Consider the following 57,671-nt stretch of genomic DNA (forward strand, 5'->3'; position numbering starts at 1 on the left):
AGAATGCTTCCGTGACGACCGAGGTGCAGTTTCTGCGTCGGGCAGGGAATGAAAAATGCCCCAGGCTGGGTAATGCGAGGCTATGGCGAAAGGTGAGGTCGAAGCGGTTGCGGACCGTCACAAGAAACCGCTTCCACATGCGGAGCCAGGAGTAAAAACTACAACTTTCGATGGACACAAACCGCGATTCGCAACAAGATGCAACCAAAGTAATCAAATAAGCTGAATCTCAAAATTTGAGTAGAAATGAATTAACTTTTGGTCACGAACACGGTGTGCTAGTTGTCACAAAGGGGTTGGAATGGAAAGCGAACTCGACATTTCGTTGACAGACGTCGGTACCGGGGGTAGGAAATATGCCGCCCCAGGCCAATTCGGTGGGTTGCTCTCACCGTCCGCCGACACGCTGCCTTGGCCGGACTTTCTGACCGGCCAGCAAACCAAGCCGGTGCGCGTCCTGCTGGTGGACGACGACCCGTTCGTGCGACGCGTCATCGCCCAGGAATTGCTGGGCGACCTGCGCATCCAGCTCGAAGGGCAGGCCGGCACCTTGCGCGAAGGGCGCAGGCTGCTGCTGCAGCACGAGTTCGACGTGCTCATGGTGGACATCCGCCTCGGGGACGGCAGCGGTTTCGAGCTGATCGAGGAGGCCAAGCGCCACCGCAGCGCGGCCGAGATCATCGTCATTTCCGCGCTCGAGGACGAACCCCAGGTGCTGCACGCCTTCGAGCTCGGCGCCTCCGGCTACCTGGTGAAGAACGCCTGGTTCCAGAGCTACGCCCAGGCCGTGCTGCAGGTGGTGAACGGCGGGGCCGCCATCACGCCGCGGCTGGCGCGCCGGCTGCTCGTGCACCTGGACCACAAGCGCTCCAACGTGAACCCGGTGCGCCCGCCGGACAGCAAGGCGACGTTATCGGCACGGGAGCGCGAAGTGTTGCGACTTGTAGCCACGGGGTACGTCACCGAAGAGATCGCCCTGCAGCTCACCATCAGTGCCCAGACGGTTAACGCGCACGTGAAGAACATCTACCGCAAGCTGCACGCCCACACCCGGGCCCAGGCAGTGAGCTTCGCCTCTCACCGCGGGCTTTTGTAGGGCATCGGATGTTCGCGCAGCAGGTCCTTCACTCACCGCACTTTCTGGAAGACCAGTACGTGTGGCTGTCGATCGGAGCCTGGGCCGCGTTGCTGATCTGGCTGCGGCACCGCGCCTCGCCGCGGCGCCTGGCGATGTGGGCCGCGCTGGCCGGCGCGCTCCACCTGACGCCGGTGGCGGCGCAGGTGCTGCGCGCCGGGGGCGCCGAGAGCCTGCTGCCGGCCGAGCTGCCGCTCGCGTTCTGGACGCTGCAGGCGCTCAACCTGGTGGTGCTGGGCACCATCGTGGGCATCGGTTACTTCTCGCTGCGCCGTGTTGCCCAGGGGCGCCAGACGCAGGCGGTGATGGCCGAGCGCCGCCGCATCGCCAACGACCTGCACGACGGCGTCGGTTCCCGGCTGGTGGCCCTGCTGGCCAGCCAGGACCCGAAGGCGGCGCGCTCCGACGGCCTGTCGATGGCGCTGCAGGCCTGCCTGCTGGAGCTGCAGATGACCGTCGACGACCTGGACGACCAGAGCAGCGCCACCGTCTTCGAGCGGCTGGGGCACCTGCGCTACCGGCTGCGCCCGGCGTTCGACCGCATGGGCATCGCCCTTGAATGGAACATCGCGCCCGAGGCGCTGGACTACACCGTGCCGGCGGACACCGCCACGCAGGTGTGCCGGGTGGCGCAGGAGGCCATGTCCAACGCGCTGCGGCATTCGCGGGCGAGCCGGGTCGAGCTGCGCATCGGCGTGGGCCTGGGTGCGCGGGGCCGGGGGCAGGCGCTGGTGCTCGAAGTGCGCGACAACGGCACGGGGCTCGAAAGCGGCACCGACCCGCGTGGCCTGCAGGCCAGCCTGGGCAAGGGCCTGCGCAGCATGCGCGCCCGCGCCGAAGCCATCGGCGGCGAGCTGAGCGTTGCAAGCCTGCGGGCCGCCACGCCGCACGGCCTGTGCGTGCGGCTGGTGGTGCCCTGCGAGGCCGCGGCACCCGAGCCGCACGGCAAGGACAGCGTGCGGCCCGAAGCCGAAAGCATGCTGTAACACGCCGGCCGGGCCGCCCGGCGGGAGGCCGTGCGCGCCTATGGCAAACTCCCGCGCTTTGCCAGGGACGCGCTCAAGCATGCAGAAAATCATTCGCCAGCTCGCCGCCGAAATCAAGGTCGGCGAGCATCAGGTGAAGGCCGCCGTCGAACTGCTCGACGGAGGCGCCACGGTTCCATTCATCGCCCGCTACCGCAAGGAAGTGACCGACGGCCTGGACGACATCCAGCTGCGCGAGCTGGAAGCCCGCCTTTCGTACCTGCGCGAACTCGAAGACCGCCGCGGCGCGGTGCTGAAAGCCATCGACGAGCAGGGCAAGCTCACCCCCGAACTGCGCGCGGCCATCGAATTCGCCCCGACCAAGCAGGAGCTCGAAGACCTGTACCTGCCGTTCAAGCAAAAGCGCCGCACCAAGGGCCAGATTGCCCGCGAATTCGGCATCGAGCCGCTGGCCGACAAGCTGCTGGCCGCCCCCTCGCTCGACCCCGCCGTGGAAGCCAAGGCCTTCCTGCAGCCCGCCACCACGCTGGACGACGGCAAGCCGGGCCCCGATTTCTCGACCGTGCAGCTGGTGCTGGACGGCGTGCGCGACATTCTTTCCGAGCGCTGGGCCGAAGACGCCGCGCTGGTGCAGGGCCTGCGCGAATGGCTCTGGAACGAAGGCCTGCTCAAGTCCAGCCTCATGGCTGGCAAGGACGAGAACAACGCCGACATCGCCAAGTTTCGCGACTACTTCGAATACGACGAGCCCATCGGCCGCGTGCCCTCGCACCGCGCGCTGGCCGTGTTCCGCGGCCGCGCGCTCGACATCCTCGACGCCAAGCTGGTGCTGCCGGTGGAGCCCGAGCCGGGCAAGCCCAGCATCGCCGAAGGCCGCATCGCGCTGCACCTGGGCTGGAGCCACGCCGCTCGCCCGGCCGACGACCTGCTGCGCAAGTGCGTGGCCTGGACCTGGCGCGTGAAACTCGCGCTTTCCACCGAGCGCGACCTGTTCACCCGGCTGCGCGAAGAAGCCGAGAAGGTCGCCATCAAGGTGTTTGCCGACAACCTGCGCGACCTGCTGCTGGCCGCGCCCGCCGGCCCGCGCGTGGTGATGGGGCTGGACCCCGGCATTCGCACCGGTGTGAAGGTGGCCGTGGTCGATTCCACCGGCAAGCTGGTCGAGACCGCCACCGTGTTCCCGCACGAGCCGCGCAAGGACTGGGAAGGCTCGCTGCACACGCTGGGCAAGCTGTGCGCCAAGCACGGCGTGAACCTGATCGCCATCGGCAACGGCACTGCCAGCCGCGAGACCGACAAGCTGGCCGCCGACCTCATCAAGCTGCTGGCCAAGATGGCCGAGCAGGCCGGCGCGCCGGAAATGAAGGTCGATAAGGTGGTGGTGAGCGAAGCCGGCGCTTCTGTCTACTCCGCCAGCGAATTCGCCTCGCAGGAAATGCCCGACGTCGACGTGAGCCTGCGCGGCGCCGCCTCCATTGCGCGCCGCCTGCAAGACCCGCTGGCCGAACTCGTGAAGATCGACCCCAAGAGCATCGGCGTGGGCCAGTACCAGCACGACGTGAACCAGAGCGAGCTCGCGCGCACCCTGCAGGCCGTGGTCGAAGACTGCGTGAACTCCGTGGGCGTGGACCTGAACACGGCCAGCGTGCCGCTGCTGAGCCGCGTGTCGGGCCTGTCGGGCAGCGTGGCCAAGGCCGTGGTGCGCTGGCGCGAGGCCAACGGCGCGTTTTCCACCCGCAAGCAACTGCTGGACGTGAGCGGCTTCGGCCCCAAGGCTTTCGAGCAGAGCGCGGGCTTCCTGCGCATCCGCGGCGGCGCCGACCCGCTGGACATCACCGGCGTGCACCCCGAGACCTATCCGCTGGTCGAGCAGATCATCGTGAAGACCGGCAAGCCCATCGCCGAGCTGATGGGCCGCGCCGACATGCTCAAGACGCTGAAGCCCGAGCTGTTCGCCAACGAGAAATTCGGCGTCATCACCGTCAAGGACATCCTGGGCGAGCTCGAGAAGCCCGGCCGCGACCCGCGCCCCGACTTCAAGGTGGCGCGCTTCAACGACGGCGTGGACGACATCAAGGACCTGGTCGAGGGCATGATCCTCGAGGGCACCGTGAGCAACGTGGCCCAGTTCGGCGCCTTCATCGACCTCGGCGTGCACCAGGACGGCCTGGTGCACGTGAGCCAGCTGAGCCACAAGTTCGTCAACGACGCGCGCGAAGTGGTGAAGACCGGCGACATCGTCAAGGTCAAGGTGATGGAAGTGGACGTGGCGCGCAAGCGCATCGGCCTGTCGATGAAGCTCGACGCAGCGCCCGCAAGGCGCGACGGCCCGCGCGACAACCGCTTCGAAGGAGCGGGCCGTGGCCAGCAGCAGCAAGGCCGCCGAGACAGCTCGCCGCAGCCCGCGGGGCAGATGGCGAGTGCGTTTGCGAAGCTGCAGGGCTTGCGCAAGTAGGCGGCAGGTCGCGGTGTCGAAGTTCGATGCTGCGAACCAGCGCCGGTCGCTGAACAGTCCGAGAAACAGTCCGATGGAGCGGCCGCAATGACAACCTGGCCTGTGCGCGATGCCAAGGTGCGTTTCGACGAAATGCTTGATGCCTGCCTGACCGATGGGCCGCAGGTGCTTGGCAGGGGAGGCGATACCGTGGCCATCCTCGTGAAGGCTTCGGACTGGCGTCGCTTGCAGGCAGCGACGAGGCCATCGCTCAAGGAACTGCTGCTCTCGGCGGATGCCCGAACCGAGTTTCTCGTTGCCGCCAGAGTCGCGGCGCCACAGCGCCATACGACACAGGTACGCGAAACGGGCCCGGCATGAAAGCCCTGCGCATCTACGCCGGCCCCGCGGCCCGCAAGCACATCGAACAGCACGGCCTGCGCCCGCAGGACGTGCGCACCATCCCCGGCGCGGCCGGCGGCCCGAAAGGCCTGATCCTCGGGCCGCTCGACCGCTTCATCTTCGGGCGCTGGCTGCCGCAGTCGACACAGCAGGTGCACCTGGTGGGCGCCTCCATCGGCGCGTGGCGGCTGTCGACGGCTTGCTTGTCGAACACCGAAGCGGCGTTCGAGCGCTTCGAGCACGACTACGTGCACCAGCAGTTCGAAGTGCCGCCGGGCCAGAAGCGGCTGAGCCCGCGCCAGCTCAGCGAGCAGTTCGCGCTGAGCCTGGAGACCTTCTACGGCGGGCGAATCGCCGAGGTGCTGAACCACCCACGCTACCGCCTGCATGTGGTGACCTCGCGCGGGCGCCACATCCTCGGGCGCGAGGGCAGGGCGCGCACGCCGGTGGGCTACCTGGGCGCCTTTGCCACCAACAGCCTGCACCGCAAGAGCCTGGGCGCGTGGCTGGAGCGCTGCGTGTTCTCCACGCCCGGCGCGGCCTTGCCCTTCGGCACGCGCGACTTCCGCACGCGCCAGCACGCGCTGAGCGAGGCCAACTTCAACATGGTGCTGCAGGCGTCGTGCTCCATTCCGTTCCTGCTGGCGGCGGTGCACGACATTCCGGGCGCGCCGCGCGGCGCCTACTGGGACGGCGGCATCACCGACTACCACCTGCACCTGGACTACCGGACTGTCCATGACGACGCCGCTGACGGTGCCGGGAACGCTGCCGGAAATGCTGCCGACGAAGGCATCGTGCTGTACCCGCACTTCCAGCAGGCGGTGGTGCCGGGCTGGCTGGACAAGGGCCTGCGCTGGCGCCACAAGGCGACGGGCTTCCTCGACCGCATGGTGGTGATCGCGCCCGACCCGGAGTGGGTGCGCTCGCTGCCCAACGGCAAGCTGCCCGACCGCAAGGACTTCATTCATTTCGCCAACGACGCGCAGGCGCGCATCGCGGCCTGGGGCAAGGCCACGCGCGAGGCGCAGCGGCTGTCCGATGAGTTCGAGGGCTGGCTCGACAGGGGCGAGCCGACGGAGATGCGTTCGCTCTAGGCCCTGGGCCCGGCTTTCCGAAGCCGGGGCGACCTTGGCGACTTCGGCGACCGGGAAGGCGTAGCAGGCGCCGCACAACGTTCGGCGTGCGCCTCGAAATTGCGCCGCACCATCTCCACCAGCACATCGGCCAACGGCGGCAACCGCTTGCCGGCCAGCCGCACGATGCCGAAGCGGCCCGTGCCGGCGAAGGGCGGCGCGAGCGGGATCTCCTTCAGGCCGTGCGCGCGCGGTGTGTTCTCGACCACCGGGCGGCTCGCCACCAGCACCACGTCGCTGGCTTCGGTGGCCGGCACCAGGTCGTCGAAGCTGTCGCTCTCCATCACCAGCCGGCGCGCGAAGCCCTCGTGCGTGCCCAGTTCGCGCTGCATCGACGCCAGCGCGAAGGTCGACAGCCGGGTGCTCGCGAACTGGAACGTCGCCAGTTCGGCGCGCGACACGGGCCGCCCCGTCAGCAAGGGATGGCCCTTGCGGCAGAACAGCGCCACGGGCCACTGCGGCAGCGGCTCGATGTGGAGCCGGCTGCGGTCTTCCAGCGCATCGAGCGGGGCGATGTCGGCGCAGAAGATGTCGATCTCGTCGTCGTACAGCATCTGCAGCAGCGTGTCGCTGGCGCCGCGCTTCACCGCCACGTAGCTGCCCTGCGGCAGCCCGCTGGTGGCCGTGAGCATCTGCGCCGCCAGCAGCACGGCGGGCGTGGCGCCCAGCCCGAAGGCCACGCTGCCGTAGCCGCCCGTGGCGAGCAGCTGCAGCTCGTTGCGCATCTGCGCCGCCTCGAACAGGATGCGGCGCGCCCGCTCGACCACCACCGCGCCGAAGGGCGTGACCTCCACATGCCGCGCGTCGCGCACGAACAGCTGCACGCCCAGCGTTTCTTCCAGCGACTGCAGGCTGCGCGACAGCGCCGGCTGGCTCAGGTGCACGCGGGCGCAGGCGCGGCCGAAGTGCAGCGTCTCGGCGAGCGCGACCACGTGTTCGAGTTTTCGCAGGTCGGGAAGGTGCATGGGAGGAAGGTGCATGGGGGACGGCGGGGTGCGCTCCGAACGATGCGCATTCTGCATCCTCGAACGCCAAATATCTCATTGGCCTGCATTCTTGATGCCACCTAGCATCCGCGGCATTCACAGCTCCAAGAACGACGAGACCATGGACACCGCAACGCAACGCACCCCCAAAACCCCCGGCGGCGGCCGGCGCCAGCCGATGCGCGCCGCGCTCGGCGCCTTCGTCGGCACCGCCATCGAGTGGTACGACTTCTACATCTTCGCGACCGCCGCCTCACTGGTGTTCGCCACGCTGTTCTTCCCGCAGGGCGACCCCTTCCTGGCCACGCTGAGCGCGCTGGGCACGTTCGCGGTGGGCTTCTTCGCGCGGCCCGTGGGCGCGGTCATCTTCGGCTCCATCGGCGACCGGCTCGGGCGCAAGCGCGGGCTGGTCATCACGCTGCTGATGATGGGCGGCTCCACCTTCGCCATCGGCCTGCTGCCCACCTACGAGAGCATCGGCCTGGTGGCGCCGCTGATGCTGGTGCTGCTGCGCATCTTCCAGGGCATTGCGGTGGGCGGCGAGTGGGGCGGGGCGGTGCTGCTGGCCGGCGAGCACGGCGACGCGAAGCGCAAGACCTTCTCGGCCTCGTTCGCGCAGCTGGGCAGCCCGGCCGGAATGATCCTGTCGATCCTCGCGTTCCGCGCGGTGTCCTCGCTGGACACCGCGCAGCTCATGGCCTGGGGCTGGCGCCTGCCGTTCCTGGCCAGCGCGCTGCTGATGATCGTGGGCATGCTCATTCGCCACGGGGTCGACGAGACGCCCGACTTCGCCAAGGCTTCGAGCCGCGCGCGCCTGCAGCGCGCACCGGCGCTGGAGGTGGTGCGCAGCATGCCGCGCCTGCTGCTGCTGGTGGCCGGGGCCAACGCCATCGGCATTGCGGCGGTGTACTTCCTGGTGGTCTTCATGATCACTTACACCACGCACTACCTCTCGGTGCCGCGCACCGTGATCCTCGACTGCCTGTTCTGGTCGACCGTGCTGCAGCTGTGCATCCAGCCCATCGGCGCGTGGATTGCCGACAAGGTGGGCGTGGGCCGCTTCGTGCTCACGATGAGCTGCGCCACCATCGTCACGCCGTTCCTGCTCTACCCGCTGGTGAACGTGGGCACGCCAAGCGCCATCCTGGCCGGGCTGTGCATTGCCACGCTGTTCGGCGGCTGCTTCTACGCGGCCATCGCGGGCTTCTCGGCCTCGTTCTTTCCGCCGGAGGTGCGCTACTCGGCCATTTCCATCGCCTACCAGGGCTGCGGCGCCATCGCGGGCGGGCTGACGCCGCTGCTGGGCACGGTGCTCGCCGAGCGTTTTCCGGGCAACTGGGTGCCGCTGGCGCTGGCGTACGCGGGCATCGCCACCTTGTCGAGCGTGTGCATCGCGCTGCTGATCCGGCGTTCGGCAAGCGCCACCGCGCCCGCCGCCCAAGCCCTTGCCTGAGCCGTCTTCACCTGTTCCACACGACCTCCATACGACCGCCTCATGACCTCCACAGAAACCCTCATCGACCTCCCATCCCTGGCCGCCGCCGTGCGCGAACGGCGCGACGCGCACGTGCGCATGCTGTGCGACCTGGTGGCCTTTCCCTCGCTGCTCGGGCAGGAGGGCGACGCCCAGCGCTACATGGCGCAGACCTTCGAGCGCATGGCGCTGCAGGTCGACGAGTTCGAGATCGACGATGCCGCCCTGCGCGCCCACCCCGGCTACTCGCCCTCGTTGATGTCCTACGCCGGTCGGCCCAACGTGGTCGGCATCCACACGCCGCGCGGCGCGGCCACGGGGCGCTCGCTGATCCTCAACGGCCACATCGACGTGGTGCCGGTCGGCGACGAGCGGCTGTGGAGCCACCCGCCGTTCTCGCCCGTGGTGCGCGACGGGCGCGTGTACGGCCGCGGCAGCGCGGACATGAAGGCGGGCATCGTCTCGTACACCCTGGCCATGCAGACGCTGGCCGAGCTGGGTTTCGAGCCCGCGGCGTCGGTGTTCCTGCAGTCGGTGGTGGAAGAGGAATGCACCGGCAACGGCGCGCTCGGCTGCCTGGTGCGCGGCTACCGCGCCGACGCGGCCATCATCCCCGAGCCCACGCCCGGCATCATGGACGCGCAGCTCGGCGTCATGTGGCTCACGCTGCAGGTGCAGGGCATGCCGGTGCACGCGGCCTATGCGTCCGAAGGCTCCAGCGCCATCGACTTCGCCCAGCACATGTTCGATGCCCTGCGCCGCCTGGCCGACCAGTGGAACCACGCGGGCTGCCGCCATGCGCGCTACGTGGACCATGCGAAGCCGATCAACTTCAACCTCGGCAAGCTGCAGGGCGGGGAGTGGGCTTCTTCGGTGCCCACGCAGTGCGAGGCGCAGATCCGCGTCAGCTACTACCCGGGCGTGACCGCCGACGACGCGCTCGCCATGATCCGCGCCGCGCTGGCCGAGGCCTTCGAGGCGCACTCCAACAAGCAGGCCTTCCACTGGACGATAGAGAACACGGGCGGCTTCCGCGCCGACGGCTTCGTGCTCGACACGCAGATGCCGCTCATTCGCACGCTCTCGCAGTGCCACGCCGACCTGCACCACCGCGGGCCCGACATGGTCGCCTTCACCGGCACGACGGACGCGAAATTCTTCAACCTCTATGGAAAGACGCCGGCCGTGTGCTACGGCGCGGCGGGCACGTCGATCCACGGCATCGACGAGTCGGTGGCCATCGACGACATGCTGGACACGACCACCGTCATCGCCTGGTTCATCGCGCGCTGGTGCGGCCTGAACGCGATTTAAATCGGGCCGGGTTCAGCGCCGCGCCTTGTCGGCGTGCTGCGCCGGCGTCATCAGCGGCGCGCCGCAGTCGAGCACGTTGACATACACCGTGTCCCCCACATGCAGCACGCCGCCCTCGGGCAGCCGGCCTGTGCCGAGCGAGCGCGAGTGCACGCCGCCCGCGCGGTAGCGCACGAGGGCGTAGCGCGCCGAGGGCCCGCCGTCGGCGCCGCAGTCCTGGTCGGCCAAGGCGGCCAGCTCGCCGGCATTGCCGAGGCGCACCACCTGCGCCGCATGCCAGCCAATGTCGATACTGGTACGGGTATCGGTGGCCGCGGGCCGGCCGTTGGAATGCGCGTCGAGCGCCGTGCAACCGCCCAGCGCCACGGCCAGGGCCGATGCCCACAGCAACCCGGCACGGCCGGCGGTGGTCACGGCTTCACCCCCACGGCCGCGGTGGCCTGGATCTCGACGCGGTATTCCGAGTCGATCAGCTTCGCGCCCACCGTGGCGCGCGCGGGCGTGTGGCCCTGCGGCACCCACTCGTCCCACACCGAGTTCATGGCGGCGTAGTCGCCCACGGTGCGCAGGTAGATGGTCACGCTCACCAGGTCCTGCTTGGTGGCGCCCTGGGTGGCGAGCATGTCGTCGATGTGGTGGAGGATCTCGCGCGTCTGCCCGGTGATGTCGAGCGACGGGTTCTCCGCCACCTGGCCCGACAGGTACAGCAGGCGGGCGCTGCCCAGGTCGACGGTCACCATCTCGCTGAAGCGGGGGCCCATCTCGTGGCGAATGAGGTTCATGGCTGTGCGGGCTTTTGTGTGGTGTTTGCGGAAGATGAATCGGCGAGCTGCGCGGGCGGTGCGTTCCACCAGCCGCCGCCCAGCGCCTGGAAGAGGGCGGCCGCGTCGGTCAGCCGCAGCGCGCGCGCCTGCACCAGGTTGAGCTGCGCCTGCTGTTGCGCCTGCTGCGCCACGCGCAGCGAAAGCGCGCTGGCATCGCCAAGCCGCACCTGCGTACGCGTGCGCGCCAGGCTTTGCGAGGCGGTGCGCTCGGCCTTCAGCGCGGCCTGCAGGGTGCGCGTGTCGGCGTCGATGGCCTCCAGCGTGTTGGCCACGTCCCGGAAGGCGCCGAGCACGGTGGCGCGGTACTGCGCGGCGGCCTGGTCGAAGGCGGCGCGGGCGGCGGCCTCCTTGTGCCTGAGCGCGCCGCCGTCGAACACGGGTTGCGTCACGCTGGCCGCCAGCGTCCAGAACAGCGACGACGACTTGAAGAGCTGCGACAGCGTGTACGCCGACGAGCCGTAGTTCACGCCCAGCGTCACGTTGGGCAGCCGGGCCGCCACGGCCACGCCGATGGCCGCGCTCGCGGCCTGCAGCTGCGCCTCGGCGGCACGCACGTCGGGGCGGTGCTCGACCAGCGTGGAGGGCAGCGTCAGCGGCAGCTCGGTGGGCAGTTGCAACGCATCGAGGTCGAACTGCGCGGCCACGCCTTCGCTCGGGTAGCGCCCGGCCAGCGTGGCGAGCAGGTTGCGCTGCTGGGCCAGTTGCTTGTCCAGCGGTGGCAGCGTGGCCTCGGTGGCGGCCAGCGAGGCCTCTTGCGCGTCGACGTCGGCCAGCGCCACCTGCCCGAGCTGTTGCTGTTTGCGGTAAGCCTGCAGCACCTCTTTCTGGTCCGCGACGATGGCCTGCGTGGCGCGCTGCTGCGCGCGCAGCGAGGCCTCGGTGATGGCCGCGGCCACCACGTTGCTGCTCAGCGAGAGCTTGGCGGCCACCGACTGGAAGCGTTGCTGCTCGGTCTGCGCCTGGGCGCTTTCCACCTGCCGGCGTGTGCCGCCGAACACGTCGGGCGCGTACGACACGGTCACCTGCGCGGTGTGCAGCGTGTACAGGTTGGCGTTCGACGCCACCGGGCTGGCCACGGCGTCGGCCACGCGTTGCCGCGTGGGCGAGTAGCCCACGCCCACGCTGGGCCAGAAGGCGGCGCGGTCGGCCGCCTCGTTCTCCTGTGCCACGCGCAGGGCAGCGTCGGCGGCCTCGATGTTCGGGTTGCCCGCCAGGCTTTGGACGACCAGCGCGTTCAGCGGCTCCGAGCGAAAGGCTTGCCACCATTGCGCGGACACGTCGAGCTCCGGCGACAGGCGGGACAAGGGCACGCCCTCGGCCTGCGCCGGGTCTGTCGAAGCGGGCGCAGGCGTGGCCGTGTAGCTCGCGGGCAGCTTCAACGGCGGGCGTACATAGTCGGGCCCGACCGCGCAGCCGCCCAGCGCCGCAATGCTGGTCATGGCCGTGGCCGCCAGCAGCAGGCCTGCGGGCGTTGCAAGGCGTGTGTTCTTCATGTGGTTGTCTCCAGCGTTCTCACCGGTCGCGCCGGGAGCGCGCACCCCAGCCCTTGCGCTCGAAGAAGCGTTCGAGCGCGAAATACAGCGTCGGCAGGATGAACAGCGTCAGCAGCGTCGACACCACCAGCCCGCCCACCACCACCGTCGCCAGCCCGCGCTGCACGTCGGTGCCCACGCCGGTGGCCAGCGCGGCCGGCAGCATGCCGACCGAGGCCACGGTGGCCGTCATCAGCACCGGGCGCAGCCGCTCGGCCGCGCCTTCGAGCACCGACTCCTGCAGCGCCAGCCCTTCGCCGCGCACGCGGCGGAAGTTCGCGACCATGATGATCCCGTTCTGTATCGATACGCCGAACAGCGCGATGAAGCCCACGGCCGTGGCCACGTTCAGCGTTTCGCCCGCCACGTGCACCGCGATGAGCCCGCCCAGCGTGGCCATCGGCACCACGCCCAGGATGAGCGCCACCTGCCGGATCTTGCCGAACTGGAAGAACAGCAGCACCGCCATGATGCTCACCACGATCGCCAGCGAAATGCCCAGGCGCGACTGCGCGCGCTGCTGGTTCTCGAACTGGCCGGCCCACTGCAGGCGGAATTTCGCGGGGTCGAACTTCACTTCCTTGGCGATGCGTTCTCGCGCCTCGTCGAGGTAGGAGGCCAGGTCGCGGTCGCGGTTGTCCACCCGCACGGTGATCTGCCGCTCGTTCATCTCGTGCGAGATGGTGCTTTCGCCGGTCTGCAGCCGGATGTCGGCCACCTGCGAGAGCGGCACCTTCGCGCCGCTGGAGCTGTTGAGCAGCAGCGCGCCGATGGCCTCGGTGTTGCCCTTGGCGCTCTTGGGCATCTTCACCGACACGTTGTAGGTGCGGTTGCCCGCGTACACCGTGATCACCGGCGCACCGCCGATGCCGGTCTGGATCAGGTTGGCCACGTCGTTCGCGTTCACCCCGAAGCGCGCCGCCGCCTCGCGGTTCAGCTCGATCACCACCTGCGGAATCGGCGGCTCCTGGAAGAGCGATGCCGAGGCCGTGCCGCGCACCGTGCCCAGCAGCTCGACGATCTGGTTGCCGATGCGCCGGCTCTCCTTCAGGTCGTCGCCGTAGATGCGCAGCACCAGCGGGCTGTGCGCGCCGCCCACGGCGTCGTTCACGCCGTCGATGATCGGCTGGCTGATGCCCACGTCGAAGCCCGGCATCTTCGCGAAGCGCTCGGTGAGCGTGCGCACGAACGCCGCCTTGTTCACGCCCGCCGGCCACTCGCTGTAGGGCTTCAGGCCCACGGGCACTTCCATGTGCGAAGGGGTCCAGGGGTCGGTGCCGTCGTCGTTGCGGCCCAGTTGCGTGACCACGTACGACACCTCGGGGTACTCGAGCAGCACGTGGCGCATTTCGGTCGCCATCTCGCTGGCCTTGTCCAGCGACAGGCCCGAGGGAAGCTGCACCTGCAGCCACAGCGCGCCTTCGTCGATGTCGGGCAGGAATTCGCGTCCCGCCGTGGCGCCCAGCACCACCACCGCGGCGAGCGCCAGCGCGCTCAGGCCGTAGGCAATGGCGGGCACGTCGAGCAGCCTGGTCAGCACGCGGCGGTAGGCGCGCGTGAGCCACTCCAGCGGCTTGTTCACGAAGGGCTTGCTCGGCTTGCGCAGCGCCACGTAGGCCAGGCTCGGAATGAGCGTGAGCGCGCAGAGCAGGGCGCCCACCAGCGCATAGCCCACGGTGAACGCCATCGGCTTGAACAGCTTGCCCTCCGCGCGCTCGAAGGCAAAGAGCGGAAAGTACGCCGTGATGATGATCAGCGTGGCGAAGAAGATCGGCCCCGACACATGGCTCACCGTCTCCAGGATGTTGCCTTCGGTGAGCGTGGCGTTCGGCTCTTCTTCGCGCCGGCGAAGAATGGCCTCCATCACCACGATGGCCCCGTCCACGATGATGCCGAAGTCGATCGCGCCCAGCGAGAACAGGTTGGCCGGCATGCGCGTGAAGTGCATCACGATGAACACCGTGACCAGCGACATCGGAATGGCCACCGCGGCCACCACCGCGCTGCGCGGGCTGCCCAGGAAAAGAATGAGCACGAAGCACACCAGCGCCATGCCCTCGAGCACCGTGTGCGTCACCTTGTCGACCGTGAGCTTCACCAGGTCGTCGCGGTCGATGTAGGGCACGATCTTCACGCCCATGGGCGCGAGCTCGGCCTGCAGCTCGTCGATTTTCTTGTGCACGCCTTCGAGTACGCGCGAGGGGTTCTCGTATTTCAGCATCAGCACGATGCCTTCGATGGTGTCGGGGTTGGTGTCCTTGCCCAGGATGCCGCCGCGCTCCTGGTGGCCGAACTGCAGCCGCCCCAGGTCGCGCACCAGCACCGGCGAGCCGCCGTTCTGCGCCACCACCACCGTGCCCAGGTCGTCCAGCGTGTGGATCTGCCCGATGCCGCGCACCACGTAGCTCTGGTCGCCGCGCGCGATGCGCCCGCCGCCCGCGTTGGCGCTGTTGTTGTTGATGGCCGTGACCACGTCGTTCAGCACCAGCCCGTAGGTCTGCAGCCGCGCCGGGTCCAGCTCCAGCTGAAACTCCTTGGTGAAGCCGCCGAAGTTGTTGATGTCGACCACGCCCGCCACCTGCTTGAGCGCGGGAATCACCTTCCAGCGTTGCAGCTCCGACAGCTCCATCAGGTTCTTTGTGTCCGATTCGAGCGTGTAGCGGTAGATTTCGCCCGCCGGCCCCGCGACCGGCCCCAGGCCGGGCTGCGCCCCCGAGGGCAGCGTGACCTGTCCGATGCGCTCCGTGACGCGCTGGCGCGCGAAGTAGTCGTCGGTACCGTCCTTGAAACTCAGGTTGATCAGCGACAGCCCGAAGGTGCTGCTCGAGCGGATCGAGGCCAGCCCGGGCGTGTTGCTGAGCGCGCGCTCCAGCGGCGTGGTGATCTGCTGCTCGATTTCTTCGGCGGCCAGGCCGTTGACCTGCGTGGTGACCTGCACCGTGACGTCGCCAAGGTCGGGGTAGGCCTCGACCGTCATCTGCGTCCACGACCAGGCGCCGAACAGCACCAGCGCGATCGACATCGCCCAGGCCAGGTGCCTGCGGCGAAAGAACTGGGTGATGATGAGATTAATCATTCAGCAGCACACCACCACGCACCACCACGCGCTCGCCCGCGGCCAGGCCGCTGCGGATGCGCACGCTGTCGCCGTCTTCGCGGCCCAGCTCCACCATGCGGCGCACGAAGGTCCAGGGCTCGGCCTCCACGAACACGCTCACGCTGTCGTTGTTCATCAGCAGGGCCGAGGCCGGCACCTGCGCCTGCGCGGCCTGCGGCACGCCGAGCACGGCGGTGGCGTACATGTTGGGCTTGAACAGGCCCTCGGGGTTGGCGAAGACGATGCGTGCGCGCGCGCGGCGCGTGTCGGCGTCGAGCACCGCGCTGACGAAGCCCACCTTGCCGCTGAAGCTGCGCCCCGGGTAGGCCGCCAGCGTGACCACCGCGTTCTGCCCCGGCGCCACCGAGCCCACCACGCTCTCGGGCACGTTCACCGTGACCCAGACCGCGTCGAGGTTCGACACCGTCATGAGCGCGGCGTTGGCGTCGTTCAGGTTCGCGCCGGCTGCGGCGTTGAGCGCGGTGACGGTGCCGGCCATGGGGGCGACGATCTTCAGCACCTGGCCTGACGGGGCGTTGCTTCCACCATTGCTGCCATTGCCTACGGTGCCGTCCGCGCCCAGGCTGCGCAGCCGCGCCTCGCTGCGGCGCAGCTCAGCGCCCTGCTGCGCGACGCTGCTCTGCGCCGCCTCCACGTCTTTCGCGGCGTTGGAGCCGGCCTCGTTCACGCCGCGGGCGCGCACCAGCGCGCGCTGCGCCAGGTCGAGCGCGTCGCGGGCTTTCTGCGCGTCGGACACGGCCTGCGCCAGGTCGGGCGAGCTCATGGTGGCCAACACCTGGCCGCGCTTCACCGTGTCGCCCAGGCGCACTTTCAGCTCCAGCAGCTTGCCCGTCAGCGGCGGCAGGATGTTGACCGTGTTCGCCGGGTTGGCCTCCACCGTGGCGGGCAGGCTCACCTCGTGCGGCGAGGTCTGCTGGCCCACCGTGGCCACCAGCAGCCGGTCGCGCAGCGGCGAGCCGGCCGGCACGCTCAGTCGGTTGCCCTGGCGCACCAGCATCGGCGCGGGGGCGGCGGCCACCGCGGTGGCGGCATGGGCCGTGTTGTCGAACGAGTCCACGCACAGGGCGGCGCAGGCCAGCACCCCGAAGAAGATGCGGGCGTTGGTCACCTGGTAGAGGGTTTTCTTTTTCATCGCAATGCGTCCGTCGCGGGACGGGCGCGCCGTGCACGAAATGCCTTTTCGTGCCCTCGATTCGCTCCCGTCTCCTTTCCGGGGAGCGTATGAAGGCGTGACTGAAGAAGTCCCCAAGATTTCCTGAAGATTTCTTCAGGATCGGCGCGTTCGGCCGGGCTCGCCGTGAGGGCCGGGGCAGAACGGCCTGCAGTCAGGAAGACGCGGCATGATCCGCGCCATGAGAATTCTGCTGATCGAAGACGACCGCAAGGCCGCCCGGCTGCTCGCACGCGGCCTGCAGGAAGAGGGCTTCGTGGTCGACGTGGTGCACACGGCCGAGGAGGGCGACGAGGAGGCCTTCGTCACCGCCTACGACCTCATCGTGCTCGACTGGATGCTGCCCGGCAAGGACGGCCTCACCCTGTGCCGCGACCTGCGCCAGCGCGGCTGCAAGACCCCCGTGCTGATGCTCACCGCCCGCGACGCGCTCAGCGACCGCGTGGCCGGCCTGAACACCGGCGCCGACGACTACCTGACCAAGCCCTTCGCCTTCGACGAACTGCTGGCGCGCGTGCGTGCCTTGCTGCGCCGCTCGGAAATCACGCGGCCCGTGGTGCTGTCGCTGGCCGACCTGAGCCTGGACCCGGTGAGCCAGCGGGTGCTGCGCGGCGGCATGGTGCTGGAGCTGACGCACAAGGAGTTCGCCATCCTGCAGATCCTGCTGCGCCACGTGGGCGAGGTGGTGAGCCGCTCGCGCCTGGCCGAGCAGGTGTGGAAGGACGACCTGATCGCCATCGACAACCTGATCGACGTGCACATCGGCAACCTGCGCCGCAAGGTCGATGCGCCGCCGGCGGTGCCGCTGATCCACACCGTGCGCGGGCGCGGCTTCAGGCTGGCCGTGGCCGAAGAAAGCACTGGCAGCATGGGCGCCCATGCTTAGTTTTCGCAAGCGGCTGGCGCTGGCCCATGTGAGCGCGATCGTGGTGGTGATGGCCATTGCCGCCTTCGCCTCGTACCTGGTGTTCGCGCGCAACGTGCACCGCGAGCTGGACGCGGCCCTGCTCGCGCTGGCCGAAACCGAGATGGGCATGCTGCTGTCGGCCGGCGAGGGCGACACGGTGATCGTGCACGAGGCTCCGCCGGGCCCCGGCGCGCCGTCTTTCGTGCGGCTAGACCGGCTGGTGCAGATCGTCGACGCCGAAGGCCGCGTGCTCGCGCGCAGCGCCAACCTGGGCGAGGCGCAGTTGCCCATACCGCCCGTGCTGCGCGAGCGGCTGGCCGCGGGCGAGACCGTGTTCGAAACGCTCAACGGCTTCGGCGAGGAGCCGACGCGCATGGTGTCGGTGCCGGTGCGGGGCAGGGACAACGAAAAAGGCCAGGCCCCGTTGCTGGCCGTGCAGGTGGCCGGCTCGCTCGACGACGTGAACCGCACGGTGGCGATGGCCAGCGTGCTGTTCGTCATCCTCGGTGGCGCGTTGCTGCTGGCGCTGGGCGCGGCGGGCGCGTTGATCACGCGCCGCGCCTTCGGCGCCATCGACGACGTGGTGCAGCAGGCCCACCGCATCGGCGACGCCAACCTGGGCGAGCGGCTGCCGCACCCGGGCACGAACGACGAGATCGGCCGGCTGGTCGACACGCTCAACGCCATGCTGGCGCGCATCGAGCACGGCATGGAGGCGCAGCGCCGCTTCACCTCCGACGCGTCGCACGAGTTGCGCTCGCCGCTGTCGCGCCTGCGCACCGAACTGGAGCTGGCCTTGCGGCGACCGCGCGAGCCGACGGCGTATGTGGAAACCTTGCACTCGTCGCTCGAAGAGGTGGAATCGCTCACGCTGCTGGTCGAAGAACTGCTGGTGCTCGCGCGGCTGGACGCGGGCCAGGAGCGCGACGCGGTGGAAACCGTGTCGCTCAACGTTCTGGCCGAGGAGGCCGTGCGCAGGCTGGAGCCGATGGCGCGGGAACGGCGGTTGGAACTGTTGCTGGAACCCGCAGCACCGGTGGCTGCGCGGGTGGCGCGCGGCGCGGCGAGCCTGGCATTGGCCAACCTGCTTGACAACGCGTTGAAGTTTTCACCCGCCGGCACCACCGTGCGCGTGAGCCTGCGCGCGGATGCGCAAGCGAACGAGGCGGTGGTCAGCGTGGCGGACCGCGGACCGGGCATTCGCGGCGACGAACTGCCGCACCTGTTCGAGCGTTTCTACCGCGGCGCCACGGCGCGTTCGGACGAGAAGACGCCCGGTCTCGGGCTGGGCCTGGCGTTGTCGCAGGCGGTGGTGCATGCGCATGGCGGGCGCATCGAGGCCGCGAACGAGAGCGGTGGTGGGGCGCGGTTCGACATGCGGTTGCCGTTGGCTCGGTGAGCTGTCGTTCTGCCAGCGATGTTGAATGCCGGTTCCGGGACGGGTGAACAGGCCGCCGGGTGCTTCCCTCCGCGAACGTCCCCCGCCTTCGGCTCCTCCTTGATTTCGCTGCGGGAAGCACCCGACGCCCTGTTCACTTGGGCACGCTGCTGGTGAACCGCGCCGGCGTGATCGCGCCCTGAAGGCGGCCCGCATCAGCTACCTGGCACGACCGCTGCTTGGCAAGACGCATGAAGCACTTCATCGTTGAAATCAACTACCTCGTCCCCCTGGCCCGCGTCCAGGAATCCGTGCCCGCGCACCGCGCCTACCTGCAGACGGGCTACGACGCCGGCTTGCTGCTGTGCTCCGGGCCGAAGGTGCCGGCCACCGGCGGCTTCATGCTGGCGCGCGCAGCCTCGCTAGAGGCATTGCAAGACTTCTTCGCGCAAGACCCGTTCAGCATCGAGCAACTGGCGAGCTTCGCGTTCAGCGAGTTCCAGCCCGTAAAGCGCCAAGGCTGGGCCGAGGCCTGGTTCAGCGAGGCCTGACGGTGCAAAGCGCCGGGTGCGTGCTCAAGAGCGTGGCGACCTTGAAATGCCCCGCGCGCATCAAGGCGCAAGCACCAGCACCTTGAACTGGCTCGGCACGATGCGCATGCCCACGATGTTGCTGCGGTTCTGCACCGTGAGGCTGGTCATGCGCGTGCACGGCGAGCCCTTCAGCAGCACGGTGAAGGCGCCGGTGATGTGGCGCGACGGCCCCATCACCGTCTGCGACACCACGCCCATCAGCACGCCCGCGTTGTCGCCGTTGGTGATGGGCGTGGTGGTTGCCAGGTTGTGCGCGGGCGTGCCGCCATACAAAATGTTCCAGGCATTGGGAATGGCCGTGGGGCCCAGCGCGAAGTTGGGGTAGGGAATGGGGACGGCCGGCGGGGTCTTGCAGACATCGGGAAAGGCGAGGTCCATGCCCATCATCTGGGCGTTGGCGAACATGGCGGGTGGCTCCTTGTGGTTCGGGGGCGGTCAGCCCATGTGGATCTGCTCGGCATCGACCTTGACCAGCTCCTTGCTGGTCACCAGCGTGTTCTTCGCGTGCAGGCGCAGGGTGCTCGACGCCTGCATGTCGATCTGGCCGGCGCGCACCTGCTCGACTTCCTCGGTCAGGCGGAAGCTGGAGCGCGTGAGCAGGTGCAGCCGGTCGAGCACCACCTCGCAGGCGCGCCCGACAAAGCGCGAGACCAGCACGCTGAAGCGCACCTCGGCACCCTGGTAGTCGAGCGTGTCGACCTTGCACCGGGCGCGTTCGGCGTTCAGCTGCCATTCGGGCGCGCGGGTGTGCACGGCGGTGTCCGACTGCAGCGCCAGCGCGCCGGTGCTGCGCAGCGTGAGTTCGCCGCCGACGGCCAGGGTCGCATGGCCGGGGTCAGCTTGCGCGATGACGGCGATCAGGTAGAGCGCGTCATCGCTCGCGCCGGCGACCATGACGGTGTCGCCGGGCGCGGGCACCAGCAGGCAGCTCGCGGCGCGGCGGCAGGGCAGGGGATGGGGTGCGCCTGTTGCACTGGACACGCGCACGTCGTGGCTGTCGTCCGAATGGCTGGCCACGACCGTGGCGATGGTGATGCCTTGCACCGATGCGGGTGACGCTTCGGCCTGTCGCGTCGCGGCGGACGTTTTGCGCAGCAAAGGGGCCAGCTCGCTCTCAATATTGGTCAATGCGGCAGCAGGCAAGGGCGGCAGGGGCGTTCTCGCGGTCATCGTCATGCGGTGTCCTTCGCGTCGGGGGTAAAGCGGCCGTGGTCGTGGCGCATGCGGCCGTCGATGTCGCGGTCGAGGCGGGTGGCGCGCGTGGGCCGTTGCCAGGCGACCTGCTCGGCCTGGTGCAGCGCGGGGTCGTTGTCGAGCACGCCGATGCGGTCGCTCCAGCGCGACCCGGCCAGCGTGGCCCGGTGCAGCTGGGTGCGCTGGCACACGGCCTTCTCGAAGTCCGCGCCGCGCAGGTCGGCATAGGAAAAGTCGGCGTACGCGAGCTGGCAGCGCGCAAAGCGCGCGTTCTCGCAGCGGGCGCGATGGAACACGCCCTGCACCAGGCTGGCACCCGAAAAGTCGGCCGCGTCCAGCCAGGCATCGACCCACAGCGACTGGTCGAGCATGGCGCCGCGGAAGTCGGCGCCGCGCAGGTCGGCTTCGGGGAACAGGCATTGCGGTGCCTGCACGCGCGCCATGCGGGCGCCGTCGAGCGCGGCGCCCTTGAAGTTGCATTGCGTGAGGCGTGCATCTTCGAACCCGCAGCCGGACATGCGCGCGTCCGTGAACTGGCACAGCGCAAAGTGCTGCCCCGCGAACGACTGGCCGCGCAGGTCGGCCTCGGAGAACACGGCGTTGTGAAAGCGCGCGCCCTGGAACCCGACGTCGCGCAGGTCGGCACGAAAGAACACGGCGCTGGTCAGCGCGGTGTCGCGCAGGCTCGCGTTGCCCATGCGGCTGGCGTTGAAAAGGGTCTTGGTGAGCGTGGCGCGCTCGAAGCGCGCGCCGTGCAGTTCGCAGTCGTAGAACACGGTCTCGGCCAATTCGACGCCTTCGCAGCGCGCGTCGCGCAGGTCGCACTCGGCGACCACCGCGCGCGGCCAGTGGCCTGCCTCGGCGTTCACGCCGCGCAGGCTGCAGCGCAGCAAAGACACGCCGTCCAGCCGCGCCGCCGACAGCGTCGCGCCGTCGAAGCCGCAGCGCTCGAACATCGAATCGTCGAGGCGGCAGCCGGCCATGTCGGCCTGCGCGAACCTGCATTCGCTGAACATGCCGCCCGACAGGTCGAGGCCCGCGAGCACCATGCCGCTGAAATCTTCGTGCTCCATGCGCACGCCGCTGCGAATGCGGCCGGCCAGTTCCTGCGGGCTCATCGGCCGGGCGCGGTGCGCAAGGCAGGCACGGTCTTGGCCTGCTCGATGTAGGCGCCCTGGGTGGCGGTGACGGTGTCGATGCGAATCTGCGACATGTCGGCGCGAAACAGGTTGGCCTCGCGCAGGTCGGCGCCGGCCAGCAGGGCCTTGTTGAAGTTGGCGGTCATGAGGTTGGCGCCGCGCAGGGACGCGCGGCTCAGGTCGGCGCGAATGAAGAGGCTGTCGGGCGCCAGCGTGTCGGTGAGGTCGGCGGCGCCCAGGTTGCAGGAAGAAAAGTCGCAGGTGTCCAGCGTGGCGCGGGCCAGGCGCGCGCCTTCGAGCGAGATTTCCCTGAGGCTGCATTGCACGAGCGTCGCGCCCTCGAAGCTGGCGTTGCGCAGGCTGCTGTTGCCGGCGAAGCAGGTGGTGCGCAGCAGGGCCTGCGCGAACACCATGCCGTCGTCGCAGGCGGTGTGGGTGAACGCGCAGGCTTCGAGCGTGGCGCCGGTGAAGTCCAGCCGTGCGACGTGGCACGAGAGAAACGCGGCCTTGAAGAGCCGCGCGCCGCGAAAGCTGCAGTCTTCCAGCGAAGCATCGGACAGGAAGCCGACATAGGCGATGTCGGCCGAGCCGAAGTCGCATCCTTGCAGGCGCGAGTCGAGCACGTGCAGCTGGTGCAGCCGCGCGCCTTCGAAGCTGCAGGCCTTGAGCGTCACTTTCTCCAGCTTGGCGCCTTCGAGGTCGGCATGCGAGAAATCGGCCTGCTTGCAGTCGATGCCCGCCAGGTTGGTTTCGCGCAGCACCGCGCGCTGAAAGCTCGCGCCCGAGAGCTGGGCGCGCACCAGCACGGCTTCGCTGAAGTCGGCGCTGTCGCAGCGGGCGCCGCGCAGGTCGGCGCTTTCGAGCAGCGCACGGCGAAAGCAGGCGCCGCGCAGGTCCATGCCGGACAGGTCGGCGGCGGTGAGGTCCATGCCGGTGAAATCGCGGTCGCCTTCGAGCACCGACGTGACCTGGGCGCGCAGCGCGGCAAGGCGTTCGGCCGCGAGCGGGACGACCGTGGCCTGGTGCTGCGCGGTGCCGCGGTACAGCGCGAGCAGGCCGCGCTCGCCGGCCTCGGCCATCCGGCGCATTGACTCGACCTGGGCCGCGGGCGCGGGCGCGGTGCCTGTGGCGGCAGCGATGCCGGTGAAGCCGCTGAGCACCGACGCGCCGTCCACGCGCGGCGGCCCTTTCACCTCGGTGCGGTCGTGCTCGCGCACCAGCTTGCCGGTGTCGAAGCCGACCTTTCTGGATTCCTTGGCGTTGGCATCGGCCTCGCGCTGCAGCCGCTCGCGCTCGATGGCGCCTTGCGCGCGCTGGGCGCGGGCGTAGGCATCGGCCTGCTCGACGAACTCGGGCAGCTCGTGCAGCGTGGGCAGGCGCTGGAAGGGCGCGGGAAGAGGGCGCTCGCGAAAGTGACGGGCCTTGTGGCCGGCGTCCAGCGCCATCTGCTTGAGCTCGTCGCGGGCTTGCGCGCCGCGTTCGCGCATGTTGCGCACCAGCGCGGATTCGGCCTGCGCGCCTTGTTCGGGCTGGTCGAGCCACGGGCCGATGGCGGTCGCCGGCACCAGTTCGTCGTCGCGGAACATGTAGAGCGCCCCCTTCTCGGGGTCGCAGCGCTGGCGCAGCACGTTGGCGTAGTGCGCGAGGCCGCGCGGCGCATCGGCCGTTTCCAGCGCGGGCATCACGTGCGTGATGTCGCTGGCGTCGTCTTCCTCGATGGTGGTTTCGCCGTGGAACACCAGCGCGATGCGCTCCAGGTGCGGAAAGAACCACGCCGTGGTCAGCCGCTGCGCGACCTTCTCCACGTGACCGGGCGACCCGCGCCGGGCGATGAAGGCCAGCGCGCGCCAGTCGGGCAGGCGCCCCTGCTGCACGGCGATGGCCGGGTGCATGTTCCACACGGCGTAGGGCGTGCCGGGCGCGATCTCCATCGCGTCGGGCAGGCGCTGGTCGGGCGGCGCGGCGTTGAAGAGCTGCCAGTCCATGTCCTGCGCGAAGCCCGGAAAAAGCTGCGTGCGCCAATGCTCGTCGTACTGCTTGCCGATCAGGCGCAGGCGCCGCGGCCACGCGATGTCGAGCGGCCCGAAGCTGGCGGGTTCAGGCTGCTCGTCGGGCCGGTGCACCCGGCGCGACGGGTGCTCGACGTTGGGCAGGCGCTGCACCTCGCGGCCATCGACCGGCTCGCGTTCGTGGCCGCGGCCCAGCGGGTTGTCCGCGAACGAGGGGCCGCCGTAGGCTCGCGTCCAGTCGACGCGCATGGCCTCGAAGGGCTGTGGCGGTGTTGGGCGACCGCCGACCCAGTAGCGGTCGCCGAAGACCGCCAGGTCTTTCGAGAGGCCGCCGAGCTGCAGGCGCACGCCGCACATCGTCTTTTCCTGCTGGTGCGCGGTGTAGGCGAAGCCGGTGGCCAGCACCTCGGCACGTGCCTTGGGCAGCCCCATGTCGATGGCGGTGGCCGGGCCCAGCTCGTCGGACAGCGTCTTCCAGAACTCTGGTTCGGGCGTGAGCAGGTGCGGCTGGCCCATGGACACCATTGGCACCATTGGCACCATCGACACCATGCACATCGTGGTCACGGCCAGGCGCTGTTCGCCCGCGCGCAGGAAGGGCCGCGTGATGACGCTGAGGCGCAGCGGCTTGACGGTCTTCATGCGTGCAGCGCGCTGTGGCTGTATCCGTACCCACGCTCAGGACGCACGCGGAATCTCCAGCGGCGTGCGCTCGCGGTCGATGGCCACCGACGCGGCGTTGCGCGGGTCGTAGCGCAGGTGCACGATCTTCATCGGCTCCTGGAAGCGCGGCACCAGCGCGTCTTCGATGAAGGTGCGGATCGACGCGGTGCGCGGCGTGCCGGCGGCGTCGGCGTAGTCCACCTCGAGCACCACGGCGCACACCGTCTGCCCGCGCGAGCCGGCGCGGGTCATGTTGTCGGGGTGCATGCGAAAGCTGCGCAGCACGCCGTCGGCCGGCTGGCCCTGGCCCGCCGTGGCCAGCGACCTCCATAGCGCCTGCTCGGCCGTGTACAGCCGGTTTTCGCGCCGCATGTAGCCGACCGCGCCGATGGCGCACACGATCACCACCGTCATGACGACCGCGAAGACCCCCCACATCAGCGTTTCCCACTCAGGCATCGGGTCCTTCACATCACGATATGCATGGCCTGCGCATAGGTCGCGAGGCCGTCCATGTAGAAACGCAGCGCGGCCTTGGCGACTTCGGTGGCCTTGTTGGTGATGTCGATGCCCTTGTTGGCGATCTTGAAGGTGATGAAGTCCACCTTCAGCACCGCGTACTGCGAGTTGACGCCGTAGAACTGCTGGCGCACGCCCCAGAAGTCGAGCGACAACCCCACCGCGCCGAAGCGAAACCCCGCGCCGCCCGCGCGCGCCAGCCGCCAGTCGCTGCTCTTGGCGTAGTTGTTGGTGTAGCTGACCGAGTTGTTCGTGTAGCTCACCGCCAGGTTGTTGTAGGTGTTCGACGTCGTGTTGTAGACGTTGGTGTTGATGACGTGCTGCGTCGTGTTGTGGATGTGGTTCGTGGTGTTGAAGGTCACGTCCGGCGAGGTGTGCACGGTCGGGCCCGTCACGGTGGTGGTCGAGGGGCCGTTCACCAGCACGGTGTTCGAGGTGTCGATGGTGTCGTTGCGCCCGTCGCTCACGAAGCGCACCTCTTTTCCGTCGATGGTGCCGTGGTAGCCGCCGGTGATGGCCGAGTCGACACCGCCGGTGATGGTGTCCTTCAGCCCGCCGCTGAGCACGCGGGTCTTGCCGCCCGAGATGGTCTGGCTCACGCCGCCCGTCACCGTTTCGGTGAAGCCGCCGGTCACGCTGCGGGTGTCGCCGCCGGTGATGCTTTCCTTGGCGCCGGCGGTGATGTCGCGCGTTTCGCCGCTCTGGTAGGTGGCCGATTCGTGGCCCTTGATGAGCGTGGTGCGGGTGCCGTCGGTGGTGTGGGTTTCGTCGGCTTCCACCTCGACGTCGAGGTTGCGCTCGGCGTGCAGCAGGATCTGCTCGGCGCCCGCGCGGTCCTCGAAGCGCAGCATGTTGGCCTGGTTGGCCGCGCCGCCGCTGCTGGAGCGCGTGAGGATGCCGCTGGCCGTGGCGTTGTCCGGCAGCTCCCAGGGCGGCATCTGGTCGCTGTTGTAGACGCGGCCGGTGATGAGGGGCCGGTCGGGCTCGCCGCCGATGAAGTCGACGATCACCTCCTGGCCCACGCGCGGCATGTGCATGGTGCCGAAGTTGGCGCCAGCCCAGTTGCTGGACACGCGCACCCAGCAGGAGCTGTTCTCGTCGGACTGGCCGTAGCGGTCCCAGCGAAACTGCAGCTTCACGCGGCCGAAGCGGTCGGTCCAGATTTCTTCGGGGCCGACCACCGTGGCGGTTTGCGGGCCGTTGGTGCGCGGGCGCGGCGTGGTGCGCGCGGGGCGGTAGACCACGCTGGAAGGCAGCACGCTGAAGTCGAACTCGCACACCGATTCGCTGCTGCCGCCCGAGGAGTACTCGGGCTCCTGCAGGTCGTAGCGCGTTTCAATGACCAGGTACTCGCGGTTGTCCGACTCGCGCGGGCAGTGCGTCATCTCGAACAGGTAGCCCGGCGCCATGCCGACGACGTTGGTGTGGCCCGCCGCCAGCTCGTGCGCGCACTGCAGCTCCTGCAGGCGAATGCGCGCGTAGCTGTCGCCCTGCTGGTGCTCGGTGTAGCCGCCGAGCCATTCGTACACCTCGTAGCTCGAGTGGTCGTGCGGCTTGGGGTCTTGCTGCACGCTTTGCAGCGAGGCGCGCGACTTCTTGAAGTCGAAGTCGTCGAGCATCACGCGGCCCGAGGTGATCTGCTCGGCCACGCGCCAGCGGTCGATACAGGGCTCCAGCGCGTTCAGCACGCGGTCGCGCGGGCGGTAGGGAATGCTGGCGTGGCCGGGCAGGGGCGTGTAGCTGCCGGTGTCGTCGGCCAGCACCAGCAGGTGCGTGCCGTTGCCGTGCTCGAAGTGGTAGGCGATGCCTTCGTGCTCCATGAGGCGGCTCGCGAAGGCGAAGTCGCTCTCCTGGTACTGCACGCAGAACTCCCAGGCGGGGTAGCTGCCCGAAAGGCGCTTCTCGAACTGGAAGCCGTACTTGCCCAGCACCTCGTCGAGCACCTCGGGCACGCTCTTGTTCTGGAAGATGCGGCTGTCGGTGGTGCGCGTGAGGTACCACAGCCACGGCTGCACCAGCGCGCGGTAGATGTAGTGGCGGCCGGTTTCGTTGGCGCGGCCCACCAGCTCGAAGCGCACCACGGTGCCGTTCAGGAAGCGCGGGCCGGCCTCGTCGGCCAGTTCCATGGTCAGCGACGTGCCCAGCAGCTGCTTCAGGTCGAGGCTGAAGCTGGTGCTGACCATGTCCACCTCGAACTCGAAGAGCTGCGAGAGCCCTTCGCGTCCCCGCATGGCGCGGAACTTGAGCTGCTCGGCGCTCAGGACGGTGTGGACTTGAACGGTGCGCGGCATGCGGAACTCCCCCTGACCCTGTGGGCTTTCGCGGGTGCGAAGCCTTTCAGGGCAGTCTAGAAATTCCTCATGTCATCGGGATGACTCGCAAGGCGTAGAAGAAGCCCTTACACGCGTGCATGCCCGCACGGCCGCATGGCCGCACGCTCGCAGGCTCACATGGACGCTTCGAGCATCGCCTTGTAGTCGTCGCGCGTGGCCAGCCGCGGATTGGTCTTGTGGCAGTGGTCGGCCATGGCGCCGTCGATGACCTTCTCGAACAGCGCGGGCGTCACGCCCACCTCGGCCAGGCCCTTGGGCAGGCCCAGGCGCGCGTTCATGTCGCGAATGGCATCGCCCAGGTCGCCGGCGGAGTCCAGGTGCATGGCCTGTGCCATGCGTTGCAGGCGCTGCTCCTTCTGCACCGACTCGGCACCCGCGTTGAAGTGGATCACCGCGGGCAGGAACAGGGCGTTGAGCGTGCCGTGGTGCAGCCGCGGATCGACCCCGCCCAGGCTGTGGCTCAGCGAATGCACGCAGCCCAGGCCCTTCTGGAAGGCCATCGCGCCTTGCATCGACGCGCTCATGAGGTTCAGGCGCGCCTCGCGGTCGCTGCCGTCCTTGGTCGCGCGTTCGATGTGGCCCCAGGCGCGCTCCAGCCCGTCGAGGCCGATGCCGTCGGCCGGCGGGTTGAACGCGGCCGACATGAAGGTTTCCATGCAGTGCGCAATGGCGTCCATGCCGGTCGCGGCCGTGAGCTTGGGCGGCAGGCCCAGCGTGAGCTCGGGGTCGCAGATGGCGGCCTTGGGCATCAGGAACCAGCTGTGGAAGCCCAGCTTGCGGTGGTCGTCCACGATGACGATGGCGCCGCGCGCCACCTCGCTGCCGGTGCCGCTGGTGGTGGGCACTGCGATGAGCGGCACCACGCGCTCGGTGATCCTGGGAGACCCGCCTTCGATGGTGGCGTAGGTCTTCAGCGGGCCTTCGTGCGTGGCCGCGATGGCCACGCCCTTGGCGCAGTCGATGGCCGAGCCGCCACCCACCGCGATGAGCCCGTCGCAGCGGCCGCTGCGGTACAGCTCGACGGCCGCGCGCACCGCGGCTTCGGTCGGGTTGGAGGGCGTCTGGTCGAACACCGACACCTCGAGATCGGCGATGGCATCGAGCGCTTTCTGCAGCACGCCGGCCGCGCGCACGCCCGCGTCGGTGACGATCAGCGGGCGGTTGATGCCGATGCGCGCGCACTCGCTGGACAGCAGCTTGATGGCGCCGAATTCGAACTGGATCTGGGTGAGGTACTGGATGAGGGCCATGGGGTGTGGGGTGCTCCGGAATGCATGGGGAATGCTGGGGGCAGTACGATTGCCGACCAGCCAAATCTAACAAGAGCGAGCCGTCTTGCACACGAAAGAAACCCTTGCCGCTGTCGCGCCCGCAACACCCCGCGCTGTGCCGTCCAGCCCGCGCCTCACACCGAAGATGGCCAGCGTGGTCGAACGCATGGCGCGCGCCGGCCATCCGCCGCTCGACCAGCTGACGCCTGACGAAGCGAAGGCGTCCTACGAGAAAGGCGCGGGCGTGCTCGAGGTGCCCAAGCCCGCGTTGGCACGCATAGAAGACTTCAACATCGCCGCGCGAGACGGCACCGCGCTGCCCGCGCGGCTGTACGCGCCTTCGAACGAAGCGCTGCCCGTGCTCGTGTACTTTCATGGTGGCGGCTTCACCGTCGGCAACATCCGCACGCACGACACGCTGTGCCGCGTGCTGAGCCACAAGAGCGGCTGCGCGGTGGTGTCGGTGGACTACCGGCTGGCACCGGCGCACAAGTTTCCGACCGCGTCGAACGACGCGTGGGATGCCTTCGAATTCATCGCGAAACAAGGTGCGAGCCTGGGCCTGGACCCGCGCCGCATGGCCGTGGGCGGCGACAGCGCGGGCGGCACGCTGGCGGCCGTGTGCGCCATCCTGGCGCGCGACGCGGGCCTGCCGCTGGCGCTGCAGATGCTGGTCTACCCCGGCACCACCGCGCACCAGGACACCGCCTCGCACGCGCGCCATGCCGACGGCCCGCTGCTGACGAAGGCCATGATCGATTTCTTCTTCGCGCAGTACGTGCGCACCGACGCCGACCGCGACGACTGGCGCTTTGCGCCGCTGCTGGCCGACGACGTCGACGGCGTGGCGCCCGCATGGATCTGCCTGGCCGAATGCGACCCGGTGGTCGACGAAGGCATCGCCTACGCCGACAAGCTGCGCGCCGCGGGCGTGCCGGTCGACCTGGAGATCTACCGCGGCGTGATCCACGAGTTCATCAAGATGGGCCGCGCGATTCCCGAGGCGCTGCAGGCGCACGACGATGCGGCGCGGGCGCTGCGCGAGGCGTTGCAGCCTTGAGCCTGTAGGCCGGGCCCGCGCCGCGTTCCCTTTTCCCTTTTTTTCAAAACCGTTCCGGAGACAAGAATGCAACGTAGCGATTTCCGCTTTTTTCACCGCCTGCGCGTGCGCTGGGCCGAAGTCGACATGCAGAAGATCGTGTTCAACGCGCACTACCTGATGTACTTCGACACCGCCATCTCCGACTACTGGCGCGCGCTCGCGTTGCCGTACGAGGAAGCGATGCAGTCGCTGGGCGGCGACCTGTACGTGCGCAAGGCCACCATCGACTTTCGCGGCTCGGCGCGCATGGACGACATGATCGACGTGGGCATGCGCTGCGTGCGCGTCGGCACGTCGTCGATGGTGTTCGAGGGCGGGCTGTTCCGGCAAGACCAGTTCCTGGTCGGCTGCGAGCTGGTCTACGTGTTTGCCGACCCGGCCACGCAGACCTCGAAGCCGGTGCCGCAGGTGCTGCGCGACGTGCTCACCGGCTACGAGGCCGGCGAGCCGATGCGCACGGTGGAAACGGGCGCGTGGTCCGCGCTGGGCGACGGCGCGGGCGCGCTGCGGCGCGCGGTGTTCATCGAGGAGCAGAACATTCCCGAATCGATGGAATGGGACGAACACGACGCGGTCGTGCTGCACGCGGTGGCGCGCAACCGGCTGGGGCAGGTCATTGCCACGGGGCGGCTGCTGCACGCGGAAGACGGGGTGTCGCACATCGGGCGCATGGCGGTGCACCGCAACCTGCGCAGCGGCGGCCATGGGGCCGCGGTGGTGCGTGTGCTGGAAGAAGCCGCGCAGGCGCGCGGCGACCGCGAAGTGGCGTTGAACGCTCAGCGCAGCGCCGAGCGCTTCTATGCGCGGCTCGGCTACGCGGTGCATGGCGAGCCCTTCGAGGAAGCCGGCATCCCGCACATCGAGATGCGGCGCGCGTTGCGCTGAAACCGACCACTTCGAACTTCGATAGCGTCAATAGCGCGGCGGCGGGTCGGGCACGTAGCCCGTGTCGGAGCCGGGGAACGCGGAAGGGCCCGTCGGACGCGGCCAGCGCGGCGGCGGTGGCGGCACCGGGATCACGCCCGCGGCGACCAGGTTCTCGCGGCTGTCGTAACGGATGCGCACCACCTCGTCGGGCGACGACTGCGCGCGCTCGAAGGTGGTCTTGCCGACGTACGAAGTCTCGCGGCGGCCGTGTGCGGTGCCCAGGCTGGGAGCCGGGCGGGCGAGCCTGCCGGCCGGGGCTTCGGCGGCGGCGGCGCTCTCTGCCGGTGCGGACTTTGCGCGCGCATCGCCCATCGACGACGACTCGCTGCGGCGCTCGCGCTCGCCGTATTCGTCGCGGCGCGGATACGGGGTGACGGGCGCCACAGGTGGCGGCGCAGGCGGCTCGGCCACGCGCTCGCGGAACATGGCCACGCCGATCACACCCACGTCGTCGGGCCGGCCGGTGCGGCTGGCGTACGAGTTGCCGGCCGCGGCGAACTCGAAGGCCGCGATCTGCGAGTCGCTCTTGCGCCAGCCAGTGATGTCGCTGCGCTCGCGCGGGCCGTACACGTAGCCGTTCTGGCCCACGCCGGCGGTTTCGCCGGTGAGCACGTTGACGCCGTCCACCGACATCACGGCCATGACGCGTTCGCCCACCGCATTGCGTGCCCGGATGGCGTAGCGCGCGCCAGGGCGACCGGCCACCCAGTATTCGCCGCGATGGAAGTACAGCGGCAGCTCGGCGCCGGTGCCGCGGTCGACCACGCTGATCTGCATGAGCGAGCCGATGCGGCCCGAAGGTTGAAGCTGGGGCTGCGCCCAGGCCGGCAGGGCCGAGGCCGCGGCCAGGGCGCCCAGGGCCAGTGCGGTGGTCGAAAAGAATCTGCGCTTCATGGTGTCTTCCTTGCCGGGAGTGGATCGATGCAGGCTTCTACGGACCAGCATCGGCAGCAGGGTTAAACGTCGCGCAAAAAAATGGCGCCATCTTTTCGATGGCGCCATGCGGCCCGTTGAACTGGGTGTCAGTGGGCGATTCTTGAGGAGGGCCTCAGATGTCTTCGAGCAGTGCGTAGGGCAGCGGCTCGACCTGCAGCACAGGCCCGTCGGCCGCGCCGGCACGCAGGCCGCCGGCCTCGAGCGCCGAGATCTGCATGGAAATGAGCGCGGCCCAGCCGCCGCCCGGGGCCGAAGCGGCCTGCGCGACGGTGCCCACGGGTTGCTCGGCGTCGTTGGCGGCGAACACTTCCTGGCCGGCGGCCAGGGGCGCGTCGGCCTGCACGAGGTAGGTGCGGCGCTTCAGCGTGCCGCGGAACTGGCTGCGCGCCACCACTTCCTGGCCGGGGTAGCAGCCCTTCTTGAAGTTGACGCCGCCCACCGACTCGTAGTTGATCATCTGCGGCACGAAGGCGTCGATGACCGGCGTGGTCAGCGTGACGATGCCGCTGCGCACCTCGCTCCATTGCCACAGTTGCAGGTCGAGCGCCGGGCCGACGGGCGCGGGCAGGCCGGCCGGCGCGATCCACAGCGCGCGGGGCACCCCGTCGGCCGGGTAGAGGGACACCACGCTCACCTCGTCACTCACCTCGCCACCCACAGCAGTGCGCTTGCCGGGCAGGGCGGCGGCGTCGAGCCCGTTGGCGGGGAGGGCGGTGCCGGCCAGGCCGTACACCGCGTACTGCTCGGTGGCGTCGGTCAGCTTGACCTTGGCGCGCAGCACATACATGGACAGGCGCTTGAGCGTGGCGGCCAGGATGTCGCGGCTGCACACCAGCAGGATGAGTTCGGGTTGCGGCTTGATGCCGATGAAACTTGCAATCACACGGCCCTTGGCGGTGCACAGCGCGGCCAGCCGGGCGTCGGCGTTGCCGAGCAGGGAGAAGTCCTGCGTGAGCTGGCCGTGCAGGAAGCTGGCGGCATCGGGCCCTTCGGCGCGGATCACGCCGAGCGGGCCTGACATGCCAGACAAGGAAGTGGCGGTAACGCCATTGAGTACGACTGTGGTCATCGCTGAATTATCATGGCCGGGCCTGTTCCTTCGGGACGGCAGGGCCTGATGCCCCGCGGCCCGCAGGGCCACCGTTCGTTCTCGGTCTTCTTCCCACATTCCTCTCCACATCGGACTCGTGCGCAGCTTTTTCCTCACGCTTTTCCTGCTCGCCGCCCTGGTCGCGCTCGCGCTCGGCGGGGCCGGGCTCTGGTGGGTGCACCAGCCGCTCAAGCTGCCGGCGCCCAGCGTCGACCTGTCGGTCGAGCCCGGCACCACGCCGCGCGGCATCGCGCAGGCCGTGGCCGACACGGGCGTCGCCGTGCAGCCGCAGCTGCTCTATTGGTGGTTCCGCGTGTCGGGCCAGGACCGGCAGATGCGCGCCGGCAGCTACGAGCTGGAGCCGGGCGTCACACCCAAGCTGCTGCTCAACATCCTGGTGCGCGGCGAGGAAGCCACGCGCAGCCTGGTGCTGGTCGAGGGGTGGAACTTTCGCCAGGTGCGCGCCGCGCTGGCCAAGGCCGACCAGCTCAAGCCCGACAGCGTCGGCCTGAGCGACCAGGACCTGATGACCAAGCTCGGCAAGCCGGGCATGCACCCGGAAGGGCGCTTCTTTCCGGACACCTACACCTACTCGAAGGGCTCGACCGACGTCGCCCTGCTTCAGCGCGCCATGCGGGCCATGGACAAGAAGCTGGAAGCCGCCTGGGCCGCCCGCGCCTCCGACCTGCCGTTGAAATCGGCCGATGAGGCGCTAATTTTGGCCAGCATTGTCGAAAAGGAGACAGGCAAGGCGAACGACCGCGCGGAAATCGCGGCCGTGTTCACCAATCGCCTGCGCATCGGCATGCCGCTGCAGACCGACCCGACCGTCATCTACGGCTTGGGCGCGGGCTTTGACGGCAACCTGCGCAAGAAAGACCTGCAGGCCGACACGCCCTGGAACACCTACACGCGCGGCGGCCTGCCGCCCACGCCGATTTCGATGCCCGGCAAGGCGGCGCTGCTGGCGGCCGTGCAGCCGGCGCAAAGCAAATCGCTGTATTTCGTTTCTCGCGGCGACGGCACCAGCCAGTTCAGCAGCTCGCTCGACGACCACAACCGCGCAGTCAACCGCTACCAGCGAGGCGGCGGCGACCCCAAAACCAAGGCGACCCAATGAGTGGTAATTCAGGCCGCGACACCGCACCAAGACTGTTCCTGACGCTGGAAGGCATCGACGGCGCGGGCAAGTCCAGCCACCTCGATGCGCTCGAGGCGCTGTTTCGCGCGCAGGGCCGCGCGGTGGTGCGCACGCGCGAACCCGGCGGCACCGCGCTGGCCGAAATGCTGCGCGGGCTGGTGCTGGAGCAGCCGATGGACCCGCTGACCGAGTCGCTGCTGGTGTTCGCCGCGCGGCGCGACCACATCGTGCAGGTCATCGAGCCGGCGCTGCTGCGCGGCGACGTGGTGCTGTGCGACCGGTTCACCGACGCCACCTTCGCCTACCAGGGCGCGGGCCGCGGTTTTGACGACGGCGTGCTGGCCACGCTGGAGCAATGGGTGCAGGCGGGCAGGGCGGGGCGCCCTGCCACGGTGCTGCTGCAGCCGCACATCACGCTGTGGTTCGACCTGGCACCCGCCATTGCCGCGCAGCGGCTGGCCGGAGCGCGCGTGCCCGACAAGTTCGAGTCGCAGCCGGTCGAGTTCTTCAGCCGTGTCGCGCAGGGCTATGCGGCGCGGGCCGCCGCGGACGCGCAGCGCTTCGTGCGCATCGACGCCAGCCAGGCGCGGGACCAGGTCTGGCAACAGGTCGAGACCGCGCTGGTGGCACGCGGCGTGCTCGGAGGCACGCCACGATGAGCGGAACGACGAGTGCTCCCATGCTGTCCCCCTGGCTGCGCCAGCCGCTGGCCGAACTGCTGCGCCAGCGCGGCCACGCCTGGCTGTTGCAAGGCCCCTCGGGCATCGGCCAGTACGAACTGGCGCTGGCGCTGGCCTCCGCCTGGCTGTGCGAGCAGCCGACGCAGGAAGGCACGGCCTGCGGCCACTGCGCCAGCTGCCACGCCATCGAGGTTCGCACCCACGCCGACCTGTGCGTGCTGATGCCCGAAGTCGCCATGCAGGAACTCGGCTGGCCGCTCGACGAGAAGGCGCAGTCGGACATCGACGACAAGAAGCGCAAGGCCAGCCGCGAGATTCGCGTCGAGGCGATGCGCGACGCGGTCGGCTTCGCCCAGCGCACCAGCGCGCGCGGCCGCGGCAAGGTGGTGCTGGTGTACCCGGCCGAGCGCATGAACAACATCACCGCGAACGCCCTGCTGAAGACGCTCGAGGAGCCGGTCGGCGACGTGCGCTTCGTGCTCGCCAGTGAAGCCGCGTGGCAGTTGCTGCCGACCATTCGCAGCCGCTGCCTGGGCTTCACACTGCCGTGGCCCGAGACCGCCGAGGCCGAGGCTTGGCTGGCCGCGCACGGCGTGCCGGCCGCGGATGCATCGGCCCTGTTGCGTGCCGCCGGCGGCCGCCCCAGCGACGCCTTGCGGCTGGCGCGCTCGGGGCAGTCGCCCAAGGCGTGGTCGTTGCTGCCCAAGGCCATGAGCCGCGGCGACGTGGGCGCGCTGGCCGACCATGCGCCGGCCCAGGCCGTGGGCGCGCTGCAGAAGCTCTGCCACGACCTGATGGCCATCGGCCACGGCGCCGAACCCCGTTTCTTCGAGGCGGCCGACCTGCCGGCGGCGCCGTCGCGGCTGGCGCTGGCGCGCTGGTCGAAGTCGCTGGCAAGCGCCGCGCGCACCGCCGAGCACCCGTTCAACGCGGGCCTGATGCTGGAAGCGCTTGTGAGCGAGGCGCGAACCACCCTAAACTCTGCCGCTCGTCGCCCATGAACCAACCTGTCGCCCCCGCAGCCCCCGCCCCGTCGCCCGCCCGGCCGAGCGTGATCCAGCTCGCCATCAAGGAAAAGGGCGCGCTGTACGCGGCGTACATCCCGTTGTTCGCGGAGGGCGGCATCTTCATTCCGACCTCGCGCGAGTACCGGCTCGGCGACGACGTGTACGTGCTGCTCACGCTGCCCGAAGACCCGCAGCGCTATCCGGTGGCCGGCAAGGTCGCCTGGATCACGCCGCCGCGCGCCGCCGGCAACCGGGCGCCCGGCGTGGGCATCCGCTTTCCGTCGGACGAAAAATCGCGCCAGCTGAAGGCGCGCATCGAAGCCGCGCTCGGCGGCTCGATGGCCTCCGACCGGCCCACCCAAACCATTTGATGCTTCCGGCGTCCTCGTGACGCGGAACTCCGTTCACGGCGCCATCTCCCACAGGAGCGAGCGCCGCAGCTCGCCATTTCCGATGTTCACAGACTCCCACTGCCACCTCACGTTCCCCGAGTTCGCCGACCAGATGCCGCAGATTCGCGCCGCCATGGCGGCCGCGCAGGTCGACCGGGCCCTTTGCATCTGCACCAAGCTCGAGGAGTTCGACGACGTGCAGGCGCTGGCCGCCAGCTACGACAACTTCTGGGCCAGCGTGGGCGTGCACCCCGACAACGAAGACATTGCCGAGCCCAGCGTCGAAGACCTGGTGCGGCTCGCCGCCCGGCCGCGGGTGGTCGCCATCGGCGAAACAGGGCTGGACTACTACCAGATGGAAGAACGCAAGGGCGGGCGCAGCATTTCGGACATGGAATGGCAGCGCGACCGCTTTCGCGTGCACATCCACGCAGCCCGGCAGACGCGCAAGCCGCTGATCATCCACACCCGCGAGGCCTCGGCCGACACGCTTGCGATATTGAAGGAGGAGGGCGAAGACGCCTCCCCCGGTTCTGCCGGCGGCGTGTTCCATTGCTTCACCGAGACCGCCGAGGTCGCGCGGGCCGCGCTGGACCTGGGTTTCTACATTTCGTTCTCGGGCATCCTGACCTTCAAGAAAGCGCAGGATCTGCGCGACGTGGCGGCTTTCGTGCCGCTGGACCGCATGCTGATCGAAACCGACAGCCCGTACCTGGCGCCGGTGCCGTACCGTGGCAAGACCAACAACCCGTCGTACGTGCCGTATGTGGCGCAGCAGATCGCCGAGCTGCGAAAGATGCCCGTGGAGGCCATCGCCAAGGCCACGAGCGACAACTTCGACAACCTGTTCAGGGACATCAAATGATGAAAAACTACTTCAAGACATCGGTCTATCTGCTTGTCGCAGCTGCATCTTTTGCAGCGCATGCAGGCTCTTTCGACGACTTTTTCAGGGCTGTGCGCGGCGACAACGCGAGCGGCGTGCGCACCCTGCTGCAGCGCGGTTTCGATCCGAACACGCTCGACGAACATGGGCAAACCGGCCTGCTGATCGCGCTGCGCGAGCCGTCGCCGAAGGTGATCCAGGTGCTGATCGATTCACCGCAGACCAACGTCGACCTGGCCAACCCCAAGGACGAAACGCCGCTGATGCTGGCGGCCATCAAGGGCCAGCAAGACCTGGTGAACCAGTTGCTCAAGCGCGATGCCGCCGTCAACAAGACCGGCTGGACGCCGCTGCATTACGCCGCGACGAGCGGGCAACTGACGATCATGAAGGTGCTGCTCGACAACTACGCGTTCATCGATGCGCAATCGCCCAACGGTTCCACGCCGCTGATGATGGCGGCGATGTACGGGTCGAGCGAAGCCGTGAAGCTGCTGCTGGCCGAAGGTGCGGACACGACGATGAAGAACCAGCTGGGCATGACGGCGGTTGATTTCGCGAACAAGGCGAACCGGTCGGAAGCTGCGTCGTTGATCACGCAAGCGGAAGCTGCGAGGGCCAATGCGCCGAAGCCTGTGCCGAAGGATGGCAAGTGGTGAGATTTGGGAACCTGCTCAAACTCAACACAATGATGATTATGTTAAATTGACTATTCATATTCCAGCCTGATTGCCAGAAGCAGCCTTCCCCGACGAAGGCCGCTTCGCTCAACCGCCTCCCTAAGGAATGCTCCGCGCCACCACCCCCAGGTCTCTCCAGGCCTGCGGATGGCAACTCAGGATCAGTATCTGGTGCCGCGTCGCAGCGTCGTACAGCACGCGCTTCATCTGACCCAGGCGCTCCTCGTCGGTGTGCACCAGCGCGTCGTCCAGGATCAGCAGCGTCGGCTTGTTCGCTTCCTTGAGCAGATCGGCATACGCCAGCCGCGCGACGACACCCATCTGTTCCCGCGCGCCCACGCTCAGCTCCTCGAAAGCACCGCTTTGCGCGCCGCGCAGCCCGGGACGCGTGATGCGACCTGGTGACAGGTCGTCACCGACTTCGACCTGCGCGCCCGGAAACAGAATCTGCAGGTAGTGGTCCAGGTGCTTCTGCAAGGGCGCGCGCAGCCGCCGCGCCAAGGCCGAGCGTTTCTCGCGCAGCAGCTTCAGCAGATGGTCCAGCGCCTTGGCGTGCCGATCGAGTTCCGCGCAGCGCCTTGCGACGTGGTCGAGTTCGCGCTGCTTTTCCGACGCGATTTCTTCCTGCCCCAGCGCACCCTTCGTCTCCAGCTCGACTTCGAGCCGCGTGATCTCGTTGGCCCGCTGGCTGTGCGCTGACTCGGCCTGACGCGCGCTGCGCTCCAGACGCTCCACGTCCTGCGCGAGCACCGGCAAGTTGACGGTCTGCAGCTGCAGCGCCAGGTCGCCGGCCTTTTGCTCGATGGCCGATTGCTGGGCCAGCGCATCGGTCAGCGCCTCGCTGGCTTCGCGCTTGCGGCCGGCGCGCATCGGGTCGGCCAGCGTGGCGCGGACCGCGGCCAGTTCGTCTTCGGCCGCCTTGACCTGTTCACGGGCATTGCCGGCCTGCACCTTGGCGTCGTTGAGGGCCGAGGAGGCCGCTTCCAGCGCGGCGCGTGCGGCGCCCTCCTCCGCTTCGGCTTGCGCGGCCGATGGCACTGCCGTGGCGTCTGCCGGCGCCATGGTCAGAAGCAATGCCTTCGCCTCGGCCAGTCGCGCCTCACGCAAGGTCACGTCAGCCGCGAGCGCGCCCAGGCCCTTGGGGGCCAGCGCCGACAACACTGCCTCTGCCGCGCCGGCCTCGGCCTTTCGCAGCGCATGCAGCCGCGTGCGTTCCTCGACGGCGGCAACGTTGTCCGCGCGCAGGGCTTGCAGTTGGCTGGCGAGCGCGTCGCGGGCGCTGTCGCGCTCCACGCCCAGGCTTTCAAGGTCGGCGCCGCCCGGCAGCACCGTGATGCGTCCGACGCCCTCGATGTCGATCTCGGTCCGAGCGATGACGGTCTGTCGCGCCGAGCCCGCCACCTCGGCGCCGCCCACGCGAACCCGCGCACCGGGCTGCAGTTCGAAGGCCAGCGCGGTCGACACCGCATCGAGCCGGGCCTGCGCCGTGCGCAGCATGTCGGCGGTGCGTTGCAGCCGCTTCAGGTCGCCGTCGGGCACGGCCAGGGCTTGCGCGTCGGCCTGCAGGCGGGTGACCTTGTCTTGCTCGCCCTTGGCTTTGTCCAGGCTTCGCGCCAGCCCGGCGAGCTGCTCGGCCAGGCTTTCGACAGCCTCTTGCTGCGCGACACGCGACGCGGCCTGGCGCGCCAGCCGCAGGCTGTTGCGCGCGCCGGCGTCGGCCAGCGCCGCGGCCGCGTGGCGCGGCTCCCAGGCCTGCAGCTCGACCAGCGCCTTCTCGAGGCCCAGCCTGACGGCTTCGAGGTTTTTCTCGCGCTGCGCGACCGTGGCTTCCTCGCGTTCCATCGCCTGGAGTTGTGTGCGCCACGACGCCACCTGCGCGGCCACCTGCTTCAACGCCGCGTCCTGCGCGGCCTTGCGCTCGGCCAGGCCCTTGCCGTCGTTCAGCCGCTGTTGCGCCAGCGTGAGCTGCTCGCGCAGCGCCACCCAGGGCCGCGCCGCGTCGTCGCGCTGGTGCTCGCGCCGCAGCCCCGACAGCCGGTCGACCCCCGAACGGTAAGCCTCGATGTCCGCATGCAGGCGCGCCAGTTCGCCTTCGAGGTCCGCGCGCAGCTTGATCGCCTCCGCGAACGCGCCCTTGGGAGCGCCGCTGGCGGGCGTCAGCAGCTCGTTGCGCTCTGTTTCGACCGCCTTCAGCACCGCGTCGCCCTGGCTCGAAGCCAGCTCGCCCAGCGATTCGCCGAGCGCGTTGCGCAGGTGATCGCTGGCGAAGCCGACGGCGTTCGATATGTCGTGCGAGGTGCCCTGCTTGATCCACAGCAGCCCCGGAATGCCCATGTGCTCCGGTGCGCTCGCGCCCTTGCTCGGAAAGCGAAAACCCAGCAGCGCCGCCAAGTGGTCTTCGGCCACGGCGCCGTCCATGGCCTTGCCGTCGATGACGAGCTCGCAGCGCTTCTTGCCGAGAAAGGCCTTGGTGAGCTTGCAGGGCTTGCCGTCGAGTTCGAAGTCGAGCTCGACCGTGGGCGTGACCGAGCTTTCGCCCCAGGGCCGCAGGTGCTCGACCACGTTCGAGCGATGGCGCTCGAAGAACGCGGCGCGAATCGCCTCGGCGATGGTCGACTTGCCCGATTCGTTCGGCGCAGCGAACAGGTTCAGCCCGTCCGTGAAACCGGTGATTTCGAGCGGCGCGCGAAACAGCTTGAAGTTCTCGATGCGAAGGCGTTGCAGCTTCATGCGCCGGCCCCCGTGCGCGCGGCTTGCGCGTCGAGGATGCGCGCCAGCGTCAGCAGCGCGTCGCGTGCCAGCTCGGCGTCGGCATCGCCTTGCTGCGCGCGCAGGTCTTGCAGCGCCTCGCCCACGAAACCGTCGGCGTGCAGCGCCTGGATGTCTTCTTCCGTCGGCTCCAGCCGCAGCGCTTCGCCGTCCCACACCAGCGCGCGGGCGCGGGCGCGTGCCGCATCGAGCGCGGCGACGAGCTTGTTGTGCCCGCCCAGGTCGCAGGAGCCGACCGCGCGCAGTTGCAGCACGTCGTGGCCCCCGACCTGTTCCAGCTTTTCCACCAGTTCGTCGATGTCCGATGCCACCGCGAGCCGGGGTTCCAGCTGCTGCCAGGTGAACTGGCCCGTGCGGACCGGTTCCACCTCGGGCACCGCGCCGGCGCCCGCGATCGACACCAGCAGCGCCTGCCCCGAATCGTTGGCGCGAAAGCGGTCGGTCTCGGGCGTGCCGGCGTACCAGGTGCGCTCGTCGATCTGCCGGGTGCCGTGCCAGTCGCCCAGCGCCAGGTAGTCGAGACCGGCCTCCCCTGCCCGGCCCGCGGCAATCGGGTTGGCCGAGTCGATGTCGTCCGAAAGAATGCCCTGCACGCAGCCGTGCGCCAGGCCGATGCGCGGCAAGGCGTTGCCGTCGGGTGTGTTGCCCTCGGAAGCACCTTCGTTCGGCGCGGTGACGAACCAGTCGGTGAGGTCGCCATAGGTGTGGCGCTGCGTGAGCGGCGCGGGCAGCAGCACGAACTTGCCGGCCACGGTGTGCGGCCTGGGCTCCAGGCAGCACACCACGTTGGCGGGCACGGCGCCCAGCCTTTGCGCCCGGCTCCACACCGATTCGCTCAGCGCCGAATCGTGGTTGCCCGGAATCAGCAGCCACGGGCCGCTGAAGCCCTGCATGGCGTTGAACATGCGCCGGATGGTCTTGTCGGACACGGTCTGCAGGTCGAACACATCGCCCGCGACCAGCACGGCGTCGACATGTCGTTCGGCCGCGATGCCGGCCAGCCGCTCGACCACCTTGAAGCGCGCCTCGAACAGCGCCGCGGCGTCGTCGGGCTCGAACTGCGAGAACACGCGGCCTGTTTGCCAGTCCGCGGTATGGAGCAAAGAAATCATGCGTGGCCCTCCCTTTGCCTCTCGCGTCTTCTCAAAACAGCGAGCATCTTAGAGGGCAAGGAGAACGACTTTGCCGGACGACCCTGAGGAAATGACGCGAGCAGGCCGCGCCAAGAGACCGCGAAAGCCTCAGGTGCGCGGCGCGGCGCCCGAAGCGCACTCCTGCACCAGCGCGGCCGACTGCGTGACCTGCTCGGCGATCTGGTCCCTCATGCGCTGTGCGTCGCGGCCGGCCGGCCCCTGCAGCAGCCAAAGCGCCATGACTGCCAGGGCGAAGCCGCCGATGACGAACATCCAGTGCGTGAGTTCCATGTAGGCCCCTTCTGACAGAGTGAGGGCCGGAGTCTGCGCATTTCGCGGGCTGCGCGGTATCACCAATTCGGGGGATGCCTTTCGTGGGATGCGATGAATGCCACCGAGGGGCCGCGTGCTCAGCGTGCAGTCAGGTACTGCCTCGGATCCACGGCGTTGCCGCGGTAGCGGATCTCGAAGTGCAGCTTGGCCTTGTCGCCCTCGCCGCCGCCGATGTCGGCGATCTTCTGGCCGCGCTCCACGCGCTGCCCCTGCTTGACCAGCACCGTGCGCAGGTTGGTGTAGACCGACATGTACGCGCCGCCGTGGTCCACCATGACCACGCTGCCGTAGCCACGCAGCATCTCGGTGACCGCGACCTTGCCGGCGCCCATGGACACCACCGGGTCGCCGGGGTTGGCGGCAATGTCGATGCCCTTGTTGCTCGAGCCGTTGAAGCCCGCAATCACCTGCCCCGGCGCGGGCCAGCCCCAGTCGCTGCGGCGCGACGCGGGCGGTATCACCGTTTCGGGCTCGCGCGGGCGCGGTGGCCGGGCGCGATCGGCGCCAGCGCTGCGGGTCGGCGGCGAAGCCTCTGGCGAAGAGCCCGACGTGCCTGACGACTGAGCAGGCCCCGCGGCTGCGCCGCCCGGCGGCACCACGCGCAGCACCTGCCCTGCTTCCAGCTTGTCGGGGTCCTGCAGGTTGCTCCAGCGGGCGATGTCGCCGGCGGAGCGGCCGGTCCTGGAGGCGATGCGGTACAGCGTGTCGCCGGGCTGCACCACGTACTCGCCGGGGCCCGCCACCGGGGCCTTGGGCGAGGTGGAGCAAGCCGCCAGGGTCAATGCCGCGACCAGCGCGAGGGCTGCGCGCCAGTGGCTGCGCGTGTTCGCTGTCTTGCGTGTCTGGCTTGCGTGGCTTGCGTGGCTTGCCTGGCTTGCCTTGTAGGGATGGGGGATGCCTGCTGCTGTCACAACCACTGATGGAGTCCTTCCTGGATGACCTGGAGAGCGCGCCCCGCAAGGGGGCGCGCGTTCGAAGAATCCGGGGAGGCTACCAGCAGTCGCGGGCCGTCAAGCGCTCGAGCCCAGTCCAGCCCAGCGCTCGGCCAGGCAAACAGGTGTTCACGCCATCTCGTGCGCGCCGACCGTGCTCCCGGCATGGGCGGGCCGCGTCATGCGCATGCCGGCGGGCAGCCGTTCTTCACCGCCCTTCTTCGCGATGCACATCAGCGACAGCGCGCTCGCCGACGCGCCCGGGTCGCGGCCCGACAGCGCATTGCCCATGCGGTACTTCCAGTGCGCGGGGCCGACCTGCCCCTGGAGCGCATCGGCGCCGATCTGGTGGTTGTGCGCATGCACGCGCACGTCGAAGCCCAGCGGCGCCAGCGTCGAGGTGAAGAACTCGCGCGTCACGCCGTCGCCGGGCCGGTGATGGATCTCGGTGCGCAGCCCCCACGACTGCTGGCTGCCGGTCTTGTGGAAGCCGTGGCGCGTCACGCGGTACACCCACAGCCGCGCGTCCCACATGAACTTGGCCAGCCCCTTGTAGTCCCAGGCGGTCAGTTGCGGGTCGTGGTCGGTGATGAGCAGGCCCCCGGGCTTCACCAGCCGCGCGCCCTCGCGCAGCACCGCGTGCATGTCGTCGCAGTGGTGCAGCGACGCATTGATGACCACGATGTCGGCCACCTCCGAGCGAAACGGCGTGTGCGCCGCATCGGCCAGCACCGCCGTGTAGCCCTGTCGCGCCGCCAATTCCAGTGAGCCCGCCGCCACATCCACCCCCACCAGCAGCCTGGGCTTGCCGCCCAGGGTGGCGAACACGTTGCCGGGCCCGCACCCCAGGTCAATCACGGTCTTGCCCGTCCAGTCGCCGCCGGCGGCGAGCCAGCGGCTCCTGAAGTGCGCGTCGCGGTGACAAAAGTCCAGATACTCCTGCGCCCATCCCGCATTGCCGAAATAAGTGGCATTGGCGCGCAGGCCTTCCGAATTATTCGGTATATGCCATTCGCAATAGAGATCGCGGCTTTGAAGCACTACGCCGGGTAATAGGATGTCGCTGAGCATGTCGGACCCTCCAATGAATTGGATCTGCAAAGTTGCAGGCGCACCTGAAGTTTTTGTGCTTTTCCGGTTTTGTACAGCGATTTTTTATCCGGTTACAGACTTGGCAATTCAATAACAGCACGAATTCGGGGCGATGTTTCATTTTGCGGGCACCGTGCCCGTGCGTTTTTCGCATGACTCCCCTGTGACGCGCATGCACCAACACCGTTATGCATGCAAACCATCGGGCACCCCCCTCTCACCCGGTATTCCCCCCTGCGTCTGCCCATGAGTACCCCGCCTCGGTAGACCCGTTTCGGCCCAAAAACGAAGCTGAGCACTCACTCGCTTTCTTCAAACCACGCATCAGTTACCTTGTACTGGACAGTTCGGGTAGTACGTTTTCGAAATAACCTTGTCTGGATGTAACGTAGCCCAAAAGACCACACATTGGCCGAAGCAAAACTCCTAGGATCGGGTCAGGAAAAACACCAACAACAGATCCACAGGGCCAATTGAACGGGCGCTATTTTCGCTCATTCAATTAATTCCATCGTATTTCTTCGCCGGGTAATTACATGGAAATTCAAACTGTTTCGACAGTGCACAAAGAGGCTCCAGACCTGCTTCTGGCAGACCTCTTTGCAATGCGCATCGACCCGGCAGCCTCCCCCGCGCGCCACGCGGTTTCCCTGGCGCTCGAACCCCTGCTGGCCACCGGGCTGCTGCCCGACACCCTGTTCGCCGGTGCCTGGCTGCTGCTGCAGTCGCGCTGGCTCGGCGGCCTCTGGCCCGTGCTGCACGAGGCCGGCCGCGCCCACCGCGTGTCGACCACCGCCGCCTACGACGCCACTCGCGCCGCGGGCGACTGGCTGGCGGAGCTGGACGCGGCGCGCCGTGCCGCCCTGCCCTCCGCTGGCGAACACGACGCACGCCCGGTTGCTTCGCTCTGGCTGCGGGACGACATCGGCGCTGCATATACAGAGACAAAGCACGCAGGCCAGGCCGCACCGCTGCACCTGGGCTACGACGCCGCTCGCGCCTGCCTTCATATAGATGCGGCCGCCAGCCTGATGGACGCCGCCGCGGCCAACGCCCTGCTCGCCGCGCTGGCCGACACCGCCGCCGACCTGCTGGCGCGCCCCGACGCACCGCTGGGCGACATCCGCACGCTGCCGCGCGACCATGGCCAACAGCAGGTCGCCACCTGGAACACCGCGGTCTCACCGCTGGACCGTTCGCTCACCGTGCCAGGCGTGTTCGCCCGCCAGGCGCAAGCCACGCCCGATGCCATCGCCCTCGCCGAAGGTGACGCACGCATGAGCTACGCCGAGCTGGCCGCCCGGTCCGACGAGCTCGCCCACCGCCTGCAGCGCCTGGGCGTGCGCGCCGGCGACGCGGTGGGCATGCTGCTCGACCGCTCGATGGCCGCCATCGTCGCGCAGCTGGGCATCCTGAAGGCCGGCGCCGCCTACGTGCCGGTGCCCACCGATTTCCCGGCCGAGCGCATCGCCTACATGCTGGGCGAGGCTCGCGCGCACCACGTGCTGACCACGCAGGCGCATCACCACCTGGTGTCCACCGCACGCGGCGAACACGCCATTCTTCTGCTCGACGAGTACGCGGACAAGGCAGACCGCAGCGCTTGGAATTCCCCGGCCATCGACGGCGAATCGGTTGCGTACGTGATGTACACCTCGGGTTCGACGGGCACGCCCAAGGGCATCGAGATCGGTCACCGCGCCATCCTGCGGCTGGTGGTCGGCGTGGACTACGTCGCGCTGGCCCCGGGCCGCGCGATGCTGCATGCCGCGCCCCTGGGCTTCGACGCCGCCACGCTCGAGGTGTGGGGCCCGCTGCTCAACGGCGGCTGCTGCGTGGTGCATGAAGAACGCGTGCCCACCGGCCCCGGCCTGGCGCGCACCATCGCGCGGCACGACGTGCACACCGCCTGGCTCACCGCCGCGCTGTTCAACGCCGTGGTCGACGACGACCCGGCCCACCTGGCCGGCCTGCGCCACCTGTTCACCGGCGGCGAAGCGCTGTCGGTGCCGCACGTGCGCCGCGCCCAGGCCGCGCTGCCCGGCCTGGCGCTGAGCAACGGCTACGGCCCGACCGAGTGCACCACCTTCGCAGCCACGCACCGCATTCCCTCTCCCCTGCCGGACGACCTGCGCTCCGTGCCGCTGGGCCGCCCCATCAAGGACACCGTGCTGCGCGTGCTGAGCCCGTCGATGGCGCTGCTGCCCACCGGCTTCATCGGCGAGCTGTGCATCGGCGGCCACGGCCTGGCGCGCGGCTACCTGCGCCAGCCCGAACTCAGCGCCGAGCGCTTCGTGGCCGACCCGTTCGGCGGCGCGGACGATCGTCTCTACCGCACCGGCGACCTCGCGCGCTGGCTGCCCGACGGCACGCTCGAGTTCATCGGCCGGCGCGACGGCCAGGTCAAGATCCACGGCCACCGCATCGAGACCGGCGAAGTCGAGGCCGCCGTGCTGAGCCACCCCGCCATCCAGTCGTGCGCCGTGGTCGCGCGGCCCGACGGCAGCGGGCAGCTGCGGCTGGTTGCCTACCTCGTCGCACGCCCGGGCGCGCAGCAGGTGGCGTGGGACGCCCTGCGCGCGCACCTTGCAGCCCGCCTGCCCGCCGCCCTGGTGCCCACGGCCCAGGTGTGGCTCGCGCAGCTGCCCGTCACGCCCAACGGCAAGCTCGACCGCAAGGCGCTGCCGGAGCCCGCGAACGAGCGTCCCGACCTCGCGCAGCCTTTCGAAGAAGCGCAAGACGCCGTCGAGCAGCAGGTGTGCGAGGCCTTCGCGCGCGCCCTGCGCATCGACAAGGTCGGGCGCAACGACAACTTCTTCGACCTCGGCGGCGACTCGCTGCTGGTGCTGCAGGTGCTGGGCGACCTGCAGCGCGGCAGCAGCATGGCGCTGTCGACCAATCTTTTCTTCCGCAATCCCACGCCAAAAGCAATGGGTGCGCGGATGCAGGTGGCGGGCGACCCGTCCGCCACGGCCGCTGCGGTCGGCTCCCAAGCACGCCCGACCGCGGCGGCCCTTTTTGACAAGGCAGCGGCCGGGCCGGGCGCCGGGCTCGACGACGCCGTCGCGCTGGTGGGCACCGCCGGCCGCTTTCCCGGCGCCGCCGACGTGGAACAGTTCTGGGCCAACTTGGTGGCGGGCCGCGACACCATCAGCTTCTTCGACGACGCCACGCTGGACGCGGGCGTGAGCCAGGCGCTGCGCGACGACCCGCTGTACGTGCGCGCACGCGGCGTGATCGACGGCATCGAAGACTTCGACGCCGCTTTCTTCGGCATCAGCCCGAAAGAAGCGCAGCTGATGGACCCGCAGCAGCGCGTGTTCCTGGAGATCTGCTGGGAGTGCCTGGAGCGCGCCGGCTACGTGCCCGACGCCGCCCCCGGCCCGGTGGGCGTGTACGGCGGCATGTACAACGCCAGCTACTTCCAGCGCCATGTGTCCACCCGGCCCGACCTGGTGGAGAACGTGGGCGAGTTCCAGGTGATGCTGGCCAACGAGAAGGACTACATCACCACCCGCGTGGCCAACCGGCTCAACCTGACCGGCCCGGCCGTCAGCGTGCACACCGCCTGCTCGACCTCGCTGGTGGCCGTGGCCAACGCCTTCCATGCGCTGCGCACGGGCCAGTGCTACATGGCACTGGCCGGCGGTGCGTCGGTGACCTGCCCGCCGCGCAGCGGCTACCTCTACAACGAGGGCTCCATGCTCTCGCCCGACGGCCGCACGCGCAGCTTCGACGCGCAGGCCCAGGGCACCGTGTTCAGCGACGGCGCGGCCGTGGTGCTGCTCAAGCGCCTGGCCGACGCGCAGGCCGACGGCGACACCATCTACGCCGTGCTGCGCAGCGCCGCGGTGAACAACGACGGCGGCGCCAAGGCGAGCTTCACCGCGCCCAGCGTCGACGGCCAGGCCGCGGTGATTCGCGCCGCGCTGGCCGCCGCCGACATCGACGCGCGCAGCATCTCGTACGTGGAGGCGCACGGCACCGCCACGCCGATGGGCGACCCCATCGAGGTCGAGGCGCTGGCCGTGGCCTACGCGGAGCACACCGACGCGCTCGACTTCTGCACGCTGGGCTCGCTCAAGAGCAACGTCGGCCACATGGTCACGGCGGCCGGCGCGGCCGGCCTCATCAAGACCGCGCTGGCGCTGCACCACGAAGTGATTCCGCCGACGGTGCACTTCAACGCGCCGAACCCGGTGATCGACTTCGCGCGCACGCCCTTCCACGTGAGCAGCCAGCTGCAGCCATGGCCGCGCGCCGACCTGCCGCGCCGCGCGGGCGTCAGCTCTTTCGGCGTGGGCGGCACCAACGCGCACGTCATCGTCGAAGAAGCGCCGCCGCGCGCGGCCTCGCCGGTTGCCACGGGCGACCAGCTGCTGTCGCTGTCGGCGCGCTCGGAAGCCGCGCTCGCCGTCGCCACCGAGCAGCTCGCCGCGCACCTCGAAGCAACGCCCGGCCTGCCGCTGGCCGATGTCGCCTACACGCTCGCCGTGGGCCGCAAGGCGCACGCCTTCCGCCGCGTGGTGGTCGCCGGCGACACGGCCAGCGCCGTGGCCGCCCTGCGCGCCGCCGATTCGCCGTGGCGCGCCAGCTCGCGCACCGCGGCTCGCGCACCCCAGCTGGTGCTGATGTTCCCCGGCCAGGGCGCGCAGTACGCCGGCATGGGCAAGCAGCTGCACGCCGCCGACCCGGTGTTCGCCGCCGCCTTCGACGACTGCATGAACGCCTTCGAAGGCGCGGTCGATTTCGACCTGCGCGCGCGCATGTTCTCCGACGACCCGCAGTCGCTGGCGCCCACCGCAGCCACGCAGCCGGCGCTGTTCGCGCTCGAGTACGCGCTGGCGCGGCGCGTGCTGTCGCTGGGTGCGAAGCCGCAGGCGCTCATCGGCCACAGCGTGGGCGAGTTCGTCGCGGCCGTGCTGGCCGGCGTGATGCGCCTGGAAGACGCCGCGCAGCTCGTCGCCCGGCGTGGCGCGCTCATGCAGGCACAGCCGCCTGGCGCCATGCTGTCGGTGCGCCTGGGCGCGGCCGAGCTGCAAGGCCGGCTGGGCCCGCAGCTGTCGCTCGCCGCGGAAAACGGTCCCACCGCCTGCGTGGCTGCCGGCCCCTTCGAGGCCATTGCGGCGCTGCAGGCCGCGCTCGAAGCCGACGGCATTCCCAGCCGCGCGCTGCAGACCTCGCACGCCTTCCACTCGGCCATGATGGACGCGGCCGTCGCGCCCTTCGAGGCGCTGGTGAACGGCGTGGCGCTGCACGCGCCGCACACGCCCATCTTCTCGACCATGACCGGCCGCCTGCTCGAAGCAGCCGAAGCCACCAGCGCCACCTACTGGGCGCAGCACCTGCGCGGCACGGTGCATTTCTCGCCCGCGGTGCGCAGCGCCATGGCGCAGCTGGCCAACCCGCTCTTCGTGGAAGCCGGCCCGCGCAACATGCTCGCCACGCTGGTGCGCCAGCACGGCGCCACCGGCGTGGTGTCGCTGCTGCAGGGCGAGCCGGCCGGCGAGGCCCGCGCCCTGCACCTGTCGCTCGGGCGCCTGTGGACCCTCGGCGCCGACGTCGCCTTGCCGCGCCTGTGCGCGCGGCCTGGCGCGCAGCGCGTGCAACTGCCGACCACGCCGTTCGAGCGCAAGCGCTTCTGGGTCGATATCGCGGCCGTGCCGGCCGCAGCGGCTGTTGATGCGGCCGCGTCAGCCGCCATGGCTGACGTGGCTGTTCCCGCCGCCCCCTCTTTCACCGCGAGCGCGCCCGCCGCCGCCGCGCTCGCCGTTCCCGCTTCCCCCGCCTCTTCCGTTCCACCTACCCCATTGGAGCCGATCGTGACCGCTGCCACGCCTTCGCCACTTCCTCCTCCCGCTTCTTCCCTGGACGCGCGCCTTCGCACGCTGTTCGAGGACATCTCCGGCCTCGACATGGCGCAAGCCGAGGGGCATGCCGCCTTCGGCGAACTGGGGCTGGACTCGCTCACGCTCACCCAGGCCGCCACGCAGATCAAGAAGCACTTCAAGGTCGCCCTCAGCTTTCGCCAGCTGATGGAGAACTACCGCAGCTTCGATGCGCTCTCGGCCTTCCTGCGCGCCAGCCTGCCGGCCGAAGCTGCCGCAGCGGCGGCTCCCACTGTCGCTGCCGTGGCCGCGCCCGCCGCCCCGGCGCCAGTGGCCGCGCCCTCCGCCGTCGCGGTGCCGCAAGTCGCGCCGATGCAGCAGATGGCCATGCCCACATACGTGCCCATGCCCATGCAAGCCGGCATCGCGGGCGGCGCTCCGCTGAACCAGCTGATTTCGCAGCAGATGGAATTGATGCGCCAGCAGCTCGCGCTGCTGTCGGGCACCGCCCAGGCCGCGCCGATGATGACCTTGCAGCAGGTGCAGGCCGAGCCCGCGCCACAACCTGTGATGCAACCCGTGGTGCCGGCCGCGGCCGCCGCCGTGGCACCGGCCGCGTCCATCGAAGACGCCCAGCCCGCGGCGGGCACGACACCGGCCGAAGCCCCCGACACATCGAACGAACCCGTTCGCTACGACGTGAAGAAGGCCTTCGGCGCCATCGCCCGCATCCACACGCAGCGCACCAGCGAGCCCAGCGGCCGCCAGAAGGCGCGCCTGGCGGCCTTCATGCGCCGCTACGTGGAACGCACGCAGAAGAGCAAGCAGTTCACCGAAGCCAATCGCACTCACATGGCCGACCCGCGCGTGGTCAACGGCTTTCGCCCGGTCACCAAGGAGATCACGTACCAGATCGTCATCGAGCGCTCCAAGGGTTCGAAGATGTGGGACCTAGACGGCAACGAGTACGTCGACGCGCTCAACGGCTTCGGCATGAACATGTTCGGCTGGCAGCCCGACTTCGTGCAGGACGCGGTGCGCAAGCAGCTCGACGCCGGCTACGAGATCGGCCCGCAGCACCCGCTGGCGGCCGAGGTCACGGCGCTGGTGTGCGAGCTCACCGGCCACGACCGCGCCGGCCTGTGCAACACCGGCTCCGAGGCCGTGATGGCCGCGCTGCGCATCGCGCGCACCGTCACCGGGCGCAGCACGGTGGTGGTGTTCACCGGCTCCTACCACGGCACCTTCGACGAGGTGCTGGTGCGCGCCGGCAAGGCAGGCAAGGGCCTGTCGGCCGCGCCGGGCGTCATGAGCGGCATGTTCGGCGACATCCGCGTGCTCGACTACGGCACGCCCGAGGCGCTGGCCTTCATTCGCGAGAACGCCGACGACCTGGCCGCCGTGCTGGCCGAGCCGGTGCAAAGCCGCCGGCCCGACTTCCAGCCGCGCGAGTTCCTGCACGAGCTGCGCGCCATCACCGAGCAGAACGGCTGCGCGCTCATCTTCGACGAGGTCATCACCGGCTTTCGCGTGGGCCTGGGCGGCGCGCAAGAACTGTTCGGCGTGCGCGCCGACCTGGCCACCTACGGCAAGGTCATCGGCGGCGGCTTTCCGGTGGGCGTCATCGCGGGCAAGCGCGAGTTCATGGACGCGCTCGACGGCGGCCCCTGGCAGTACGGCGACGACTCCATTCCCGGCGTGGGCGTGACCTACTTCGCCGGCACCTTCGTGCGCCACCCGCTGGCGCTGGCCGCGGCCAAGGCCTCGCTGCTGCACCTGAAGGAAGCCGGGCCGGCCCTGCAGGCCGGGCTGAACGGCAGCACCGCCGCCATGGCCGCCGAACTGTCGGGCTGGTGCAGGGAGGTGGGCGCGCCCATCGAGATCCGCCACTTCTCGTCGCTGTGGCGCGTGAGCTGGCTGGAAGACCACCCGCTGCAGGACCTGCTGTTCGCCATGATGCGCAGCCGCGGCGTGCACATCCTGGACAACTTCCCGTGCTTCCTCACGAGCGCGCACAGCGCCGAGGACATCGCGTTCATCCAGAACGCCTTCAAGGAATCGGTGGCCGAGATGCAGGAGTCCGGCTTCCTGCCGCGCCGCGCCGCCGTGGTCACCGGTTTCGACGTGCGCAAGCCTGTGGAAGACGGTTCCGTGCTGGCGCGCGACATCGACGGCCAGCCCTTCTGGTACGTGCCGGACACCTCCTCCCCCAGTCACCACCTCCTCAACGGAAAGGCAGCAGCATGAACGCCGTTCTCAAACCCACCGCTGTCGGTGGCGTCCTCGAATGCATCGTTCCGACGACGGAATCGCAACGCGAAGTCTGGCTCGGCGCAACGCTGAGCACCGAGGCCTCCATGGCCTACAACGAATCGGTGCTGCTGCGCATGCGCGGCGCGCTCGACAGCGACGCGCTCTCGCGCGCCATGACGCAGCTGGTGGCACGCCACCAGTCACTGCGCGCGACCATCTCGCCCGACGGCACCTGCATGCTGGTGAGCCGCCCCGGCGACGACACGCTGGTGGTGGAAGACCTCAGCCGCCTGGCGCCCGAGGCCCGCGCGCAGGCCCTGCGCGAGGCGCACGACGCGGCCGTGTGCACTCCCTTCTCTCTGGAGCACGGTCCGCTGTTTCGCGCGGTGCTGTTCCGCCTGGGCGGTAGCGCAGACGACATGGCGCATGAACTGGTCATGTCCGCGCACCACGTGGTGTGCGACGGCTGGTCGTGGGCCGTCATTACCGAGCAGCTGGGCCACCTGTATGCGCTGGAAACCAGCGTGGGCCTGAAGCTGAAGCCGCCGACGCTGTTCGCCGAATTCGCCGCAGACGAAATCCTCGAGGCCACGCACCCCGACATGCAGGCCCACGTCGACTACTGGCTGGAGCGCTTCTCGGGCAGCAGCCTGCCCGTGCTGGAACTGCCGCTGGACCGCCCGCGCCCGGCCACGCGCACCTTCAACTCGCGCCGCGTCGAGCGCTTTCTCGACCGCCGCCTGGTCTCCGCCCTGCGCAGCGCCAGCGCCAAGGCCGGCGCCAGCCTGTTCACGGGCCTGCTCAGCGGCTTCGTCGCCACGCTGCACCGGCTCACCGGGCAAGACGACCTGGTGGTCGGCATTCCGGCATCGGGCCAGCTCGCACGCGACATGCCCGGCCTGGTGGGCCACTGCGTCAACCTGCTGCCGCTGCGCCTGGCCGCGAACCCCGAGATGCGTTTCGACGCGCTCATGGAAGAGTGCAACACCGTGGTGCTCGACGCCTTCGACCACCAGGCGCTCACCTATGGCGCGCTGCTGGGCAAGCTGTCGTTGCAGCGCGATGCGAGCCGGCTGCCGCTGGTGAGCGTGGCCTTCAACGTCGACCCCGACGTGGCGGCCAGCGCGCAGGCCTTCCCGGGCATCGACGTGGCGCAGGACTCCATTGCGCGCCAGTACGAGAACTTCGAGATCTTCCTCAACCTGCGCCCGCTCGACGGCGGCCTGCAGATCGAGGCGCAATACAACACCGACCTGTTCGACGAGGCCAGCGTGCTGCGCTGGCTCGACATGTTCGAGTGCGTGCTGCAGTCGGCCGCGCAAGACCCGGGCACGACGGTCGGCCGGCTCGAGGTGCTGTCGGCCGAAGGCGCCCGCGCGCTGCTGGCGCTGCAACCCGCGCGCGTGCCGCTGGAAGGCGAGCCGCTGGCGCATGCCGGCTTCCTGGCGCGCCTGCCGCGCCAGCCCAACCACCCCGCGGTGCGCGACGGCGCGCGCAGCTGCACCTACGCCGAGCTCGAAGCCCTGTCGAACCGGCTGGCGCACGCCCTGCGCGCACGCGGCGTGCGCCGTGGCCAGCACGTGGGCCTGTGCCTGGAACGCAGCATGGAAATGGTCGTGGCGATGCTGGGCATCCTGAAGGCGGGCGCCTCGTACGTGCCGCTGGACCCGGCGTTTCCGCAGGCCCGGCTGGACTACTACGCGAGCGACGCCAAGCTCAGCCTGCTGGTCACCTCGTCGGACATTGCCGCCGCCCCGCGCGACTGGCGCGCCGACGCCGGCGAACGCATCTTCGAGATCGACACCGACAGCGCGTGGCGCCAGGGTTCGGCCGAGCCCTTGGTGCCCAGCGCCGACGACGCGGGGCCCGACGATGCCTCCTACGTCATCTACACCTCGGGCTCGACCGGCAAGCCCAAGGGCGTCATCGCGCACCACCGCGGCGTGGCCCACCTGCTGCAGTGGATGCAGCGGCAGTCGGGCATCGGGCCTGACGACCGCATCGCGGCGGTGACCACGCTGTCTTTCGACATGGCCGTGCCCGACCTGCTGCTGCCGCTGGCCGCCGGTGCCGAGCTGATCATCGTGCAGCGCGACGTGGCCATGGACGGCAACCGCCTGTCGAAGACGCTGGACGACGAGAAGATCACGCTGCTGCAGGCCACCCCCGGCATGTGGCAGGTGCTGCTCGACGCGCAATGGCGCGGCGCCCCCGGCTTTCGCGGCTGGACCGGCGGCGAGGCCCTGCGCCCCAGCCTGGCGCTGGCCCTGTGCGAGCGAATGGAAGGCCTGTGGAACGGCTACGGCCCCACCGAGACCACCGTGTACTCCACCGCATGGCGCGTGCGGCCTGAAGAAATCGCCAGCCGCGGCGTGGCCATCGGGCAGCCGGTGGACAACACCGAGATCTGGATCCTGGACGCCAACCTGCAGCCCTGCCCCGTGGGCGTGCCCGGCGAGATCTGCATTGCCGGCGAAGGCGTGTCGCTGGGCTACCTCGACCGGCCCGAGCTCACGGCGGAACGCTTCGTCACGGCCCGCGTGCTGGGCACGCCGAAGAAGATGTACCGCTCCGGCGACCGCGGCCGCTGGCGCAACGACGGCCTGCTCGACCACATGGGCCGGCTCGACTTCCAGGTGAAGGTGCGGGGCTACCGCATCGAGCCCGGCGAGATCGAGGCGCGCTGCAACGAGCACCCCGGCGTGTCGCGCAGCGTGGTGGTGGCCCGCGAGGACCATCCGGGCGACGTGCGGCTGGTGGCCTACCTGGCGCTCACGCAGGGGGCCAGCTTCGACCTCGACGCGCTCATGCTGCACCTGCGCAAGCACCTGCCGGCCTTCATGCTGCCGCAGCACGTGGTCACGCTGCCCGCGCTGCCCAGCCTGGTCAACGGCAAGATCGACCGCGTCGCGCTGCCGCCGCCGCAGGCCGTGGCCCACAACGAGGTGCGCCGTGGCGCCGCCCCGCGCAACGAGCATGAACGCAAGGTGCTCGCCACCATGGAGAAGGTGCTGAGCCTGCCGGGGCTGGACATGCACGACGACTTCTTCACCATGGGCGGCCACTCGCTGCTGGCCGCGCGACTCACCACGCTGCTGAGCCGCGAGTTCCAGGTGACGCTGCCGCTGCGCTCGCTGTTCGAGGCGCCCACGGCCGAGAAGCTGGCCGTGGTCATCCAGGGCCTGCAGCACGCCGGCGTCGGGCTGGAAGCCCCCATCGGCCTGGCCGCCGTGCGCTCCAGCGCGCCGCTCACCATGCCGCAGGAACGCATCCGCTTCATGGAAGAGCTGCACCCCGGCCGCTCGGTGTACAACGCGCCCTCGGCGCAGCGCCTGACCGGTGCGCTGGACGCCCGCCGCTTCGAGGAAGCGCTGCGCGAAATGATTCGCCGCCAGCCCTCGCTGCGCACCCGCATCGGCAGCGATGCGAGCGGCAATCCACTGCAACTGATTTCGCAGTCCGTGGAATTCTCCCTGCCGATGGTCGACCTGCGCGGCCTGCCTGCCGACCAGCGCGAAGCCGAGCTGGCCGAGCGCATGCAGGAGCTGGCCGACCGCCCCATCGACATCCACCAGGCGCCGATGGCCAACGCCGCGCTCTACCAGCTGGACGACAACGAGCACGTGTTCATGTTCGTGCCGCACCACCTGGTGTGGGACGGCTGGTCTTTCGACCTGCTGCAGCGCGAACTGGCCGCGCTGTACGACGCGGCCGAGCGCGGCCGCCCGCACAGCCTACCGGCGCTCACCACCACCTACGGCGACTACGCCGACTGGCTCGCCGCGTGGATGGACAGCCCCGCCTGCGAAGCGCAGCTGGCCTTCTGGCGCCAGCGGCTCGAAGGCGCCAAGGCCGCGCGCATGCCGCGCACCGACATGCCGCGCCGCGCGGGCAAGAGCGGCCAGGGCGGCGCGCACTGGATCACCATCGACCTGCAGAGCACGCAGCGCCTGCGCGACATCGCCCGCGACATGGACGTGACGCTCAGCATGCTGACCTTCGGCGTGTACGCGCTGACCATGGCGCGCGTCATCGGCACCGACAGCATCGTCATCGCCAACCCGGTGCGCGGCCGCCAGCAGGCCGAGACGGAAGACGTGATGGGCTTCTTCAACAACGTGCTGCCGGTGTCGCTGGCGGTCGACCTGTCGAAGCCGCTGCCCGAGTTCATGCGCTACGTGAAGCAGGAACTGCTGTCGATGATGAACAACCAGCAGGTGCCCTTCGAGCGCCTGATGGCCGAGCCCGGCTACGCCAGCCAGATCAAGACCTCGGGCCCGTACCAGTCGATGTTCTCGTTCCAGGACGCCCGCGAGCGCTCGCGCGCCATCGGCAGCCTGCAGACGCGCCAGATGCACGTGATGCAGCACGGCGCCACCGACGACATCGGCGTGTGGCTGATGGACAAGCCCTTCGGCCTGGAAGGCGCGCTGATCTACAACGCCGACGTGTACCTGCGCGAGACCGGCGCGCAGCTGCGCGAGCGCTACCTCGAGGTGCTGCGCCGCGTGGCGCAAGACCCGCGCGCCACGCTGGCCGAGCTGGCCGACACCGAAGGCTCCACCAGCGCGGCCTACTTGCGCAAGCTGGCCGCGGTGGAGCCCGAGAAGGCACCGCTGGCCACCGCCGCGCAGGGCGAGGCGGTGAAGGCGCGGCAGATTCTGCTGAACCCCGAGCACGCGCCGCTGGCGCAGATCTGGGCCACGGTGATCGGCATCGACGTGGACGACATCCGCGCGAGCGACAACTTCTTCGACCTGGGCGGCGACTCGCTGCTGGTGCTGCGCGCGGTGCAGCAGGCCGCGCAAACGCTGGGCCACCGCGTGGAGCCGCGGCGCTACCTGTTCGAGAACCTCGGGCAGATCGCCTCGTCGGCACGCAGCGTGCCGGAGGGCGTGCCGTCGGACCTGGCCGAGCTCACCGCCGGCACGGCGGCCACCGCGCAGCGCGGCGGGCTGCTCAGCCGCACCTTCGGCAGCTGGCTGCGCAAGGGCTGAGACCATGAACAGCTCCGCCTACGCCCTTTCCATCGACGCGCCGATCTGCCGGTACGTCGACCTGGACAGCTTTACCGACCTGCTGCCCGCCCAGGTGCTGTCGGCGGAAGAGTGCACGCGTGCCGCGAGCTTCCGCTTTCCGGCCGACCGGCAGCGCTTCGTGGCCGCGCACATCGCGCTGCGCCAGGCGCTGGCCGAGTACACCGGCCTGCACCAGGCCGCGCTGCACCTGGCCACGGGCTCCTTCGGCAAGCCGTCGCTGTCGGGCCACACGCGCACCCAGTTCTCGCTGAGCCACAGCCAGGGGCTGGCGCTGATCGCCATCGGCGGGCGCGGCCCGCTGGGCGCCGACGTGGAGCAACTGCGCCCGATGCCCGACGCCGCCGCGCTCGCGGCCGAGCACTTCACCCGGCGCGAGCAGGAGGCGCTGGCGGCCACGCCCGCGCATGAACGCGACCGCGCCTTTCTCACCTGCTGGACGCGCAAGGAAGCCTGCCTGAAGGCCATCGGCGTGGGCCTGCTGCTGTCGCCGCAGAGCTTCGAGGTGGGCGTGGTGCCGGACTGCCGCAGCGTGGAGCTGTCGGTGGCGGGCCGCATCCTGTGGCTGGTGCTGCGCCCGGCGCCCGCGCGCATGGACTGCGTGGGTTCGCTGGCGGAATGGCGCCAGACCGAGGCGCGGGCAGGTGCTGGCCTAGCCAGTTCCGCAGTCAGCTCCACGGCCGCCGCGAACTCCCCTGGTGCTACCGGCGCCTTCGGTTCTTCGAGCCGCCTGGCGGAGGCCCACGCATGACGCACGCCCTGCCCCTGATGTTCGGCCCGGCCTCGCGCCAGGTGTTCGGTGTGTTCCACCCGGCCGAAGAGCGCCAGGGCCATGCCGAGAACACCGCGGTGCTGTTCTGCCCGCCCTTCGGGCAGGAAGGCCTGCGCACGCACCGCTTCTTCAAGGTGCTGGCCGAGCGCCTCGCGCGCTCGGGC

The 57,671-nt window shown here is 69.5% G+C and carries 42 protein-coding genes (1 of these 42 running past the window's edge); 22 read left to right on the plus strand and 20 right to left on the minus strand.

The annotated features are described in order from the left end of the window. Positions 1–301 precede the first annotated feature (301 nt). The 5 genes from QTI51_RS08215 to QTI51_RS08235 all read left to right on the plus strand — a co-directional run bounded on the left by QTI51_RS08215 (position 302) and on the right by QTI51_RS08235 (position 6,054). The gene (locus QTI51_RS08215; RefSeq protein WP_116907766.1) at positions 302–1,096 is read left to right on the plus strand and encodes a LuxR C-terminal-related transcriptional regulator; all 795 of its coding nucleotides are present in this window, start codon (positions 302–304) and stop codon (positions 1,094–1,096) included. 59 nt (positions 1,097–1,155) lie between these two features. Then, complete coding sequence (locus QTI51_RS08220; RefSeq protein ID WP_286547598.1) at positions 1,156–2,121, plus strand: sensor histidine kinase; 966 nt, start codon at positions 1,156–1,158, stop codon at positions 2,119–2,121. 79 nt (positions 2,122–2,200) lie between these two features. Further along, positions 2,201–4,576 (plus strand): Tex family protein, encoded by a 2,376-nt coding sequence (locus QTI51_RS08225; protein ID WP_116907764.1) that lies wholly within the window; start codon positions 2,201–2,203, stop codon positions 4,574–4,576. Between the two features lie 87 nt (positions 4,577–4,663). Further along, positions 4,664–4,936 carry a type II toxin-antitoxin system Phd/YefM family antitoxin gene (locus QTI51_RS08230; RefSeq protein WP_116907763.1) on the plus strand — a complete coding sequence of 91 codons (273 nt, stop codon included), beginning with the start codon at positions 4,664–4,666 and terminating at the stop codon, positions 4,934–4,936. Further along, positions 4,933–6,054 (plus strand): patatin-like phospholipase domain-containing protein, encoded by a 1,122-nt coding sequence (locus QTI51_RS08235; RefSeq protein ID WP_116907762.1) that lies wholly within the window; start codon positions 4,933–4,935, stop codon positions 6,052–6,054. The genes QTI51_RS08230 and QTI51_RS08235 overlap by 4 nt, the downstream gene beginning before the upstream one ends. Here the strand turns inward: QTI51_RS08235 and QTI51_RS08240 are convergent. After that, positions 6,051–7,058 carry a LysR family transcriptional regulator gene (locus tag QTI51_RS08240; RefSeq protein WP_165840268.1) on the minus strand — a complete coding sequence of 336 codons (1,008 nt, stop codon included), beginning with the start codon at positions 7,056–7,058 and terminating at the stop codon, positions 6,051–6,053. The two genes, QTI51_RS08235 and QTI51_RS08240, sit on opposite strands and share 4 nt — an antisense overlap. A gap of 142 nt (positions 7,059–7,200) precedes the next feature. Here QTI51_RS08240 and QTI51_RS08245 point away from each other — a divergent pair, with 142 nt between their 5' ends. After that, complete coding sequence (locus QTI51_RS08245; protein ID WP_116907887.1) at positions 7,201–8,532, plus strand: MFS transporter; 1,332 nt, start codon at positions 7,201–7,203, stop codon at positions 8,530–8,532. Positions 8,533–8,574: 42 nt separating this feature from the next. Further along, complete coding sequence (locus tag QTI51_RS08250) at positions 8,575–9,867, plus strand: ArgE/DapE family deacylase (protein WP_116907760.1); 1,293 nt, start codon at positions 8,575–8,577, stop codon at positions 9,865–9,867. Between the two features lie 12 nt (positions 9,868–9,879). On the opposite strand, the gene QTI51_RS08255 is transcribed toward QTI51_RS08250, so the two are convergent. From QTI51_RS08255 to QTI51_RS08275, 5 genes are read right to left on the minus strand one after another with little or no spacing between them, the layout of a single operon-like run. Continuing rightward, entirely contained in the window at positions 9,880–10,281 is a 402-nt protein-coding gene (locus QTI51_RS08255) for a hypothetical protein (protein WP_286515966.1), read from the minus strand. Continuing rightward, positions 10,278–10,649 carry a RidA family protein gene (locus tag QTI51_RS08260; RefSeq protein WP_116907759.1) on the minus strand — a complete coding sequence of 124 codons (372 nt, stop codon included), beginning with the start codon at positions 10,647–10,649 and terminating at the stop codon, positions 10,278–10,280. The genes QTI51_RS08255 and QTI51_RS08260 overlap by 4 nt, the downstream gene beginning before the upstream one ends. Continuing rightward, positions 10,646–12,184, minus strand: a complete 1,539-nt coding sequence (locus QTI51_RS08265) for an efflux transporter outer membrane subunit (RefSeq protein ID WP_116907885.1) — start codon at positions 12,182–12,184, stop codon at positions 10,646–10,648. Before QTI51_RS08265 ends, QTI51_RS08260 begins: the two co-directional genes overlap by 4 nt. Positions 12,185–12,203: 19 nt before the next feature. Next, positions 12,204–15,299, minus strand: a complete 3,096-nt coding sequence (locus QTI51_RS08270; RefSeq protein ID WP_116907758.1) for an efflux RND transporter permease subunit — start codon at positions 15,297–15,299, stop codon at positions 12,204–12,206. After that, positions 15,292–16,473 (minus strand): efflux RND transporter periplasmic adaptor subunit, encoded by a 1,182-nt coding sequence (locus QTI51_RS08275; protein WP_116907757.1) that lies wholly within the window; start codon positions 16,471–16,473, stop codon positions 15,292–15,294. The genes QTI51_RS08270 and QTI51_RS08275 overlap by 8 nt, the downstream gene beginning before the upstream one ends. Positions 16,474–16,693: 220 nt before the next feature. On the opposite strand from QTI51_RS08275, the gene QTI51_RS08280 reads away from it, so the two are divergent. The 3 genes from QTI51_RS08280 to QTI51_RS08290 all read left to right on the plus strand — a co-directional run bounded on the left by QTI51_RS08280 (position 16,694) and on the right by QTI51_RS08290 (position 19,348). Beyond that, on the plus strand, positions 16,694–17,398 hold the full coding sequence (locus QTI51_RS08280) for a response regulator transcription factor (protein WP_116907884.1): 705 nt from the start codon (positions 16,694–16,696) through the stop codon (positions 17,396–17,398). After that, positions 17,391–18,818: a sensor histidine kinase gene (locus QTI51_RS08285; RefSeq protein WP_116907756.1), complete on the plus strand. Its 1,428-nt coding sequence runs from the start codon at positions 17,391–17,393 to the stop codon at positions 18,816–18,818. Before QTI51_RS08280 ends, QTI51_RS08285 begins: the two co-directional genes overlap by 8 nt. 230 nt (positions 18,819–19,048) lie before the next feature. After that, positions 19,049–19,348: a YciI family protein gene (locus QTI51_RS08290; RefSeq protein ID WP_116907755.1), complete on the plus strand. Its 300-nt coding sequence runs from the start codon at positions 19,049–19,051 to the stop codon at positions 19,346–19,348. Between the two features lie 60 nt (positions 19,349–19,408). Here QTI51_RS08290 and QTI51_RS08295 read toward each other — a convergent pair whose 3' ends face one another. From QTI51_RS08295 to gbd, 7 genes are all read right to left on the minus strand, one after another. Next, positions 19,409–19,795: a DUF4150 domain-containing protein gene (locus QTI51_RS08295; protein ID WP_019652627.1), complete on the minus strand. Its 387-nt coding sequence runs from the start codon at positions 19,793–19,795 to the stop codon at positions 19,409–19,411. 30 nt (positions 19,796–19,825) lie between these two features. Continuing rightward, complete coding sequence (locus tag QTI51_RS08300) at positions 19,826–20,560, minus strand: DUF3540 domain-containing protein (RefSeq protein WP_286547600.1); 735 nt, start codon at positions 20,558–20,560, stop codon at positions 19,826–19,828. 2 nt (positions 20,561–20,562) lie between these two features. Then, positions 20,563–21,702 carry a pentapeptide repeat-containing protein gene (locus QTI51_RS08305; RefSeq protein WP_116907753.1) on the minus strand — a complete coding sequence of 380 codons (1,140 nt, stop codon included), beginning with the start codon at positions 21,700–21,702 and terminating at the stop codon, positions 20,563–20,565. After that, entirely contained in the window at positions 21,699–24,374 is a 2,676-nt protein-coding gene (locus tag QTI51_RS08310) for a DUF2169 family type VI secretion system accessory protein (RefSeq protein WP_116907752.1), read from the minus strand. The genes QTI51_RS08305 and QTI51_RS08310 overlap by 4 nt, the downstream gene beginning before the upstream one ends. Positions 24,375–24,410: 36 nt before the next feature. Then, the gene (locus QTI51_RS08315; protein WP_116907751.1) at positions 24,411–24,854 is read right to left on the minus strand and encodes a hypothetical protein; all 444 of its coding nucleotides are present in this window, start codon (positions 24,852–24,854) and stop codon (positions 24,411–24,413) included. Positions 24,855–24,862: 8 nt separating this feature from the next. Continuing rightward, a complete protein-coding gene (locus QTI51_RS08320; protein ID WP_116907750.1) occupies positions 24,863–27,205 on the minus strand; it encodes a type VI secretion system Vgr family protein in 2,343 nt (780 codons plus the stop codon). Positions 27,206–27,360: 155 nt separating this feature from the next. After that, positions 27,361–28,497 (minus strand): 4-hydroxybutyrate dehydrogenase, encoded by a 1,137-nt coding sequence (gene gbd / locus QTI51_RS08325; RefSeq protein ID WP_116907749.1) that lies wholly within the window; start codon positions 28,495–28,497, stop codon positions 27,361–27,363. 166 nt (positions 28,498–28,663) lie between these two features. Between gbd and QTI51_RS08330 the strand changes: the two genes are divergently transcribed. Both QTI51_RS08330 and QTI51_RS08335 read left to right on the plus strand, forming a co-directional pair. Beyond that, on the plus strand, positions 28,664–29,578 hold the full coding sequence (locus QTI51_RS08330; protein ID WP_286515988.1) for an alpha/beta hydrolase: 915 nt from the start codon (positions 28,664–28,666) through the stop codon (positions 29,576–29,578). Between the two features lie 66 nt (positions 29,579–29,644). After that, a complete protein-coding gene (locus QTI51_RS08335) occupies positions 29,645–30,505 on the plus strand; it encodes a YbgC/FadM family acyl-CoA thioesterase (protein ID WP_116907747.1) in 861 nt (286 codons plus the stop codon). Between the two features lie 27 nt (positions 30,506–30,532). On the opposite strand, the gene QTI51_RS08340 is transcribed toward QTI51_RS08335, so the two are convergent. Then, positions 30,533–31,441: a hypothetical protein gene (locus tag QTI51_RS08340; RefSeq protein ID WP_116907746.1), complete on the minus strand. Its 909-nt coding sequence runs from the start codon at positions 31,439–31,441 to the stop codon at positions 30,533–30,535. Positions 31,442–31,595: 154 nt separating this feature from the next. Continuing rightward, complete coding sequence (gene ygfZ / locus QTI51_RS08345) at positions 31,596–32,552, minus strand: CAF17-like 4Fe-4S cluster assembly/insertion protein YgfZ (protein WP_116907745.1); 957 nt, start codon at positions 32,550–32,552, stop codon at positions 31,596–31,598. Positions 32,553–32,670: 118 nt separating this feature from the next. On the opposite strand from ygfZ, the gene mltG reads away from it, so the two are divergent. From mltG to QTI51_RS08375, 6 genes are all read left to right on the plus strand, one after another. Further along, entirely contained in the window at positions 32,671–33,693 is a 1,023-nt protein-coding gene (gene mltG / locus QTI51_RS08350; RefSeq protein WP_116907744.1) for an endolytic transglycosylase MltG, read from the plus strand. After that, complete coding sequence (tmk, locus tag QTI51_RS08355) at positions 33,690–34,373, plus strand: dTMP kinase (protein WP_116907743.1); 684 nt, start codon at positions 33,690–33,692, stop codon at positions 34,371–34,373. The genes mltG and tmk overlap by 4 nt, the downstream gene beginning before the upstream one ends. A gap of 20 nt (positions 34,374–34,393) precedes the next feature. After that, positions 34,394–35,395, plus strand: coding sequence for a DNA polymerase III delta subunit-related protein (locus tag QTI51_RS08360; protein WP_116907742.1), 1,002 nt, complete (start codon positions 34,394–34,396; stop codon positions 35,393–35,395). Next, the gene (locus QTI51_RS08365; protein ID WP_116907741.1) at positions 35,392–35,772 is read left to right on the plus strand and encodes a PilZ domain-containing protein; all 381 of its coding nucleotides are present in this window, start codon (positions 35,392–35,394) and stop codon (positions 35,770–35,772) included. Before QTI51_RS08360 ends, QTI51_RS08365 begins: the two co-directional genes overlap by 4 nt. 82 nt (positions 35,773–35,854) lie before the next feature. After that, on the plus strand, positions 35,855–36,658 hold the full coding sequence (locus QTI51_RS08370) for a TatD family hydrolase (protein ID WP_116907740.1): 804 nt from the start codon (positions 35,855–35,857) through the stop codon (positions 36,656–36,658). Continuing rightward, the gene (locus QTI51_RS08375; protein ID WP_116907739.1) at positions 36,658–37,338 is read left to right on the plus strand and encodes an ankyrin repeat domain-containing protein; all 681 of its coding nucleotides are present in this window, start codon (positions 36,658–36,660) and stop codon (positions 37,336–37,338) included. Before QTI51_RS08370 ends, QTI51_RS08375 begins: the two co-directional genes overlap by 1 nt. Before the next feature lie 120 nt (positions 37,339–37,458). Here QTI51_RS08375 and QTI51_RS08380 read toward each other — a convergent pair whose 3' ends face one another. The 5 genes from QTI51_RS08380 to QTI51_RS08400 form a co-directional block, all read right to left on the minus strand. After that, the gene (locus tag QTI51_RS08380) at positions 37,459–40,089 is read right to left on the minus strand and encodes an AAA family ATPase (protein WP_116907738.1); all 2,631 of its coding nucleotides are present in this window, start codon (positions 40,087–40,089) and stop codon (positions 37,459–37,461) included. Then, positions 40,086–41,240: a metallophosphoesterase family protein gene (locus tag QTI51_RS08385; RefSeq protein ID WP_116907737.1), complete on the minus strand. Its 1,155-nt coding sequence runs from the start codon at positions 41,238–41,240 to the stop codon at positions 40,086–40,088. The genes QTI51_RS08380 and QTI51_RS08385 overlap by 4 nt, the downstream gene beginning before the upstream one ends. A gap of 129 nt (positions 41,241–41,369) precedes the next feature. Then, complete coding sequence (locus QTI51_RS08390; protein WP_116907736.1) at positions 41,370–41,552, minus strand: hypothetical protein; 183 nt, start codon at positions 41,550–41,552, stop codon at positions 41,370–41,372. Between the two features lie 119 nt (positions 41,553–41,671). Next, the gene (locus QTI51_RS08395; RefSeq protein ID WP_286515965.1) at positions 41,672–42,511 is read right to left on the minus strand and encodes a peptidoglycan DD-metalloendopeptidase family protein; all 840 of its coding nucleotides are present in this window, start codon (positions 42,509–42,511) and stop codon (positions 41,672–41,674) included. Positions 42,512–42,655: 144 nt separating this feature from the next. Further along, a complete protein-coding gene (locus tag QTI51_RS08400; RefSeq protein ID WP_116907735.1) occupies positions 42,656–43,597 on the minus strand; it encodes a class I SAM-dependent methyltransferase in 942 nt (313 codons plus the stop codon). Positions 43,598–44,154: 557 nt separating this feature from the next. On the opposite strand from QTI51_RS08400, the gene QTI51_RS08405 reads away from it, so the two are divergent. The 4 genes in view from QTI51_RS08405 to QTI51_RS08420 are tightly spaced (at most 4 nt apart) and all read left to right on the plus strand, a layout consistent with a single transcriptional unit that may run on beyond the window. Further along, entirely contained in the window at positions 44,155–51,693 is a 7,539-nt protein-coding gene (locus tag QTI51_RS08405) for a polyketide synthase (protein ID WP_116907734.1), read from the plus strand. Next, positions 51,690–56,696, plus strand: coding sequence for a non-ribosomal peptide synthetase (locus QTI51_RS08410; RefSeq protein WP_286515963.1), 5,007 nt, complete (start codon positions 51,690–51,692; stop codon positions 56,694–56,696). Before QTI51_RS08405 ends, QTI51_RS08410 begins: the two co-directional genes overlap by 4 nt. Before the next feature lie 4 nt (positions 56,697–56,700). Then, positions 56,701–57,486: a 4'-phosphopantetheinyl transferase family protein gene (locus tag QTI51_RS08415; protein WP_116907732.1), complete on the plus strand. Its 786-nt coding sequence runs from the start codon at positions 56,701–56,703 to the stop codon at positions 57,484–57,486. Continuing rightward, on the plus strand, positions 57,483–57,671 hold the start of the coding sequence (locus QTI51_RS08420) for a serine aminopeptidase domain-containing protein (protein WP_116907731.1). It continues 639 nt past the right edge of the window; 189 of the gene's 828 nt are visible here — the first part of the coding sequence; it begins with the start codon at positions 57,483–57,485; its stop codon lies off the right edge, out of view. Before QTI51_RS08415 ends, QTI51_RS08420 begins: the two co-directional genes overlap by 4 nt.

The sequence above is a fragment of the Variovorax sp. J22G73 genome (genome assembly GCF_030317035.1).
Taxonomy (GTDB): domain Bacteria; phylum Pseudomonadota; class Gammaproteobacteria; order Burkholderiales; family Burkholderiaceae_C; genus Variovorax.

Bases quoted from the DNA above. Each gene is read 5' to 3' on its own strand.
- QTI51_RS08215 (WP_116907766.1), top strand. From the start codon at position 302: ATGGAAAGCGAACTCGACATTTCGTTGACAGACGTCGGTACCGGGGGT.
- QTI51_RS08225 (WP_116907764.1), top strand. From the start codon at position 2,201: ATGCAGAAAATCATTCGCCAGCTCGCCGCCGAAATCAAGGTCGGCGAG.
- QTI51_RS08230 (WP_116907763.1), top strand. From the start codon at position 4,664: ATGACAACCTGGCCTGTGCGCGATGCCAAGGTGCGTTTCGACGAAATG.
- QTI51_RS08235 (WP_116907762.1), top strand. From the start codon at position 4,933: ATGAAAGCCCTGCGCATCTACGCCGGCCCCGCGGCCCGCAAGCACATC.
- QTI51_RS08240 (WP_165840268.1), bottom strand. From the start codon at position 7,058: ATGCACCTTCCCGACCTGCGAAAACTCGAACACGTGGTCGCGCTCGCC.
- QTI51_RS08245 (WP_116907887.1), top strand. From the start codon at position 7,201: ATGGACACCGCAACGCAACGCACCCCCAAAACCCCCGGCGGCGGCCGG.
- QTI51_RS08250 (WP_116907760.1), top strand. From the start codon at position 8,575: ATGACCTCCACAGAAACCCTCATCGACCTCCCATCCCTGGCCGCCGCC.
- QTI51_RS08260 (WP_116907759.1), bottom strand. From the start codon at position 10,649: ATGAACCTCATTCGCCACGAGATGGGCCCCCGCTTCAGCGAGATGGTG.
- QTI51_RS08265 (WP_116907885.1), bottom strand. From the start codon at position 12,184: ATGAAGAACACACGCCTTGCAACGCCCGCAGGCCTGCTGCTGGCGGCC.
- QTI51_RS08270 (WP_116907758.1), bottom strand. From the start codon at position 15,299: ATGATTAATCTCATCATCACCCAGTTCTTTCGCCGCAGGCACCTGGCC.
- QTI51_RS08275 (WP_116907757.1), bottom strand. From the start codon at position 16,473: ATGAAAAAGAAAACCCTCTACCAGGTGACCAACGCCCGCATCTTCTTC.
- QTI51_RS08280 (WP_116907884.1), top strand. From the start codon at position 16,694: ATGAGAATTCTGCTGATCGAAGACGACCGCAAGGCCGCCCGGCTGCTC.
- QTI51_RS08285 (WP_116907756.1), top strand. From the start codon at position 17,391: ATGCTTAGTTTTCGCAAGCGGCTGGCGCTGGCCCATGTGAGCGCGATC.
- QTI51_RS08290 (WP_116907755.1), top strand. From the start codon at position 19,049: ATGAAGCACTTCATCGTTGAAATCAACTACCTCGTCCCCCTGGCCCGC.
- QTI51_RS08295 (WP_019652627.1), bottom strand. From the start codon at position 19,795: ATGTTCGCCAACGCCCAGATGATGGGCATGGACCTCGCCTTTCCCGAT.
- QTI51_RS08300 (WP_286547600.1), bottom strand. From the start codon at position 20,560: ATGACCGCGAGAACGCCCCTGCCGCCCTTGCCTGCTGCCGCATTGACC.
- QTI51_RS08305 (WP_116907753.1), bottom strand. From the start codon at position 21,702: ATGAGCCCGCAGGAACTGGCCGGCCGCATTCGCAGCGGCGTGCGCATG.
- QTI51_RS08310 (WP_116907752.1), bottom strand. From the start codon at position 24,374: ATGAAGACCGTCAAGCCGCTGCGCCTCAGCGTCATCACGCGGCCCTTC.
- QTI51_RS08315 (WP_116907751.1), bottom strand. From the start codon at position 24,854: ATGCCTGAGTGGGAAACGCTGATGTGGGGGGTCTTCGCGGTCGTCATG.
- QTI51_RS08320 (WP_116907750.1), bottom strand. From the start codon at position 27,205: ATGCCGCGCACCGTTCAAGTCCACACCGTCCTGAGCGCCGAGCAGCTC.
- gbd (WP_116907749.1), bottom strand. From the start codon at position 28,497: ATGGCCCTCATCCAGTACCTCACCCAGATCCAGTTCGAATTCGGCGCC.
- QTI51_RS08330 (WP_286515988.1), top strand. From the start codon at position 28,664: ATGGCCAGCGTGGTCGAACGCATGGCGCGCGCCGGCCATCCGCCGCTC.
- QTI51_RS08335 (WP_116907747.1), top strand. From the start codon at position 29,645: ATGCAACGTAGCGATTTCCGCTTTTTTCACCGCCTGCGCGTGCGCTGG.
- QTI51_RS08340 (WP_116907746.1), bottom strand. From the start codon at position 31,441: ATGAAGCGCAGATTCTTTTCGACCACCGCACTGGCCCTGGGCGCCCTG.
- ygfZ (WP_116907745.1), bottom strand. From the start codon at position 32,552: ATGACCACAGTCGTACTCAATGGCGTTACCGCCACTTCCTTGTCTGGC.
- tmk (WP_116907743.1), top strand. From the start codon at position 33,690: ATGAGTGGTAATTCAGGCCGCGACACCGCACCAAGACTGTTCCTGACG.
- QTI51_RS08360 (WP_116907742.1), top strand. From the start codon at position 34,394: ATGCTGTCCCCCTGGCTGCGCCAGCCGCTGGCCGAACTGCTGCGCCAG.
- QTI51_RS08365 (WP_116907741.1), top strand. From the start codon at position 35,392: ATGAACCAACCTGTCGCCCCCGCAGCCCCCGCCCCGTCGCCCGCCCGG.
- QTI51_RS08370 (WP_116907740.1), top strand. From the start codon at position 35,855: ATGTTCACAGACTCCCACTGCCACCTCACGTTCCCCGAGTTCGCCGAC.
- QTI51_RS08375 (WP_116907739.1), top strand. From the start codon at position 36,658: ATGAAAAACTACTTCAAGACATCGGTCTATCTGCTTGTCGCAGCTGCA.
- QTI51_RS08380 (WP_116907738.1), bottom strand. From the start codon at position 40,089: ATGAAGCTGCAACGCCTTCGCATCGAGAACTTCAAGCTGTTTCGCGCG.
- QTI51_RS08385 (WP_116907737.1), bottom strand. From the start codon at position 41,240: ATGATTTCTTTGCTCCATACCGCGGACTGGCAAACAGGCCGCGTGTTC.
- QTI51_RS08390 (WP_116907736.1), bottom strand. From the start codon at position 41,552: ATGGAACTCACGCACTGGATGTTCGTCATCGGCGGCTTCGCCCTGGCA.
- QTI51_RS08400 (WP_116907735.1), bottom strand. From the start codon at position 43,597: ATGCTCAGCGACATCCTATTACCCGGCGTAGTGCTTCAAAGCCGCGAT.
- QTI51_RS08405 (WP_116907734.1), top strand. From the start codon at position 44,155: ATGGAAATTCAAACTGTTTCGACAGTGCACAAAGAGGCTCCAGACCTG.
- QTI51_RS08410 (WP_286515963.1), top strand. From the start codon at position 51,690: ATGAACGCCGTTCTCAAACCCACCGCTGTCGGTGGCGTCCTCGAATGC.
- QTI51_RS08415 (WP_116907732.1), top strand. From the start codon at position 56,701: ATGAACAGCTCCGCCTACGCCCTTTCCATCGACGCGCCGATCTGCCGG.